Origin of the sequence: Paenibacillus sp. BR1-192, assembly GCF_029542445.1 — a bacterium.
GTDB classification, from domain to species: domain Bacteria; phylum Bacillota; class Bacilli; order Paenibacillales; family Paenibacillaceae; genus Paenibacillus_AQ; species Paenibacillus_AQ lautus_A.
Genome location: NZ_CP120718.1, coordinates 2,940,416 through 2,998,086 on the forward strand (window position 1 = coordinate 2,940,416; position 57,671 = coordinate 2,998,086).

Here is a 57,671-nt window from a genome sequence, read left to right on the forward strand (position 1 = left end):
AGGGCGTGGACCGGGGACAACTGGAGGCCGCACGCTCGCTCGGGATGACCAAGGGCAAAGCCATGCGTCATATCATTTTGCCGCAGGCGCTGAAAGGGGTACTCCCTGCGATCGGTAACGAATTCGTTGTCATTATCAAGGAATCGTCCATCGTATCGTTCATCGGGGTATTCGATATTATGTACCAAGCCCAGATTTTGCGCGGTTCAACCTTTGCCCCGCTGAATCCGCTGCTTGTGGCGGCCATGATCTACTTTATACTGACATTCGTTCTTTCGAAGCTTCTGGGTGTCTGGGAAAGGAAGTTGAGTGCAAGTGATAACCGTTAAGGATCTTCATAAATCGTTTGGCAAGCTGGAAATACTGAAGGGCATCAATATCGAGATTGCAAAAGGAGAAGTGGTGGTTGTCATCGGACCGAGCGGCTCCGGTAAAAGCACCTTCTTGCGCTGTCTCAATCTGCTGGAAGTGCCGACCAGCGGCGAAATTTCATTCGAGGGTGAGCTGATCACCGCCAAGAACCACAATATCAATGCCACCCGCGAGAAAATGGGCATGGTGTTTCAGCAGTTTAACCTGTTTCCGCACAAAAAGGTCATCGATAACATTACGCTCGCCCCTATCCAAGTTAAAGGGGTTTCGGCGAAGGAAGCCGAGGCTACAGCAGACGAGCTGCTGAAATCGGTTGGACTGCAGGACAAAAAGGAGTCTTATCCTTCCCAGCTGTCCGGCGGACAGAAGCAGAGAATTGCCATTGCGCGAGCACTCGCCATGCAGCCCCATGTCATGCTGTTTGACGAGCCGACCTCCGCACTCGATCCCGAGATGGTGGGCGAGGTTCTGGAAGTGATGAAGAAGCTTGCCGAAGGCGGAATGACGATGGTCATCGTGACCCATGAGATGGGCTTCGCCCGCGAAGTGGGAGATCGGATCCTGTTCATGGACGGCGGCAAAATCGTGGAGGAAGGCACGCCGGACCAACTGTTCGGCAATCCGACCCATCCCCGTACGCAAGAGTTTTTAAGCAAGGTATTGTAACTTTTTCATCCGGAATGTAACAAATTAAAAACAGCGCCTAGCCTGGTGTTTCAGGCAGCGGCGCTGTTTTTCTTTGTGTGTTGGTAACAATTGCTTGCGGTATAGGTTACAAAATTGTGATATATTCATGTTCGTTGACATACTACATCCGATTTACCAAGCTACATATAAGGGAGGCATCTCTAGATGTTACGACAAATGAAATCTTGGACAAGAAATCGTGGACTTAACCAAAATAATAAGATCGCTGGAAGAACAGCAAAATGGTTTACCATTACAGCCGTGGCACTCGGACTGACTTTTGCCGGAGGCGGGCTGCAAGCACATGCAAGCTCCGTGCATGTTGCTAAGAACGGCGATACGTTCTATTTCTTGTCCAAACAGTACGGCGTTAATATGGACAAGCTGATGAAAGCTAACCCAACAATAAAGGCAACGAATATTTACCAGGGGCTCAAAATCAACATACCAGGGACGGTATCGATGAACTCGGCGGCATCCGCGGCGCCAATCGCTCCAGGAAACTCCGGTTTCACGCCAAGCTTGAATGTTATCCCGCAGAATAACGTAGTCGAAGCATGGGGCAAGACGTTTAATTACAGCAAAACTTTATCCGTTAAAGCTACTGCGTACTCCTCTGCTGCAAGCGAGAACGGCGGTTGGGGCGCGGTTGACTATTTCGGGAATTCCCTTAAGCTTGGCACCATCGCCGTTGATCCCAAGGTAATTCCGCTCGGTACCAAGGTCCTTGTAACAGGACATGAGCATCCAGGATTGCCTAAAAAGGCATTTGTGGCAGAAGCACGTGATATCGGCGGAGCCATAAAAGGGAATAAGATTGATATCTTCATCCCAGGCTCCCAATCATCCGTAAATCAATTCGGCATCCAGGATATCAAATTGTTCATTATCGATTAATTCATATATCATGATGAATCGTAAAGACGGCTTCACTGGTCAACTTCCAGTCAGCCGTCTTTTTGGCGTTTAAACAGGCTCTATCGCGATTCCGGCACGTTTAACATATCCGGAAGCGTCACGAAACTGTACCCTTTGTTTCGCAGTTCCGTTATGATGTCCGGGAGCGCATCGATGGTACCGGTAAGATCGGATCCCACGCCGCCGCCGGCATGCTGGAGAACGATCGATCCCGGGCCGACCGCAGTCATAATATTACTCTTGACCTCTTCCTTCTGCAGTCCTTTCCAATCGAGGGAATCGACATTCCAATTCACGACCTTGTACCCGTTTTTGCGCGCCCATTGGAGCTGCTCTTCATTAATATCGCCATAAGGCGGTCGGATCAGCCGCGGGTCGACTCCGGTCAGCGACTTCAAAATCGTGTTGGTACGCTCAATTTGGCTTTTGAATTTCTCCAGGCTCAGCTTGTTCAGTTGGGCGTGATTGTAAGAGTGATTGCCAATAGCATGTCCTTCTTCATGAATGCGTTTCATGAGCTCAGGGTGTTTCTTAGCACGTTCTCCTACTGCAAAAAAGGTGGCCTTCACCTGCTGTTCCTTCAGCACATCGAGTACTTTTCCGGTAAATCGGGGATCCGGTACATCATCAAAGGTAAGCGCCACCTGTTTGACCCGTGGTCCGCTTGCGCGAAACGTGTCCGGGTATTTCCTCAGCAATTGGCTTAAAGACGGCGCGTCGTCTGATGGTTTGCTCTGATTTCGCTTCGAATGATCCATGACTTGGCCGGACTCCGACATGACGGAAGCATCCTGAGGTTGTGGTGACAGATTATGTAAACCGGACGCGTTTGCCGGGATGCCCGGCACAACGAAAAAGAATGAAAGGATCCACAGCAGGCAGATTCCTGCGCGGCATCTTTTGAACATCACGATCGGCCCCTTTAGCTTTTTAGTATGGTATGCCCAGTTGGACAAACAATTATCCTCAATATGGGAATTCGACGGTTTTTAGTTTTCCCTCGGAAAGGTGTATAATAACCCCTAACAGATTTTATTACATCTTAATCATTTGGATGTGGAAGGAGATAATCGCTTGGCTGACTTGTTTACACCCTACAATTTCAAGAATTTGACCCTCAAGAACCGCATTGTTATGCCACCGATGTGTCAATATTCCGTAAAGGCCGGGGACGGGATTCCGAATGATTGGCATTTTGTGCATTACGTCAGCCGTGCTGTGGGAGGCACTGGCTTAATTATTGTGGAAATGACAGGCGTTCACCCGGACGGACGCATAACCAATCAGGATACCGGGATCTGGGACGACAATCAAATTCCTGCCTATCGCCGTATTGTCGAAGCCGTGCATTCTTATGGAACCAAGATTGGTATCCAGCTCGGCCATGCCGGCCGAAAGGCGCAGGATGCCGAGCCGTCGGTAGCCCCGTCGGCAATCCCGTTCAGTTCCCATTACAAAATGCCGAAGGCACTCTCCACTGCCGAAGTGGAAGATCTCATACAGGCCTTCAGGGAAGGAGCTCGCCGGGCTGTTGAAGCCGGATTCGACACGGTTGAGATTCATGGCGCGCATGGTTACCTGATCCATCAGTTTCATTCGCCGCTGACGAATCAACGCAGTGACGAATATGGCCAAGACCTCCCCCTGTTCGGTGAACGGGTTGTCCAGGCCGTTAAGGAAGTGCTGCCCGAAGGCATGCCGATCATCATGAGGGTGTCTGCAAAAGAATATGTGGACGGCGGTTATGATGTGGAGTACTGTGCGGAAATCTGCAAACGATACCGGGATGCCGGGGTCGATATTTTTCATATCTCCTCCGGAGGAGAAGGGGTCGTCGGTTCCAATGGCGGTCCGGAAGCGAAGCCGGGTTATCAGGTCGATCTGGCTGCGGAGTTCAAACAACTGCTGAAGGTCCCAGTGATTGCAGTAGGGCTGCTTGATGATTACAATGTCGCCCAAGAGGTGGTTTTGTCGGGCAAGGCGGATATGGTAGCGATCGGAAGGGGCATGCTGCGGGATCCGTACTGGGCGGTTCATGCTGCCAAAGCGCTTGATGAAGAACAGAAAGTTCCGAAGCAGTATGAACGGGGATATTAAGAATCAGTGCGTGTTCAAAATTCAGATTTCAGCACCGATAAGGTGATCCCAAGATGACTTTTAACAACCACTAAAAAAATTTTGAAACCGTTTGGGATCATGCAACGTAAACATTTAACATATACCAGTATTTTAAAGCGAAAGCGAGAGGAAGAGAACGATGTCCATATTTAAAAGATTGCGTGACTTGACCATGTCCAATATTAACGCCATTATCGACAAGGCTGAAGACCCGATCAAGATGACGGACCAGTACATCCGCGATATGACCGAAGACCTTGAGGATGCCGAGAAGGCGGTAGCTGCCCAAATCGCCATCGAGAAACGCTTCAAAGCCCTTTATGAAGAGCAAGCTGCTCTCGTGGAAAAACGCACGCAGCAGGCTCATACGGCAGCGCAGGCGCAAAACGTTGAACTTGCCCGTCGTGCGCTGGAAGAGAAGAAGGCAGCTGAAGCCAAGCGCGACGAGTACAAAGCAAGCTACGATCAGAACAAGCTGGCAGCCGACAACCTGCGCGGCAAGCTGGAGGAAATGCGCAAGCAGCTTACAGCGATGAAGAACAAGCGCGAGACGCTGGTTGCCCGTTATAATGCGGCTAAAGCGCAAACCGAGATCAACAAAGCAATGAACGGTTTCGGGTCTGACACGGCTTCCGCCGGGTTGAAGCGGATGGAAGAAAAGATGCTGGCCATGGAAGCGCGTGCCGAAGCAAGCAACGAAATGTCGACGCGCGAGAAATCCCTCGATGAAGAGTTCGAGAACCTCGGCAAGGACAAAGCCGTTGAGGATGAGCTTGCAGCCTTGATGAAGCAATACGAGAACAAGTAATCCGGGTCTGGTGGTCTGACAGGTAAATAGTATCGATGGCGAGGGAGACGCAGCAGGGCTGAATACTACTGTGCTTCTCCTTCGCTTTTGTTTGATACCGGATATATACGGGACTACCCTTTAAGGTTGTCTATCTTCGATTGAAGCAGTCTGATCATGGCAAGTTGATATGTATGTTGAATGTGTGGAGGCTTAGAGATGGATTTTGATATGATCTTGCGTGTATTGCTTTGGACGGCGGTCGGCGGGCTGCTGTTGTTTGTATTGATGTTCGTGGATTCCCTGTTCACGAAATATAACGATCTTGAAGAAGTGAAAGCGGGTAACATGGCGGTAACCACAAGGCTGATCCTCAAGCTGGTCGCCCAAGGGTATATTTTATCCGTGTCGATCGGAACGTCCTATCACCTGCTGGAGGCGATTGTGGTATCGGTCGTTTCGTTTATCATATTGTTTGTTCTCGAAGCGTTGACAGAGCTCATGCTGCGCAATTTTGGCAAGCTGAACCTGGATAAGGGAACCCGCGAGGGCAAAACCGGTTACGGTTTGTTTGCAGGATCGCTGCATGTGGTCGGAGCGTTAATTATTACCGCTTGCTTATAGAACGCATAATGGAGATAGGGGATTAGGAAAGATGAGTATGTGGAAAAGAATCAGTAATTTATTTAGCAAGCCCGAGCCGCCAAAGGTAGAGAAGAGTATGCTGCAGCTGGCTCCGGGCGATATTTGCGAAGTGTCTCTGGTTACTTACGAAGTCACGGGCCGCGTGCACAATCGAGGCCGCAACGCGGTCGTCCTGACGCTTCAGGATGGCAGCACCATTGCTTATCTTCACATCGAAGAACGCGAGACGGTTCAATATGCACTCTACGCGCCCATCGATGGACGCCTGGATTCGCCGGATGAGGTGCCGTCCATCATCGATCTGGACGATCATGTGTTTCATTTGGAAGAGGAGTACGGTGGACATGTTTCGATATCCGGCCGTACCGCGTTTATGCAAAGCGGGGAGCAGCACGTATGGCAGTACCAATCCGATGATTACAAGCTGCTGCGAATCGAATGGCAGAATGGACGGTTTATGCTCTATGAAGGCGAGAAAGTGATACCGGGGGACGTAAGGGTTATCCGGGCGACTTAGGAGTGGTGGCATGAAGGAACGCTCTTTTTTATCTGTAAAAATCATACTGGTACTGAGTCTGTTCGTATCTTTATTAAGCGGATGCGGAGCGCCGAATATCAAGGACACGTATCCGCTGGAGTCCGTCAATCGGGACGGAAATGCAACATCCTACGTGTATCGGGCAGCTGATAAAAGCGTTCCCGAAGTGGCGAGCGAGCTCATGGCGGCAAATACGCCGGATCAATCTTCTCCTGAGGATACGGAGCGGATGTTCTTGGTCTATAGCGATGAGTATTACCATTTGCAGCAGGATCCCCAGAAGCCGGCCGATACGCTGATCGAAATCGATTCCAAGGAATATGTTCAGCGCAATTACGATTCCAGTTTCCTGCAGGGATACTTGACCGCCGTCCTTATCGGGAATTTGTTTGATTCGATGGGCGGCGGGGGCTATCGCGGCTATACCAGCAAAGATGTATATAAACCGGCTCAAGGGAACTATAAAAAGCCGACAAGCCAAGATAAGAAGATCGCTCCGCCGTTGACGGTTGACCGGAGCGGGAAAATTACACGGCGCGGTCAGGATACGGTCGGCACGGGCGGAAGCCTGTTCAGACGGAATCCGGATTCGAGCGGTGACCGCGGCTCGATCAAACGCGGCGAAAGCGGCGGAAGTTTGTTCGATTCGCCGAAGAAATCGTACAAGAAGCCCAAGACCCGGATCGGATCCGGTAAGATTTCCCGAAGGGGCCGAAGGTAAAACAATACGTTTCATGCGCATGGTCTAAGGCCATGCGTTTTTTAATGTTTCGAAACGAAAATATACAACCTCGGGATACGTACAAGCGATTTCTTGGAGATCAGCCGCTCGGTTTGAAGATTGCTCAGAATGTAGTACAGTAAGATTATCAGTCTGGGATATAGTCAGAAAGCGAGGAATGCGTTGTGAAAGATCATGAACCGATATCGCCCAAGAAGCCAAACCATAAATTCGATCGGCGTGCACTACAGGTATCAGACGCGCAAGCGTTAGCAACTTCTTATGCGGATTGCGGCCAGGAGGAGCTCATTCGGCTGCAGGACAGCGATGGCCGGGTGCTTGCATCCGATGTCGTCGCTCCCCACCCGTTCCCGGCTTTTGCCCGTTCGGGCATGGACGGTTATGCGGTGTCGTCAGCGGATTTGGCGCCATGCGATCAGGGGGAAAAGGTTTGGCTTGAGGTCGTCGACCATATCCCGTGCGGATATGTCTCCTCCGTGCCGATCGTACAAGGCAAGGCTTCCCGTATCATGACGGGCGCCCAGGTGCCCGAAGGCGCAGACGCTGTCGTGATGCTTGAAGCGACGGAGCTTCGCGTGGAGGATGGCGTAACCTATGTAGGCTTTAAGCGTTCCATCGAGAAGGGAAAGAATATTACCCCTCTCGGGTTCGAACTCCAGGAAGGCGATATGATTCTCCGCCGAGGGACTCGCATCGGGCCGGGAGAGATTTCGGTTCTGGCTACGTTTGGCATACATAAGGTTGGAGTGTATCGTCAACCGGTCGTGGGCATCTTCTCGACGGGCACCGAGCTGCTCGACATAACCGAGCCGCTTGAGCCCGGTAAAATCCGTAACAGCAACACCTATATGCTTGCATCGCAAATTCGGGAAGCGGGCGGCGTTCCGGTGATCATGGAGGCCATTCCCGATCATATCGAGCTTGCCCGTCAGAAGGTGGAGGAAGCGCTCCGGGATTATGACATCGTGGTTACGACAGGCGGCGTCTCCGTAGGCGATTACGATATTATGGGAGAGCTGGTGACATCCGGCGGATTGGACATGCTGTTTAATAAAGTCACGATGCGTCCGGGCAGCGTGACAACCGCGGCGGTGAAGGAGGGGAAGCTGCTCTTCGCGCTCTCCGGTAATCCGGGGGCATGCTTTGTCGGATTTCTGTTGTTTGTCAGACCTTCGATTCGAAAAATGCTGGGCATGGAGCAGTTGTATTTAACCGAATGGACAGCCGAGCTGGGTTCGGATTATGCAAAGGTGAATAATTTTACCCGTTTTGTCAGGGGCAGCCTCCAAGCGGTAAACGGCAAACTTGTAGCCACGCCCGCCGCCCTGGATGAATCGAGTGTCATGATCACGATCAAGGACAGCGACTGTTTGATTGTTATACCGCCAGAGCTTAGAGGAGCGGTTAAAGGCCAAGCCGTGCAGGTGCTCGTTCTTCCAGGGGTTTGGTCATGAAAGTCTTCCAGTTCTGCGGGTATAAGAACAGCGGCAAAACCACGCTCATTGCGTCTCTGATTCCGCAATTGAAACGACAGGGCATCAGGATAGCCGTCATCAAGCATGATGGGCATGGCTTTGATATGGACCGCGAAGGGACGGATACTTACAAATTCCGCGAGGCCGGAGCCGAGGGGATTGCCATTGCCTCGCCGGGCCGGACGGCCATGCTGAGGGAAACGGAGCTGGACCTCGATACGTTGATACATATGTACACTGATTATGACATGGTGCTGGTCGAAGGGTATAAGATGATGCCTCACCCAAAACTGGTGCTGCTGCGGGGAATGGAGGACAGGGGGCTGCTGGATCAGGTCGAGGAGATCCGGGGAATCGTCGTGAATCCCGACATGCTAAAGGAACCGCCCGGCCTGCAGGAGATTCAGCATCGGCTGGCGGTTCCCTTGTTTACTTGGAATGAGACGGAGCGGATCGCGTCGCTTATACTATCACTGTAAAAAACATAATTACTCGTCGGAACGCCGCTCAATCGCCTCGGACATCGTTTTGTCCGTCAAATGGGCATACACTTCGGTCGTTTCGGTGGAAGCGTGCCCCAATTGTTCTTTCGTTTTATATATGTCATTTTGAAGATAGTAATCCGTTGCAAACGAGTGCCGCAGCTTGTGCACGGTCAGGGACGGCTTGCCAAAACGCTTGGCGTATTTGATGATCATTGCCTGAATCGCCCGTTTCGTCATGCGCTGTCCTTCATTCTGGCCGTTGCGCAGCGCGACGAAGAGAGCCTTTTCTTTTTTCGGCACCTTGTAGCGGGTCTGCCGCAGCTGCAGATAATGCTCGAGATCGTCTTTGGCCTGCGCCCGGAAGTAGACCGGGGTTTTAAAGGTTTCATCGTTATTGCCCTTACGATACACATGCAGCATTTTATTGTTCAGGTCGATGTCTGCAAGATTCAAGTTGACCACTTCGGATACGCGAAGACCCGAGTTTAGAATAAGGCTGGCAATGCAGGCATCTCGGACTTTGTTCTGTTCATGCGCGTATAGAGCCTGTTTGTTATTCTCCACATCGTGCCCGTATCCTTCGTGAATGTAAGTGATGAAGTCCTGAAGCTCTTCTTCTTCCAGTATTTTTCCTTTCAACTTGGCAGCCGTATCTTTGGGTTTGTGAATTCGTTTGATCTCCACTTTGGCCATGATGTTGCGTTTAAGGAGCGGGTAAAAATCCTCATCCTCCGCAATCTGGCTTAAATAATGGAACAGAGAGCGAAGCGATGACAGCTTGCGGGAAACCGTAATTCGGGAGTTGGTGCCTTCCCGGCGCGTGGTCAAATATAATCGGTAACCTGTGATGCTGTCCATGCGAAGGGTCTCCAGCTCAAGCAGCGTCACGTCTCGGTTAGAGGCGGCTTGTGACAGCCCTTCCGACCGGAGCCAATTAAAAAACGTTTCATAGTCCCTTACATATTCGAGCAGGGTGGAGGGGGAGAGATCCGGAAGTTTGTAGTCGATAAATTGCTGCACAAACCAAGGCATGGCCGGCGCTTTCTCATCGAGTCGTGCGCGGTCGATATCTTTTTGTATATTCATGTTCCACCTCGAATGATTGTCTTTATAGCGATAATCGCTGTCATTATATACTAGTGTAACATATGGAAAGTCCGTCGTGCTTAATGCCTCACACGATCGTCTCCTCGATCCGATGGCGCTTGTGTTTCAACATAGACGGATACTATGATGAAGATGGGAAGCATTTAATATGATAGTGAAATGCCTAGGGAGGCGGCAGCATGATTTCAGAACGAGCGGAGCGCATGGGAATTGAGCTGGTTCCCAAACGGAAGCAAGCCGTTATCGTAAACTTGATGCAACTGTACTTGTACGATTTTACTAAATACCTGGATATCTCGGTGAACGATCAAGGATTGTTTTTACCCTATCCCGATCTCGATGAGTTCTGGAAAAAGCGGGAACGGAAATATCCGTTTCTGATTACGTTTGATCAACGGCCGGCCGGTTTTGCCTTGATCGAGCGTATGGACAACGCCGCGGAAGCCGACTATTACATGACGGAATTTTTCGTTATGCAAAAATACAGACGTACGGGATTGGGGACTTGGGCGGCGACCTGGCTGTTCGATCATTTCCAGGGACGCTGGAAGGTGACGCAGGTCAGCAGCAATATACCGGCCCAGGCTTTCTGGCGAAAAGTCATCGAGTCCTATACGGGCGGGCGTTATGAGGAATACGTGGACCCGGTTCGTTTAAATCCGTCTCAATATTTCAATTCCTAGTAAGTCAGCATGAAATCAACTTTTGACGTGTTTCAACTGAATACCTGAGCTGTTTGCATATCTATAACTTGGAGGGATTCGAATGTATTTGCCCAGCTTTAATCTGGAAGGAAAAAAAGCCTTTGTAACAGGAGCGGGGCGGGGAATCGGGCGCGCGATAGCCGTAGGCTTGGCGGAGGCCGGATGCGACGTTGGCCTGATGTCCCGAACCCGAAGCGATCTGGAGGAGACCGCGGGTCTGATTGCCGGCTTGAAGAAAGGTCAAGCCTATGTGCTGCCGGGCGATCTGACGATTCGGGAAGAGATGGAGGCGGCGATCCGCGAATTTGTGGACCAGGCGGGGCAAATCGATATATTGGTGAACAATGCCGGCATGAACATTCGTACGCCGGCGCTGGAAGTGACCGATGACGAATGGGACTTAATCGTGCAGACCAATTTGAAATCGGCGTTTGTCGCATCTCAAACCGCTGCCCGTTATATGAAGGAGCAGGGGAATGGAAGAATCATCAACATTTCTTCCGTAGGCGGCCATACCGCCCTACGCACGGGCGTTGTCTATGGATCGACCAAGGCTGCTCTAATCCATATGACCAAGGTGCTGGCGATGGAGTGGGCGCAGTATGGAATCCAGGTCAACGCCGTCGGGCCTTGGTATTTCCGGACGCCGCTGACCGAGAAGCTGCTGAATGACGACACTTACATGCAGGCTATCCTGGACCGGACGCCGCTAAAACGCGTAGGAAGCCTGGAAGAAGTGGTGGGGCCCGTCGTTTTCCTGGCTTCCGAAGCCGCCAATTACATGACCGGGCAGACGCTGCTGGTTGACGGCGGGCTTAGCATTTATGGATTTTGATAGGGGATTCTTTTCATGGATGCAGGTGCTTGAATCCTTTGGCAATTGTATCGGAACAAAGCTTTCAAGATTATCCATAACGGGTAATGTAGAATGGTAATCATAGGGAGGAGAGTGAAGGACGATGGAACGTAGAGCATTTGGGCGGACGGATATGCAGGTCAGTGTATTGGGATTCGGCGGTGCCGAGATCGGACAGTCGGATCAGAAGACGGTGGACCGGCTGCTGCACAGCGCGATTGACGCAGGCCTTAACATGATTGATACCGCGGAATGTTACGGCCACAGCGAGGAATTGATCGGCAAAGCGCTGTCGGGCCGCAGAGATGATTATTACCTGTTTACGAAATGCGGGCACGCCTCCGGACTGGACTACCCGGATTGGGATCCGGTGATGCTTGAGCAAAGCATTGACCGGAGCTTGAAACGGCTGCAGGTGGACCACGTTGATGTCATACACCTTCACAGCTGCTCTGAGGAAATTCTGCGGCAGGGCGCCGTGATCGAGGTGCTGAAAAAAGCAAAAGAGCAGGGGAAAACGCGGTATATCGGCTACAGCGGCGATTCAACGGATGCACTGTACGCCCTTCAAACCGGCGCATTCGACAGCTTTGAAACTTCGCTGAACATTGCGGACCAGGAGGCGATCGACCTCACGATTCCCCTTGCCATGAAGCAGGGAATAGGGGTTATTGCCAAACGTCCCGTAGCCAACGTAGCCTGGAAGCATGAAACATTAAGCGAACGGGACTATGCCTATCCTTACTGGGTTCGGCTCGGCGAGCTGAACTACGATTTCCTCTCTGACGTTCAGCAAGGCGTTGAGACGGCATTACGGTTCACCCTAAGCACGCCGGGCATTGCGACGGCCATCGTGGGTACGGCAAATCCCGACCGTTGGGGGCAAAATGCCGCACTGCTCGAGAAAGGGAAATTGCCGGAGGAGGTTTACGAATCCATCCGCGGCCGCTGGAGAGAGGTTGCCGGATCCGACTGGGTAGGTAAAGTGTAGATCGCGGCTTGCTTAGAACCTGAGATTCAGACCGAATAGAGTAAGAGGTTGATGCGTCTTAAATACCGTCTTGGTATCCCGGAAGAGCTTGTCAAGATTTCTTGACAAGCTCTTTTGCCGTGATGAGAGCGCGGATGCCGCGTTTCGGCAGATCGATACCGATAAAGTGGAATGATGTTTCAGGGGAGGGCCGGCCATGCGAATGGCGGGTCTTTTTTTGTTGAATAAGAGAGCATGAGCGTTTCGATGGTGAATAATTATATTAATTCAACATATGAAAAATTCATAATAGGGAAATACCAACCACTTACGTTACTCTTGCCGCCCCGATGTTCCCGCTTAACTATGCCTTAACCTAGCACAATGACATGGCCTAAAAAAAGAGCTAGGGTGCGAAGAAAAGTTGACATGGAAATATTTCCCCCTGCTAAAGATGAATGTCCCCCTTTGAAAGCAATAGGGCTTGGAATAAAATTCTGGTAGACAGCAAGTGTTTGCATCAGGTTCTGAAAACATACTTAGGGGGATTAGAAATGAAAAGGACTTCCATGTTACTCATGAGTGTTATGCTGCTGCTCTCCATGTTCCTCGCAGCCTGCGGAAACAGCGGTGGCACCAACACTCCTGCCGCTGAAGGAGAAACGCCGAAGACGGAAACAACTCCGCCGGCGGAAGAGAAGAAGGATGAAGCCGCTCCGGTTTCGCTTCGCGTGTTCTCGACCTTCGGAGGAACCGACGCAGCTCGCGAAGCCTTCCAAGCCGCGTTGGATGAATTCACGAAAGAGCATCCAAACGTAAAGATTGATAACGACACCATGTCAGCAAATGATGACGGTTTCAGAACGAAAGTCAACACCGATATGAACAGCGGCAACGAGCCAGACCTGTTGTTCTACTTCATCGGGGCTGACGCAGAAGGGTTCGTCAATGCCGGAAAAGTCGTGCCGCTGAACGAAATTCTCGACGCTGACGCTGACTGGAAGAACGGATTCATTCCTGATGCGCTTGAGCTTGCCAAGCAGAAAGACGGCAACATTTACGCTGCACCTTTGACCGGCTTCTACGAAGGCTTGTTCGTTAACAAAAAAATCTTCGAAGAAAACGGTCTGGAGCTCCCAACCGATTGGGCGAAGCTGACCACGGCCGTTAAGGCATTGTCCGAAAAAGGCATTATTCCTTTGTCCGTACCGTTTGACCAATCGCACTACCTGATCGAGCATACCATTTTGTCTGCGGCTGGTCCTGAAGGACAAAATAAAGGCCTGCTCGATGGCATCGATCCAAACTGGGAAAAAGCTTATGCCGCTATGAAAGAATTGTATGATCTTGGCGCATTCCCTAAAGATGCCGCAACAATCGACCTGAGTATGTCCGGCAACTATTACAGCGAAGGCCTGGCAGCCATGACCATCGAAGGATCCTGGGCCATCGGCGGCTGGAGCGACGATACTCGCGACAATTCCACGGTTGTGCCATTCCCGACGGTTCCTGGCGGCGTGGGCAGCGGCAATGATATCGTAGGCGGATTCGGTTCCGGCTTCTACCTCTCCAAAGCCACCTATGACGATGCAGCCAAAAAAGAAACAGCCATCGCTTTGCTGAAACACCTGACTTCCCCGGCGTCCATTCAAAAAATCGCTTCGGCTAACGGCGGTACACCTGCTGCTGACGTTGAAGTGACCGGATTGCCGCAAGTCGCACTCGACGGCTTCGCTATGGCAGCAAAAGCAGCCTCCATCAGCGCACCGGTTGACAGTAAAGTTTCGCAAGAAACGTTCGGTAACCTTCGTGCCAGCGTTCAGCCTGTAGTGGAAGGCAAGAAAACTCCTACTCAAGCGATCGAAGAAGCGAAGAAAACCGAGGATGCCAACAAAAAATAGTTGTTATCAGAAACGGTAGAAATAAAAGTGACGTACGCCGCCCCTCTGCTTTCATTCGGGCGGCGTAGTCATTTCGGCATGGACGATGAAGAAAAATAAACATCAAGGGTGATTAATATGAAGGGTGATCGCAAGTACATTGTGCTGTTTTTATTACCCGCAGCGGCCATCATGACAATCTTTCTATATTATCCGTTCTTCAAGAGTTTGTATCTCAGCTTTTATCGCACAAGCGGCTTTTTCGACAAAAAGTTTGTGGGCTGGGCTAACTATGAGAGACTCGTTACGGATAAGCTGCTTGGCGCTGCAACGCTGCACACGCTGGAAATTATGCTCTATGTTATCGTGTTCCAGGTGGGAATCGCGCTAGTGCTGGCCGTCCTGGTAGATAACATATCCAAGCTGAAAGGGTTCTATCGAACCGTATTCTTCTTCCCGGTGGTTATATCCGGTACGGCTATATCTTTGTTGTTTGTGCTCTTCTACAACTACAACTTCGGTTTGCTGAACAACTTGCTGGCGAATTTCAACATCGAGAAGGTATTGTGGCTGGATGCGAAAAATGCGCTTAAAGCGGTATCGATCCCAACGGTATGGCATTATGTGGGCTTTTATTTCGTTCTGTTCTTGACCGCCATGTCCAAAATACCTTCGGATTATTATGAAGCTGCAAAATTGGAAGGAATCACGGGCCTCAAAAAAACAACGATGCTTACAATTCCGCTTATCATGAGTGACATCAAGGTCGTCATTACCCTTGCCATTACGGGTACGTTGAAGGTGTTCGAGTTCATCTGGGTCATCACGAGCGGCCAGAACGGAACCGAGGTGCTGGGGACGTACATGTACAAAAAGGCCATGGTGGACCAGAACTTTGGTTACGGATCGGCGGTTGCGATATACATGGTGGTCTTTGGCGTGCTGCTTGCGTTGATAGCCAACCGTTTGTTGAAAAGAGACGAGATTACATACTAAGCATTATAGGGGTGTACTGTTATGGAGCCAACCATCGTCGTTGAACACAAAACTCAGCGCGTTAGGAAGCATCGGTTTAGTCTAGGCACCACGTTGATGTACGTGATTTTGACAGCGTGGTCCTTAACGACCATCTATCCGTTATTCTGGATCGTGAACAACTCGTTCAAAGTATCCCGCGATGTGATGAATAATTCCTTTGGCATCGCCTGGGAACCGGTGTTTGTTAACTATCAGAACGCATTTGACCGCATTAATATCGGAAGAAGTTATATCAATAGTTTGGTGATGTCCTTCAGCACCGTATTCTTGGTATTATTGCTTGGAGGATTAGCTGCTTACGTGTTGTCCAGGTTCAACTTTCGAGGAAAGCGAACCATCTATTCCATTTTGTATGCGACGCTCCTGATTCCTGCGTTTGCAACCGTGGTTCCGGTATATGAGCTGCTTATCAAAACCAGTCTGGTCAATACATACTGGGGTTTGATCTTTCCCCAAACGGCAGGCAATCTGACGTTTGCGACCTTGGTTATTGCCGGTTACATGGCAACCATACCGAAAGAGCTTGAAGAAGCGGCATTCATGGACGGCTGCAACCGATGGCAGATGTTTGTGAAGATCTTCGTTCCGATCTCTCAGCCCGTATTCGCGTCGGCAAGCATCTTCGTGTTTATGTGGTCGTATAACGATTTGTTCTCGGCATTGATTTTTGTGAACAAAGAGAATGTCCGTCCAATCGTTGCCTTGCTCAATGAGATCAGCTCGCAATACGGAACGGACTTTGGTCTGATGGCGACGGCAGTATCATTGACGGTTATTCCGGTTCTGATTGTATATCTGTTTATCTCGAAATATATCCAGAAAGGTCTGACCGAGGGAGCCGTCAAAGGTTAAGGAAACGGCGAACTCAACGAATAGGCAAGTCAAGAGGGGACATGAAGTCGCCTGTTTGACTTGCCTATTCGTTGTTAGGTTTCATTCGAGTATTAAACTGCAGCGAGCGCGTTCGGTCAATTATGGCGAGGTGAGATTATACTCGATCAAGCGGGAGAAGCCGTCTTCTCCATGGCCGGCCTGGATTGCTTTTCGGGCAATTGCTTTTGCTGCGATTAAGACGCTGCTATCAATTCCATGATGTTCGGCAGCGTGGATGATATGCTCCATGCTCGTTACATTCGAGATTAGGTTGGAACTGTCCCCAGGGTAAACGCCCCGATCCGCATCATGCGCCATATAGGTCATGATATCCGGCATAATGCGAATGATATTGTGCGCATAAGGGGCGATGTCTTCCGCAGCGATGTTCTCCGCCCGTGCAATGGCCAGCGCGTGCACATAACCGCTCATGGCTGTCCAGAACACATCTAGCAGCGCCACGTCATATGCCGCTGCACGACCCGGATCCTCGCCCAGGAACGAAGCGGTTCCGCCCAGGCTGGCGAGTATACGATGATGGCTGCGATAAACGTCTTCTGGCCCGCTGTACAAAATGACGGCCGAAGGCTCCCCAATCGTAGGTATCGGCGTCATGATGGCGCCATCGATGTAGTCAATTCCGTTGCGGTAAGCCCATTCCGTCATTTCCCGCGCACGTTCAGGTACGTCGGCTGTCAGGTTTATAAGCGTTTTTCCTTTCAATGCACTTGTCTCAGAAGACAGAACGGCGTTCACCGCATCATAGTTGAGTACGCAGATGATAATAAGCTGACTGGCAAGCACCGCATCCTTAACGGACGGAGCCAGCACGGCACCTTGCTTTACCAGCGCGTCAGCCTTTGCCGATGTCCGGTTCCAGACCGTTGTGGAATGGCCGCTCCTGATAAATGCACCGGCCAGGGCTTGCCCCATGGGTCCGAGCCCCAGCACCGTTAAGGCGGTTTGGCTGCCGTTTGCCGGCGTTTGCCGAGTTTCGGATTCGAGCATTTGTTCTTGATGTTGTTTCGATGGTTTCATTGTATACCTCCTTAAGGATTAGCTTCGAATACAGTGTAGACCTTGACACTAATGACAAGGTCAACGATTTTTTACAACCCTAGCGGAGAGAATAATATTTCAACATATGAAAAATTCATAAAAGTAATAGTAACACGTTCTACCATCAGTAGAGCATAATTACGGCTGAATCCGAACTTTTTGACAAACGAAAGAGGAAAAAGCATTGAAACTAACTAAAATAAAGTTGTTGACAATAACATAGTTCAATGTTAATTTGTATATACAAATGAGAGGTGGCTGGATATGAACATCGATGATTCCATTTTAAGCTCGTGCCTGTTTTTTACGTCAAATCGGTTTGCACGTTCCATGACCAAGATGGCGGAGGATGCATTTGCAAAGGCCGGCTTATCCCCAACGTACTCCTATGTGCTGGTGGTGATCCATCAATATCCCGGAATTACGCAGAAAGAGCTTAGCGATAAATTGTCGATTGCTCCATCCACAAGCACCCGATTCATTGATAAGCTGGAGGAGAAACTTCTGGTAAAGCGCAAATCCGAATGGAAGGAAACGCATATTTTCTTGACGGACGAGGGGATGGCGTTATACCGGGAGCTGAACCAATATTTTGAAAAGTTATACGGAGAGTATGTCACCCTCTTGGGGAAGGAGCATAGCGAACAGTTAGCGAAACTTCTCCATGAATCCAGCGAATTGCTGAAAAGGGGAATGTAGCCTCTGTCTTTTTCACCACTCATTTGTACATACAATTGATAAAGGAGAGATTCGAAATGCAGATTGGTATTATCGGTGCGACAGGGAAAGCGGGAAATCTGATTCTCAAGGAGGCACAAGCACGCGGTCATGAAGTAACGGCGATCGTGCGTAATGCATCCAAAATCTCCGATTCCAGCATTAACATTTTGGAGAAGAACGTGCTGGATCTGACCAGCGCCGATCTTCAGCGGTTCGACGTTGTCGTGAATGCATTTGGCGCGGCGCCTGGACAGGAGACTCAATATGTGGAAGTAGGCCGGGTGCTGATACAAGCATTAAAAGGCACGGATACCAGACTGTTTGTTGTCGGAGGAGCCGGCAGCTTGTTTGTGGACGAAGCCAAAACGCTTCGGCTTTTAGAAACGCCCGATTTTCCGAAGGAATATTATCCGACGGCATTCCATGCCGGCGAGAATTTGAAGGACCTGGAACAAACTACGGATGTAAAATGGACGTATCTTAGTCCGGCAGCGTTCTTTAATCCGGAAGGTCGGCGGACAGGGAGTTATCAGGAGGGCAAAGATCAAGTCATTGGCAACGCCAGCGGTAAAAGCTACGTCAGCTATGCCGATTACGTCATCGCGGTGCTCGATGAGCTTGAGCAGCCCAAACATCTCAACGAGCGCTATACGGTCGTTTCCGAGGCTTAACAGGCCCGGACATGCGGCCTTCATATAGATCTTTGAATAAGCTGGTTTCTTAACCGAAATCAGCTTATTTCTTTTTGATTATGTTATTTCAACATATGAAAAATTCACAATAGAAAACACCTCAAGCGATATCTAGCTACTTCCTCTTAAATGCAGCCCGACCACTTACAAAGCACCCATGATATAGGTTTAAACAAGGAAAAACCCCATTACGATATCGCAATTCAGGCATCTATAAGTATTAGATAAGATGAGTCAAAACAACCTGCAAACAACGGTTATTGCATGCAAGTTGTTTTGAACGGTGCTTCTGTTGGCTGTCCTTGTTGTTATCCGTCTGATTCACAAGAAACGAATATTGATATCGCGCAGGCGGCCGGGAGACATTTTCGGCATCTTAATTTGAAGCGTAGGCTGTCTATAGGTCGCAACGGATTGCGCAGGCAGTATGGGGACGGGTAAAGATATGGTTTGGTGTTGTTCTTTTGGCAAGCCGTTGATTTTGATCTGCGTCCGGTTCAGCTGAATCCATAAATTTTCCGGATGGATGCGTTTAGGCACATAACATTTCACGATCAGAAAGTTATGAGTATCTAACGTTTCATAGCGAAGCGAATGCGGGTCGGGAAGAATTTCATTTCCGGCAGTCGCTTTTCGTATCGTATCTTTTACATAATCCTCAATGATCGTCGGATCCAGCTGATAATCTTCATTGAGATGATTCAGATCCTTAAATGGAAAGGAATTGTTGTTAAAGAAAGAGTCCTGTGTCAACCAGTCCGGCTTTTTGGATCTTGAGCTCACGATAATCCCTCCTACGTTCTTTGCTTCCAGTGTATGGGCGAAGGAATGTTATAGTGACATCTGGGCATCCGACCACATAGAATAAATCCAAGCGGACGATTTTGAACAAAGAGGTGGAATTGTGGTTTCAATTATCGGCAATATGAAAATCGTAAACGTGGGCCCCAGTTCTACGGTACTAGTTGGAAATACAGGAGTCATCGATTTAAACAGCACGACAAAAGCTTATTCCGGCGCCAACTCGTTCACCACCGGAGACAGTATTGGTACGAATATAACTAATAACCAAGCCAACAGCACGAATACATTCGATCCAGACCTCATTGATTCGCCTAATGCTTAATTAAGGTTGTGAGCCCCAGTGAATCTAACGGTACATCAATGCATTAATATACAGCAGCTTCGGGTTAACGCGGTGACCAATTCCTCGGTGCTTCAGATTGGAACCGCAGGTGAGATCCGCGCATTATCCAATATATATAACACGGGCGGTTTTACGGGCCCTGCTCCGGAGTTCGAGCCTCCGAATAATATGGCCCCCCTGGTTCCGTTACCTGCGCCGATTGAAGATCTATATCGGCCAGAATGAGGCTCATATCATACGCATACAATCATTAGGGAGCGGGGGGAGATGCTATGTATCAATACCATATCCAGCAATTGTTCCATTGCCTTCAATCCCAGACGGAGCAGCTTAACAGAATGGAACAAATGCTAAAGGAAATACGTAATGAAATAAATCAATTACAGCAGGGCAATCAAAAGTCGACGGATCACGTCGAATATAATTTTGATTTATTGAAAATCGAAAAATTGGAAGGAACCTTAAACATTGGACTGACACCCTCAGATGGGAAGTCTCTGGGGGATATCACCGTCAATGGCCAGCCGGCAGAACAATTACAGGCGGTAGCTGCCGGAAGGGATCTTTACTCAAACATACATCAGCAGGTATCAAGCCACTTGGAACATGCAGTGCCGGCGCGACTCGAGCAAATGAATCCCCAGTCCAATCACGAACTTGGAGATCAATATGCTTCGGTGATGATAGAAGATATCCGAAAACAACTCGGAGATCGCATCAACGTTTACTTACAGCAATACCACTCGAACAGTACCGCGATAAATCCAGGTGATGTTGAGCAAATGATCGCAAATCAAATGAAAAAAGAAATCGATACGGCAGTCGAGCATCATCTTCATAATTTGCAACAAGGAAAGAGGAATACGAATGAAAATGACGGTCATCAATAAAGAGCTCCGGGTTGGTTCGATCCGTATTACGGCGATCTCCAGCTCATCCGTGCTGTTGATCGGAGATACCCGGGTCATTAATAGCAGTTCCATCTACGACACTCCTTCCGAATCCCTGCAGATCACCCCGCTCGTTCCGTTATCACCGGCTACCGCACCATGAAGCGCCATGTACTCGTTGATAACGTATATATCATCAATATCTCTAATAGTTCGGCGTGCATCTGCGGCGAATCGGGACATATCGATGCCTATACCCGGGCATTGGCGATTCAACGTCAAGTTCCGGTTTTTTTTGAGGACGAAGGCAATTATGAGGACTATCCGATTTTTTCGAGATCCATACCTGCATGGCAGCTTCCGTCAGAAGTAGACTTAGACGTTATACATGACCATAAAACGATTCATGTGGGATGCCTGGACGTGATATCGACAGCGTCTGCATCGGTTGTGCAGGTAGGTTCAAACGATACGATGGAATTAGAATCAAGGGTGAAGGCGATCAGGCACTTTATTACGGATGCGTCCCAAGAATTAAAGGATTATAAAGGCGTCATTGTCAGAAAGAGCCCACGCTAGTGTGCGGCAAAAAACAGGAGGAGCTTCATAAGCTCCTCCTGTTTTTTTGCGGTCTGAAGATTATTCTCCTTGCTGGTGGGCAGCCTCGTCTTTAATCTCTTCCCGGAAGCCGGAAATACTCTTTTCGCGACGAGCACTGCGGTCTTGAATCTGTTCTTTCTCGCTTGCGGGAATCTCATCCCCGAACTCCTGAAGATAATCTTCTGCCTCGCGGAAGTTCTCGATCGTGTTTTGGACGGCCTGCTGCAAATGTTCGACATTGTCTTCGCGATTATCAGGTTTAGCCATGAAAGTTCACCTCCTTGTATGTAATGATCTTGCTCATTCGCACACCTCAAAAGTCTTCCATAATCGAAACATCCTTATGCATCTGAGAATGACGCTATCAAAAAAGCTACAGTATTGTAAATTTTGCAAGCCGGTTCTTTACATTTCCGTAGGATGTAATATGTTATAATGTCGAAAAAGCAGACTTGCCGGCATGACATCGAATAAGAGGAGGAAGAATTCTTGATATCTAGACGTTTTATATTCTGGCTCGGCATGCTGATGATGATTGTATTCATGTTAGCAGCCTGTACCTCAGAACCGATAAAACAACAACAGCAAACTTCTACTGTAGAAGACCCTCCTGAATCAATTGAAGATGAAGAAGAAGGTCAGACCATCACACTAGTAACGCCGGATACGGCCATGAAAGCACCTGAGGAAAAAAGCAAATATCAGATACATACACGGTTGACGGATTTCCATCTGCTCAATGAGTCAACGGGGATTGCTTGGGGGATCACGAACACAGAACTGCGTCTCTATCAGACCGAAGATTACGGTGAGACCTGGGTCGATATCTCTCCATCATCCAATGTCCAATTCGTTGATAAGCTGGAGTATGGGAAAGACATCGTGTTCACGGATAAAAATCATGGTTGGATTATACGAAACAAACAGAGATCCGCCGAAACGATCCTGCTCAATACGACCGACGGGGGCGGCAGCTGGAAGCTCTCTTCGCTTCCGGAGACGGGAGTCGTTACGGCAATGTCCTTCGTTTCATCCCAGCAGGGATGGATTATGGCGAAAGGCGATCTCTCCCGGGGATCGGAAGAGAAGTCGCTGTTTCATACCAGCAATAATGGCGGAGTATGGGATGAGATTATGCAGAATTCGGAGTATCCGACATCCCGAATTCCGGGAAGCGTCATTCCGCGAACCGGATCCGTCATCGGATTAACGTTCACGGATTCGCTTGTCGGGTTTGCAACCATCCGTGAAATGCAATCTTCCAAGTTGTATATAACACGTGACGGAGGACAGAAGTGGAAGTCTTCCGGCCAAGTATTCAAAAGCAAGCTGCTGGATGCGTGCGGTTCCGTTTTTGCCGGGACTCCCAAGTATCTGGGCAAAGGTGGAAGCGGAAGCGAGATTTATATACCGGTTACCTGCGTGAAGGAAGATCAGGCGAACTATTTGGGTTACTTTACGGCCGATACGGGGAAGTCATGGAATTTGGTGTCGTTCCCCATGACGGGAAATAGCGGGAAGGGAACCATCCAGCCTGTCTTCCGTCGTCTGCATGACGGATGGAGAATGGTGAACGGCATCGTCTATCATACGAGCGATATGGGCAAGACCTGGACACCATTCCCTAGAAGCAAGCTGTTGTCCGATAATCTTGCAAAATATCCGAATGTGGTCAAATTGCAATTCACATCGTCGGATGTCGGCTGGATGCTGATTGAAACGACGGACAAAAACCGATCGCGCCTGATGAAAAGCAGTGACGGCGGCGTAACCTGGCAGGGGTTGTAATATCGACTAATAACCTACAAGCTGGATCTGATTCGCCAATCGAAAACTCTCTCGATGACGAAGGCTTTATCGGCTAAAACCAACGGTTCCGATAAAGCCTTTATAAACTTATTATATTGTGAAATAAATCACAAATAAAATTCAACCTGTATGCTACTATAAAGATGTAATCAGGTACGTCAAAAAGTTTGGAAGGGGACGATCCTTATGCATACCGATCAAATGACGATAAATTTCCTTCGCTTGTGCTACCATTGCGATGATGCATGTTTATGTCAGACGGAGGAGCAATGTCTGGCTTGCTGGAACGAGCAGGACATGGCACCGCAGGACCATGAAATGACAGGACAAGAAGAAACGATGAAGTGGATGAGATTGGCTTACGATTAAGCAGATATGAACAAGATGAAGACAATGAATGGATCAGGGCGTTGTAAGGTTCCGTGAAGAAGCTGATGACTGGCACATTGCCGGCATCAGCTTTTTTGACGCTCCCAGAAAGGGACAAGTTCTTTAAAATTTCAATCAAACTTTCCATGATGCATGAGTTAAATTGTCCGACATAAAGCATATACATATTTCAAGACAAGGTGGAGGGGGAGCCGTATGGGATCGGGGTCAGATTGGATGTTCGATTTTTTCGGCAGCGTTATGCCCGTGTTTTTCATCGTCGTCATCGGGATCATTTTGCTGTCGGCCGGTAAGGGAATCCTGCAATGGAGTCAGAATAACCGACAGCCTTTGCTATCGGTCGATTCCAAAATTGTGAGCAAGCGAACGGAAGTGAAACATACACAGCAGACGGATGATACGATGTCGAGCCGTACTCGTACCACCTATTATCTGACATTCGAAGTGGAGAGCGGAGATCGCATGGAATTTGCCGTAAACGGCGAGGAATTCGGCATGTGCGCGGAAGGGGACGAGGGACTGCTTCGTTTTCAGGGAACCCGGTACTACGGATTCGTCAGGCACCCCAGAGCGCATCTTCATGTGGTCCGGGGTTATGAACAACCTAAATAAGAGGCTGGTTCATTTTATGACGCCTTCTCCTGTGGTATATAATGTAGGGGAAGGAGGAGCTGCCTATGAAATTTCAGGATAAAACGGTGGTGATAACGGGCGCTGCGAACGGGATAGGCCGCGGATTGGCTGAGGCTTATGCGGCTAGCGGAGCTCGAGTGATAGTAAGCGATGTTCATGAAGAGCAGGGCAATCTGGCGGCAAACACCTTGAAGGATCAAGGATTTCATGCCGTCTTCATCGCCTGCGATGTGAGGAAGGAAGAAGAGATTAAACGCCTGATGAACCAAGCGGCCCAATATGGGGGCACCATCGATATCTTAATAAACAACGCAGGGGTCTCCCGATGGAAATCACCATATGAGCTTACGGTGGGAGAATGGGACGACGTAATCAACACGAACGCCAGAAGCTGTTTTTTGGCTACCCGCGAGGCTGCCGCATATATGAAAAAGAGTGGGAATGGCGGGGCTGTCGTCAATATATCCTCCACGCGTTCCATCATGTCCGAGCCGAATTCGGAAGCTTATGCGGCTTCCAAGGGAGCCATCGTTGCGTTGAGCCATGCCATGGCCGTTAGTCTGGGGCCCGATGGAATTCGGGTGAATTGCATAAGTCCGGGCTGGATTGAAACCGGGGATTATGAAGAGCTTCGATCCGAGGACCATAAGCAGCACCCTGCAGGTCGGGTCGGGATTCCGGCCGATATCGCCAAAGCCTGCTTTTATTTTACCGATCCGGAGAATGACTTTGTAACAGGGGCCCATCTGGTGGTGGACGGCGGCATGACCCGCAAAATGATATATGAACCTTAACTTGTTGCGGATAAAATAAAAAAGGATCGTCTCCTCGGGGACGATCCTTTCCTGATTATAACCCGTATTCGAAAAAACAGTGGCGAATATCTCAATATAGCCGCTTGGACTTAACGGACGGTTATAGCCATGGAATCCGTCTTGCCGCTCGTCCGGTCGGTTACGCTGACAACGGCAATTCCGCTTTGATTCGCGCGGGCAACTCCCTGTGCGTTAACGGAGATGATATGGGGGTTGCTGCTGCGATAGCTGAGTTTGTCGAGGGATTCCTTGCGGCCATCGGGGTGAAGAAGTTCAGCCCGAAGCTGCTGCGTTGTCTTGGAAGTCATTAGATCCTTGCCCAGCAGCCGGAGAAAAGGCTGATTTCCATCGAATGCGGCCGTGACATGGAGCGTTTCAACGAATCCGTAACGTTGGTCCTTAACCGAGATCGCAGCGCTTCCCGGAGATATCGCCTTCATCCGTCCGGTTGAACTCACTTGAATGATATCCGGAGCATCGGATGTGTACGTCAGCTCTTCCGCCTGTTCACGCATCCCGCCCGGAAAGCCGTACCAGGCTTCGATCTGTTCCGATTCGCCCAGTTTGAGCTCATCTGAAGCTTCCACGCGCATCACGATCGGGGCTAGCGGGTACACGCCGACTTCGGTGAAGCTATTCCACGGGTTGGCATTATTTCCTTTGCCCAGTATCCGAATGTATCGGGCTGTCGTTTGCTCCACAAGAAAAGTTTCAGGCTGCACAGTCGTGCCGGAAGTCAGCCCATTCTCGTAGATGGTCGACCATTCTTCGCCATCGACGGAGGCAAGAACATCAAACCGGTTTTTACGGGTATCCCCTAAATATATGGCCAGCGAAACAGCGCCCACTAGCTTCAGCTCTCCCAGGTCAAGCTGTACGTATTCCGTACCCGGCGCGGACCAGCGAGTGCTCAGGTTGCCGTCGACGGTATGTTCCGGAATGTTCGCCGATTCGGGAACGGCGCTCGCGGTAACATGCCGTACCTGATATTTTAGATGGTTCGGCGGTTCGCCTATGGCCGGATTCCGGGTGAATTTGATGGTATATCTATTGCTCAGATTCGGTTGAGCGTCGTTCTGAATGACGATGGTTGCCGTACCCGGAATCGTATCTGCCTGATCAATGGCCACGGCATGATCGGCTTCGGCCGTCATCACAGGCGGAGAGGGAGCATCAAACGGAAGTCCGACTTCATAATACGTGACTTCTGGACGAAACCCATGGAGCGGCATTCCGTCCATTAATAAACGGTTAGCCATAGGTCGGGCTGCCGGTTCGGGCAGATCGCCGTCAGGTATGGTCCATTCCAGCAGGGGAGTAAACCCCGTCTCCGCTGGAGGTATCGGATCGTTTGCGTATAAAGGAACCATGCGAACGGACAACCGGACATCCTGGACGTGCTCCAGGTGTATGGTCAGCTTGCGCATGCCTTCGTTGCTGGATTGGCCATCCGGATTCGGGGAGGTGGCCAGCGGCGCTGCATCCATGACGGAGAACCGGGCGCCGGCCGGTCCTTCGACCAGCTCAACATACAGCCGCTTATCCAGTTGTGAAAGAATGGCGGCGCGTCCATTCTCCACAATCTCCACGTCCGCTCCGGTGTGCATGAACCAATACAGCTCTGAAGGAAGCTTCAGTTTCATCTCATCCTGAACGACCAGCTCGCGTCTATCGGCGGAGAGTTTCATTCCTCTTAACATCTCGCCCGCGTCTTTCCGGTACAGGTCGGTCATATTTAGAATTGTATAGGCTCCTCTTGGCTTCGATTCCTTTTTTATCGTAACGGCTGTGCCGTAAGGCTCTTGCTGAACAATCGGATTCTGGGCGGGATTGATGACGATGGTATTATGTCCCTCGGTTTTTTTGCGGTAATACGTCCAGCGATTATAATTGTAATCCCAGAAGCCGGGCAAGCTGTAGGATTCGTTCCCCAGATCGGATGCCCACCTTACGCCCAGCGCGTCAAAAACGAAGGTACCGCCATCCAGATCGTTATGGCTTCGCATCGTTTCGTTAACGCCTTTCATGGAAGCAAACAAGGCATAGGGATCATCCCATGCGCTCCGCATGGAGGCCGATTCAATGCCGGTGAAGAAACGATCCAGCTCCGTCGGAACCGTTTCAAACATGCCAGGCTCGTAAAACACCAGATAGAGAGGGTGGAAGTAGCCCTTGCGCTCATACAGATCGCCAATAAACCAGGCGTATTCAGGTTTGTTGAAGAACAAGGCGAACCATAAGGATTCATACATGTTGTAGCTGACGCCGCCATCATAAAAATTGAACACGCCGCCTTCGCCTAGCAAATGATACGGATAAGCGCCCGATGCCTCGTATCCCGGCAGCAGGGACAGCCCAAAATCGGTACCCAGGCTTTTATTCAAGCCTTGAATATACATGGCCAAGTATTGGCCTCCATAATGCCAATAAGCAGGACCTTCCGGCCAAGAACCGTCCACGGTATAGTGACGAAGCGCATATTGCAGCTTCTGAAACGTGCTCTGGATGACTTCCAGCGCCTGATCCTCGGTCTCAGGCTCATCCGCAACGGTTAACGCAAGCAGGCCAAGGCCTCCGTTGTCTACCAGGTTAATGTTATTGTGCTCCCCGTTATGGCGGAATTCACCCCGGTACCAATCGAGCGCGACAGCAAGCGCATGATCCCGAATCGCCGCATTCAATTGGGATCGCTGAGCTTCATTCAAATCGTCGTATATCCAATCGTAGGCCAGCGCAACGGCGAAAGACAATTCGGACAAGGCAAGGATGTTGTTGGTTCTGCCGCCCCAATCGGGGTAGTGCGTCATCGCTTCCAGTTCCTGCCACGCACGTTCGGCATAACGGGATTCGCCGGTCAAGCGATACATGAGCGCGGTCGGAATCAAGCGGTCGCGTAGCATGTAGGCATTGCCGCCATTAGGTTGGTAGGGTATTGGCGAAGTTGCAAGGACGGGGTCCGCTTGATTTCTCAAGAGTTCCATCCACTCCGTCATATAACGATCTCCGCTTGCCAGCAATTGCTTGGAGCGGTTCAAATCGTCCGTGGATGCGAGAAGGCGCGGATGGGAACGGGCGGATGAGGCATGACCGTGCAGCGATTCCGAAATTCGATCTGCCGTCGGCCCGACAAAGACCAGCATATCGCTTTCCGTACGTCCGCCACGTCCATCTTCAGCCGATACGCGAAAACGGTCGTACCCCAGATAGTTTTCATTAGGAGCATATCGATAAGTACCCTCGGCATCCACTTGAACCGTGCCCTGTGCCGGCGGTGCTTCAAGTTTCCATGCGATCGGATCTCCATCCGGATCCTTCGCTTTCGTGAACTGGCCGGAAAGGGAAGTATTCATCGTCGTATAACCCCATTCCAAATCCAACAGGGGAGCAGCATTCACAGGAGTAACGTGGATCGTGCCCTGGCCGAATTTGGCGCCGCCCGTATCAGCCTGCAGGGCAGCAAACTGGAAGAGGTCCGTACCGCTAAAGCCGCTGTCGGGATAGTAGGTAAAGCTGCCGTTCTCCTTTACGGTAATCTTGCCGTGCGCAGGCTGGGAGATGAGGAGATACGTATGGTCGGCACCGCTGCTGTCGCGCGCGGACAATTGCCCGAGCAAAGCTTGGCCTTGAGCCGTTTCGCCTTCATAAACGTCCACCAGCAAGGTGTCCGGCGCATTGACGCTGACCGCCATAGAGGCGGTATGAGCACCGTCATAAGTCGCTGCCGTTACGGTTGCAAGTCCTGTGGAAAGGCCGGTTACGTCACCTTGATCCGTCACTTCCACGACTTCCGGATTGGACGCAGACCACTGCAGCTGAGGGGGAGGTGACGAACCTGGCTCATAACGGACGGAAGGTGTTATGGTCTCGCCCGTATTCAGATAGGCCACATCCGGTTCGATCGCGATGGATTGAAGCGGCTCCTCAACCAACACATCGTCGAACCAAGCTTTGCCCGTTCCGGTTTCCAGAAACAGCTCAACGGTCAATAGGGGCGGTGAGGCTGCATTATCCGGAACGGTGAACAGCTTCTCCATATACGTCCAGTCTTGGGTGCCCTTGAGCGTTCCGACATGAACCAGCACATTGCTGGTCCCGGTTCGCTTCATTTGATATCGGATGAGCGCGGCATTGCTGACGGACTCCGTTTTGACCCAGCCGCTGATCCGATACGTTTTCCCGACCTCTACCGGAATGGACTGGGTTATGGCTGCCCGGCTGGACGTTCCTGCGGGACCTTCGATGCTGACCGATTGTTTCCCGGATTTGAATATTCCCGAATCTACTCCCAATATGGGCGAGCCTGTTGGAAGCCACTGTCCCCAATTTGCCGGCTTGATTCCGCCTGACCAGCTGGACCCCGCCTCCGTTGCCTCAAAACCGCTGTTCACAAGCAAACCCTCCTGTACCTGATCTCGTTCGCTCTCTGCCCATGCCAATGGGGGCGGCAAAAAGCCTTGAAGCCCCGTAATCAGCACGAGTACAATCAGAGCCATTCGTTTCACATCCATTCCCTCCCGACTGATATCGATTTCCGGCCATGAAACCGGAACACTTCCATCGTAGAGGAAGCCGCAGCGTTCGAGTATGATACAATTTCGTGATGCATTAACATTTTTGAAGAAAACCTGTTCATGTTAAATAAAAACAGTATGATGTAATTAATGTAAGTGCGGAAAGAATACATCTAAAGAATGGAAGGAATGAGGGTATGGGGAAATTGACGACAACCACTGCAAGAAATGAGCGATCCAATCGCGTATCCGTGTTCGTTACGTTGCTCATGTCCTATCTTGTGGTACTGCTGATCCCGGTCATCGTGTTCTGGGGTCTGTATACCCAAATCGAGCGAATTATGATCGAGAATGCCAACAACTCCAACATGGCACTCATCGAACAGGCCAAGCAGGTCGTGGACAGCCGATTGGATGAAATGCATTTGATTTCCCGGAACATTACTTCACATCCGAGACTGGATACGCTGTTAAAGGCAGGATCCCCTCAAACCGGAGCGGAGCATTACAATTACTACACCTTCATGCAGGAAATGCAGCGGTACCGAAACAGCAGCAGTTTTATCACCGATTTTTATGTGTATCTTGATGAGAGCGATACGGTTCTCAGCCCAACCTTAAAAACGACGTCCAGCGTCTTGTTCTCCGATATCTACGGATATGAAAGCTTAACCTTTCAACAATACCAAGCGGATATACTGCGCGGCGTTCATTTCAACCGGTATCTGCCCGTAACGGAGGTCGGCAAAGGCCTGAACCAGAAACGAATGCTCACATATATGCAAACGCTTCCATTCGGCGAGAAAAACAACCCCAAAGGCGCCCTTGTCATGCTGATCGACGAAAGGCAGATTACAGGCTTGCTCGAGGAGATCGTGAAAACCAACAACGGAACGATATCCATTAAGGATGCCAGCGGTCAAGTGATTCTTCGTGCCGGTGAAACCGCAGTATCCAATGTGGGTAAAGCTGAGGATAAGCAGGCCGTCATGACGGTATCGTCCAGATCCGCACGCAGCGGGTGGGAGTACGTGTCGGTCGTGCCGGAAAAAGTGTTTATGGAAAAGGTGAATATGGTCAAACGAATGGCCGCAGGCGTTCTCGGCATCTGCCTGGCCGCCGGAGTTGCCGCTTGCGCGTACATGACGTACCGGGCGTATTATCCCCTGCGCGACATTATCCGCTTTATCCGCCAATCCCATCCGGTCAAGGAGGGGAAGGTACGCAACGAATATGATTTCATCAAATCCACGATGGCCGATTCCTTTGGCAAGCAGACGGAAATGAAGGAGCAATTGTCGAGGCAAACGCCGGTGATCCGGTCCAACTTTTTGCAGCGTTTATTGAAGGGAAACGTGGATGCGGCCGATATGTCGGAGCATGCCCTGGAATTCATGGGGATATCGTTTCCGCATCCCGGCTTTGCCGTTGCCCTGATCGAGCTGAGGGATGCCAGCGGGTTCATTCATAACGAACGGGAAAGCGAATGGGCCCTGATCCGCTTTGTCACAGGGAAGGTGGCCGAAGAAATTCATCCCTTTACCGCGTATTCCGTGGATCTGGAGAAGAACCAGGTCGCCATGATTCTGAATATGCCGGAACCTCTGCAGGACAAGGCGGGCGAGCTGTACGATTGGGCGGAACAAGTGAAGCTGGTGATCGAACAGCGCTTCAAGTCCGAGATCACGATCGCGATCAGCGATATCCGTTCGGATCTTGGATGTTTGGCAAGCGGATATACCCAAAGCTTGAAGGCGCTGGAATATTCCATTTTTACGGCCTATAAACCGATTTTATTCTACGATGAAATGAAGCAGAAAACGGGGGTGTATTATGATTTTCCCATTGAGACGGAAATCCAGCTCATTAACGCCATGAAAAGCGGGGATACGGATAAGGCTCAGGATATCATTCAAAGTCTGTACCACAACAACTTCAGCGGTCAATCCATCTCGCCCGAGCTCGGCCGACTCATGTTCGCGAACCTGCTCAGCACGATGTTCAAGCTGCTCAATGCCTTAAATTTGAAATACGAGGACGTATTCGGTCAGGCAGGCAAATCGATCGAGGACATTACCGAGGGCAGCACGGTAGAGGAGCTGTACCGGGAAGTGAAATGGATGTTCGGCCAAGTCTGCCTGTACGTAAGAGACCAGAGAGGCGATTCCTCCTCGCAGCTCCTGGATAAGATAAAAAGCTACATCGCGGAGCATCACGACGATGCCATGATCAGCCTGGCTTCCATTGCCGAGCAATTCGATATCACGCCGCCCTATCTGTCGGCCTTCTTCAAGAAGAACAGCGGGACCAATCTGACCGATTACCTGGCGAAAATTCGGATCGAGCGCTCCAAGGAAATGATGCGGGATGCCAAAAATACGATTTCGCACATCGCCCGTTCCGTCGGTTATACCAGCGATGTCGGTTTTATCCGGGTATTCAAGAAATACGAAGGGATCACCCCGGGAAAATACAAGGAAACCCTGCATTCCCTATCATCAACCTTAAGAAATGATCATCTCAATTCTTAATCGCTGTATATGGATCCAGAAACTGTACGATATACGTTGAAAGCGCTTCAGCATTAATATTTGAGACAGGGCCGGAATCAACTCGGCCTGAACATTTGAGATGATCATTCATTAGGAAAAAAGGGAGGCGTCGTGATTTGAAAACAAACCGGAAACGTATGACGAGACTGGCCATCTTCATGCTGATTGTGGCTATGATTGCCGGGTGCAGCGGAAAAGGCTCGGGAGCCGAGGAGCCTGCCGGCGACAAAGGCAAGGAAGGAACGGGCGTTGCCTCAGGCGGAGAAACGGGGTATCCCGGCCAGCTGACCTACTGGGTATCGCTGAATGCCAACGCATCGGCAACGATGCAGGATATGAACGGCATTGCCGCCTATCAGGAAATGGAGAAATTGACAGGGACCAAGGTTGAGTTCCAGCATCCGCCGGCAGGGCAAGAGGCAGACGCCTTCAACATTATGGTCTCGTCGGGCAACTTGCCGGATGTCGTGGAGTATGGCTGGGCCAACGTATCCGGAGGGCCGGATAAAGCGATATCGGACGGTTCTATCATTCGCCTGAATGAGCTGATTGAAGAGCATGCTCCAAACCTATCGAAACTGCTGAACGAACACCCGGAATACAAAAAGCTGATAACGACGGATGGCGGAAACATTTACGTATTCCCGTTCATCCGCGGAGACGAGTATCTGCTGACCTTTAACGGCCTTATCATCCGCCAGGACTGGCTGGATCAGCTCAACCTGCAAGTGCCGGAAACGATTGACGAGTGGTATGAAGTATTAAAAGCGATCAAGACCCAGGATCCCAACGGGAACGGTCAGGCGGATGAAATCCCGCTCCTGCTTGATATGGATATGACGGGCATTAACCATGCATTTGTCGGCGCGTGGGGAATTACGACAGGATTTTATCAGGTGGACGGGAAGGTACAGTACGGCCCCATCCAACCGGAATTCAAATCTTATTTGGAGACGATGAGCAAATGGTATGCCGAAGGCCTGATCGATCAGGATTATGCGGCAACGGACGGGACGCTCAAAGATGCCAAAGTGACCAACAATCAAGTGGGTGCCTTCTCCGGATACATGGGCAGCAGCCTCGGCCGCTATTCCGAACTCATGTTAAAAAGCAATCCGGACGTCAGTCTGGTGGGCGCTCCCAACGTTGTGCTAAAGAAGGGGGACACGCCGCTTCTTGGACAGAAGGATTCGCCGTTCAACGGATTTGGGGCGGCTGTGACGAAAGCGAACAAATTCCCGGCGGAAACGGTGAAATGGCTCGATTACAAATATGGGGAAGAAGGGCATATGCTGTTTAATTTCGGGGTTGAGGGAGTCAGCTACGAGATGAAGGACGGGTACCCGACCTATACCGACGAAGTGATGAAGAATCCAGATGGGCTGTCGATCACCCAGGCGTTGTCGAAATACAACCTGGCCAGTTATTCGGGACCTTTCGTTCAGGATCGCCGTTACGTCGAGCAGTATTCCGCGCTTCCTCAGCAAAAAGCGGCCATTGAGACATGGATGAAGGCGGAGAACGACCGTTTAATGCCGATTATTTCGCCGACGGCAGAAGAGAGCACGCGTTATGCCTCGATCATGAACGATATTAATACGTATTACGAAGAGATGGTCAACAAATTCATTATGGGCGTGGAGCCGATCAGCGGCTTTGATCAATTTGTCCAAACGGTGCAAGGAATGGGCATTGAAGAAGCCCTTCAGATTCAGCAGTCTGCGCTGGACCGTTTTAACAGCCGGTAAGTTGTAGAAGCGCATGAAGAGGGAGAAAACGGGCGAGCCGTATCCTTCTTCATGCGGGTTATTTTTCACAGAGGAGGGCATACGGTGCAGCTAAAGGAAGAAACAAAACGCATGACGATACAGAGCAAATCCGAGAGCTTCAGCGCAAGAGCAGCGAAGGACTTTCGCCGGAATTCCACGATCTACCTGATGCTGCTGCCGGTTGTGGCGTTTTATGCCGTGTTTCATTACGGACCGTTATACGGCCTGCAGATTGCGTTCAAGAACTTCTCCGCAGGGCTCGGCATCTGGAATAGCCCATGGGTCGGCTTTCAACATTTCAGCGATTTTTTTAACGGATTTTTCTTTGAGCGGGTCGTTTCCAATACCATTATCCTCGGCGCGTACGATCTTATCTTCGTATTTCCCGCCTCCATCGTGCTGGCCTTGATGCTGAACGAGGTGCGACATCGGATCTTTAAGCGGACCGTACAATCCATTACGTATATTCCCCATTTCATTTCCGTTGTCGTTGTTGTCGGGATGCTGGTTGATTTTTTGGCGGTGGACGGCCTGATCAACCATATCATCACCTACTTCGGCGGCAAGCCGATTTCGTTCATGCGGCTGCCGGAATGGTTCCGCACCATCTATACCTCGTCCGCTATCTGGCAGGGGATTGGTTGGGGCTCCATCATTTATCTGGCGGCGATTTCCAATATTGATCCGTCCCTGTATGAGGCGGCGAAAGTGGACGGTGCCGGCCGCTGGAAGCAGATGCTTCAAATAACGCTCCCTGGCATCCTACCGACCGTGATCATTCTGCTTATCTTGCGGATCGGTTCCTTTATGGCGCTGCAGGATGAGAAGATCCTGATCATGTACAACCCGGTCATCTACGAGACGGCAGACGTGATCGGGACTTATGTCTACCGCAAGGGAATACTGGAAGCAAGCTACAGCTTCAGCGCCGCTGTCGGCATGTTCAATTCCTTTATTAACTTTGCGCTGCTCATTGGAGCCAATTATCTCAGCAAGCGGTTTACCGACACGAAGCTGTGGTAGAGAGGGGGATCTCATGCGAACTACTAGATCGGTCAGTGAAGTCCTGTTTGATTCTGCGAATGTCATTCTATTGTGTTTGTTATCGATCATAACGTTATATCCGTTTCTCTACGTATTGTTTGCTTCGATCAGCACGCCAGCCGAATTCGTTCAGCACCGGGGCATCCTGCTGTGGCCCAAGGGCTTCTCGCTGGACTCCTATCGTATGGTATTCGAGAACCCGAATATCATCCGAAGTTACCTCAACACGATATTTTATGTAGTCGTCGGCACGACGCTGAACATTCTCATGACGGCTCTCGGAGCCTATGGTTTATCCAGGAAAAACGTGATGTGGAAAGGCGCCATCATGATGCTGATCGTGATGACGATGTTTTTTGACGGCGGGCTCATCCCGAAATACCTGCTCGTGAAAAATATGGGTCTGCTTGATACGTACTGGGCATTGATTATTCCAAGCGCCATGACGACATGGAACTTGATTATTATGCGAACGGCATTTCAAGGGGTACCCGATGCGCTCGAGGAATCCGCGCGGATCGACGGAGCCACCGACTGGACCATTCTGTTCCGGATCATCATCCCGTTATCGCTGCCGGTCATTGCGGTCATGGTGCTCTTTTACGGGGTGTGGCATTGGAATAAATGGTTTGATGCCCTCATCTATTTAAGGGACCGGGACTTGTTTCCGCTGCAGTTGATCCTGCGCGAGATTCTGATCCAGAACGATACCAGCAGCATGATGACCTCGGTAGGAGGGGGAGATCGGATGCCGGTTGGCGAAACGATTAAGTATGCGACGATTATGGTGGCGACGCTGCCGATCTTGTTTCTGTATCCGTTCTTGCAGAAATATTTCGTGAAGGGCGTCATGATCGGCGCCATCAAAGAATAGGAGGTATGTGAACCATGTGGGAACAGGCCATCATGGATGCGGTTGAAAAGACCAAGAGGAACATCGGTTTATTTCCGATGAAATTCCCTCACATCACGGCGGAGAAGCGATACGAGTGGGGAGAAAGCAATGACTGGATTGAAGGCTTCTACACCGGAATGATCTGGCTGTGTTATGAATATACGAAGGATCCGCTGTTTAAGGATACGGCAATCGCTCAATTGGAGGATTACAAGGCGCGGCTGGAGGAGAAGCGGCATCTGGATCATCATGATATCGGATTTCTGTACCTGCCCTCCGCATTGGCCGCGTGGATCGTGGATGAACATGAAGAGGGCAAACAGCTGGCCCTAAAAGCAGCCGACCATCTGATGCTGCGCTGGCGGGAAGAAGGCCAGTATATTCAGGCCTGGGGCCGGAAGGGCGACGAGAAGAACGGCGGCCGCATTATCATCGACTGCATGATGAACATACCGCTGCTGTATTGGGCGTATGACCAAACAGGCGACGAACGCTACAAACGCGTGGCCGTCGCGCACGCGGAGAAGAGCCGCCGTTATTTAATGCGAGGGGATGATTCTTCGTACCATACCTTCTACTTCCAGCCGTCGGACGGGAAGCCCATCGGCGGTGGGACGCACCAAGGATATCACGACGGCTCCACCTGGACGCGCGGGCAAGCATGGGCAGTCTACGGATTTGCGCTTTCCTACCGTTATACCCGTGATCCGAAGTATTTGGATACCGCCGTGCGAGCTGCCCGCTATTTTATCGAGCATTTGCCGGAAGACCATGTCGCCTATTGGGATTTTGACGTTCCGATCGAAGCGGGTACGCCTCGCGACAGTTCCGCTTCCGCCATCGCCGCATGCGGGATGCTGGAGATCTTGGAGCACCTGGAAGAGGAAGATGGCAATAAAGGGCTATTGACAGACGCCGTCGAGAAGTCCATGATCTCCCTTGTAAACCGTTATTCCACTATCGGTGAAGCTGCCGAGGAAGGCTTGATCAAGCATGGTTCCTATTATGTCAGAGGCGGGATGGGACCGGACGATTACATGATCTGGGGGGATTATTATTATCTCGAGGCCTTGCTGCGACTGACCAAAGGGATACCTGGCTATTGGTACGAGAGAGGATAGTAGAACCGGATCCGTGAACTATAACGGGAACGCCGCAATCTGTGCGGCGTTCCCTTTTTTGTGTAAAATAGGATAGGATCATTGTTCACAATATACTCATTAGCATTGAGAGAACGTCTTTGTTATGATGGGGAAGATTCAAATTTAAGATAAATGGTTTGGAGGAGATAGGCATGTTGAAACATGTGAAAACTTCGGTTCTGCTGACCTTGGGTCTGCTGCTTGTACTGGTGTTCCCGACAGCAACGTGGGCGCATTCCAAGCTGGAATCCAGTACGCCCGCGGCAGACGCCAAGATCACGGAAAGCGTGAAGGAAGTCAATCTGTCATTCAATGAAAATATCGATGAAAATTTAAGCACCCTCAAGGTGAAGAATGCGCAAGGCGAAGAGGTTGAAGTATCGGAAGTCAAGGTTAGCCAGAACACTATGGCTGGAACGCTGGCAGCACCGCTTCCATCCGGTTCTTACACGGTGGAATGGAAGATCGTTGGCGGAGATGGACATCCCGTTGACGGAACGTATGCTTTCGAAGTCGATGCACCGGAAGGGGAAGCTGCTCCGGAGACTTCTGCCGACACCGAAGAAACGCCTGCGGATACAGGAAGTACACCGGATGAAACAGCAACGGCGGATGATACAGCCGCAGACAACGCAGATCCGTCGACGGATACGAATCAGCAGGCGGAGAATACGCCGGCTAATGACACATCCGAAGGAAACGGGTCGACCGTGTGGATCGTGATTATCGTCATCGTGGCCGTTGTCGCAGGATACTTTGGAATTAAAGCATCCCGGAAGAGAAAGTAATGTCTTATTATTGGTTAAGCGAGCCGTTTTTATATTTAGCATACGCCATTCTGGCCGGGATCACGGTGTTGTCCCTGGTACCGAAGGCTTATAAGCCGGACATTTCGGTACCGGCCTGGCTCGGCCCAGCGGCGGGGGCAGCCATCATCCTATTCGGCTTTGTGCCGCTGCTGCAAATCATCATGTTCTTCAAGGATGATATCGGATTCTGGCAGTCCTTTAACAGCATCATGTTCAAATTCAGCGAGGGCGAGCGTTATGCCTGGATACTGGTTCTTTCGATCCTATTGGCGGTACTGACCCTGATCGTCCGCCGGAAGCCCGGCTCTCCCTTACGCTGGCTTATGCCCGCTGTTCTGTTGGGCATTGCCGTTGCCATGTCTTCGTTCAACCACGCTGCATCCCTGTTCGATGGCGTTGGACAGCTTGCTTTCTTCGCCCATTTCACGGCGATGGCCATATGGACGGGAACGCTGCTGCTTACAGGATGGTTCAGCACGGAACATGATCGCTGGAGTGCGTTTCTCCGATGGTTCCATCCATTAGCCATCGCCTGCGTCATCCTTGTCGTCGGATCGGGTCTGTTCCTGATGACAGCCGTGACGCCGGAACCCGTAAACAGCTGGACGCTGTCCTACGGTCAGGCCCTGCTGGTCAAGCATATTCTCATTCTGCCGCTGCTGGTGTTCGCGTTCGTTAACGGTTATCTCGTCAAGCGCAAGCTGCGCAGGGATACAAGCTATCGACCTGCGGCATGGGCACGAAGCGAGGGAATCCTGATCGGGCTGATTTATATCGTCACCGGCTACATGAACCAGCAGCCTGCGCCGCACGAGGTCGTGGATACATTGGCGTCATATGGCCCTGCAGCAACGTTTGTCTGGTTCCATCCCGGGTTTACGATCGGTGAATTGGCCTTTACGTGGAGCTGGATCGGGATACTCTGCCTGTGCCTTGGGCTTGGTCTCCTCTGGAATGTCGTGAACGTATTTCGCAGGAACCGGGCAGCAGCCGTCGGGCTGTTAAGCGGGTTAGGCGCCGTTGCGCTGATATATTGCGGTTTGATGTTCTCGGTTACAACCGTTTAATTTGTTTGAAGTGAAAGGTCCTTGCTGTTTAATCAGCAGGGCCTTTTTTTGGTATGGGAGCAATGAGAGATGGCTGGATAAAGGTGGTATACTTGGGGGTGAAGATCGAACATGGACCAAATCTTGAACTGGGGGGAAATATGATATGGAAAAAGTGAAATTTATTCGCTTAGCATCTCCTACGGATGCATCCGTACTGGACCGATTAAACGAGGAGTTTAATGGGGTTAGGATGCAGCTGGAGGAAATTAAATATAGTTTGGAACAAGCGGATGAGATCGTGGCCATCGCTTATTTAGGCGATGATCCTGTAGGATTTGCCTGCGCCCAATCATTTAAGTCCTTTTGTTACCGGGAGCTTGTCGGCGAGATAACGGAAATGTACATTCAGGAGCGGGCAAGAAGGCAGGGTCTGGCAGGAATGCTGCTCGTTTTTCTGGAGGAACAATTATTCGCGCGCGGGGTGAGCACGGTTAAGGTGCTTACTGGTCATGATAATCGCCATGCCATCGCAGCATATGAGAAATCAGGTTATAAGCGGGAGGATGAAGTGCTTCTGGAGAAAGAGCTGGGGGAATAGGAACGTGATAGTGTCCAGGATATCAGATAAGGGTCAGCGAATAATCGTGCATGTACAAAAGCATGATATCCGAGTTATATAAGGATCATCATGCTTTTATTATATTTGCTGGAGAATCCGGTCAATTATCCATGATGCTGCGTTTCGGAGCGATATTGACCCGGCGTGAGTCCCGTGCTTCGCTTGAATACCGAGTTGAAGGAATGCATGTCCTTGTAACCGACTTTTTCGGCGATCATACTGACTTTGTCTGTCGTGGTTCGCAGCAGCTCGCGGCTCATTCGAATGCGTACGGTCTGCAGATAATGATGCCAGCTCTGGCCGGTATATCTGCGAAACAATCGCTGAAGATGGCGTTCGCTGAAGCCGCTGATCTGCGCAAGACGCGTCAGCGTGAGCTCATGCATGTATTGTCCCTCCACGTATTGAAGGACATCATGAAAAGAGGGATGCGAATGCTCCGAGGTGATAGGCTGCGAATGCTCGATGGCCCGGCTGAACTCAATGATCAGCTGTAGCAGCAGCGTATGCAAATAGACGGCTGAGCCGCTGATCTGCATGGCATATTGTTCATAGAGGGAGACGAACAGCTTCTCGAAACGGTCATGCCGATCCGTAATGGCGCGGTACCCAAGCGAGCCGTCTTCCATCTGTTTCAATAAGGAGGCTGTCCTCGAATCGGAAGCAAAGGCAATCAGTTTCGGCAGGAGATTGACGGAGAATATGCAATTGTTCACGATGAGCGGCTTCCCGTTCGAAGAGGTAGGCCGGAATACGTGAGGCATTCCGAGCGGTATATAGAACATATGACCTTTGCGAACCCGCTGCACCGAGTTCTCCATGTGATGGAAGCCTTCTCCCTCAGCAATATACGCAATTTCCAGAAAATCATGGTTATGGTAAGACCCCGTAAAATTCTCCGCGTTACGATTTACATACATCAGGGTGTCATCCCGGAAAAAATAATCTCCGTAATAGGTTTCCATCGGTCGTTTCATCCTGTTTGCTCCTTTTCATTGATCGAGGACGGATGTCCGTTTTACCGCATTGAATTGTCTGTTATCCCCATCATCTTGCTTGGAGGTTCACTTATAATAATAGTTGAAACAGACACAGAAATGAAAGCGTATATCAAGCCAAGCGGCTAATTCAAACGGATTGTTGAAGCAGCCTTCTTGAAGTGAACGGAGGAATGAGCATGTTCAGCGTAACGGATGTACGATGCGAATATCTTCATCAACCGATAGGTATCGGAGAGCGAAAGCCGCGCATCAGTTGGAGGTTGGCCTCGGACGAAAGAGCCGTCAGCCAAACCGCTTATGAGATTGAGGTTTCCAACGAGAAGGAATTTGCCAAGCCCTGCTGGACATCAGGGAAAACAGCCTCGTCGCAGTCGGTTCACGTGGAATTAACGGGGCTGAGCGTAACATCATGTAAGCGCTATTTCTATCGCGTGCGTGCCTGGAACCAAGCCGGGGAATTGACGGAATGGTCCGACACGGCCTACTGGGAGACAGGAAAACTGGAAGGGGAGCCATGGGTCGGACAATGGATATCTGCACCACGATCCTTGCTGCCTGTTGAAGCCGGTCACCTCCCGCTGCTCCGCAAGAGCTTCAGCTTAAAGTCGCCCATCACGAAAGCAAGAATATATGTTACGGCGCTGGGCCTTTATGAACTTGAGCTTAACGGACAGAGAGTGGGAGACTGTTATTTCACGCCAGGCTGGACGAGTTACGATCATACGATTCAGACGCAGACCTATGACGTGACCGAGATGCTGAAATCTGGCCAAAACGCGATCGGCGCTTGGCTCGGTAACGGTTGGTACAAGGGACAGCTGGGCTGGGAGGATCGTCACGCGATTTATGGAGATCGATTAGCGCTTCTGCTGGAGCTGCATATCACGTATGCTGACGGCAGCGAAGAAGTGATGGCAACCGATTCAAGCTGGCAGTCGGCCAAAGGCCCGATCGCCATGTCGGAGCTCTATCATGGCGAAACCTATGATGCGCGCCTCGAACTGGAAGGCTACAGTACGGCAGGTTATAGCTCCGATGATTGGCATGGCGTGGAAACGATCGACCAAGGTTACGACAAGCTGAAGTCCCAGATCAACGAGCCCGTGAGAGCCGTTCAAACGGTGCGGCCCGTGGAATTTCTGACCACGCCCAAAGGTGAAACCGTCATCGACTTCGGGCAGAATTTGGTAGGCTGGGTCCGATTTAGCGTGTCCGGTGCGGAGGGCACAACGGTGACGCTGCAGCATGCGGAAATCCTGGATGCCGAAGGTAACTTTTATACGGAGAATCTCCGAACCGCTAAACAAACGATTCAATACACGTTAAAAGGCGGCGGGAACGAAATCCATGAACCTCATTTTACGTTCCAAGGCTTCCGATATGTTCGTTTAGACGGTTTCACGGAAGAGCAGCTGGACCTCCGGCATTTCGAAGCGGTCGTGCTCCATTCGGATTTCGAAGAAACCGGAACTTTTCAATGTTCGGATCCCATGGTGAATCAATTGCAGAGCAACATTCGATGGGGACTGAAGGGGAATTTCCTCGACGTGCCCACGGATTGCCCGCAGCGTGACGAGCGGCTTGGCTGGACCGGCGATGCGCAGATGTTCATCGGGACGGCGGCCTATCTTGCCAACGTGGCGCCTTTCTTCACGAAATGGCTGTCGGACCTGGCCGCGGAACAGCGCGATGACGGAGCGGTTCCGTTCGTTGTTCCGCATGTGCTCGGCGATGAAGCCTATGCTTCGGCCGCATGGGGAGATGCAGCGGTCATTTGCCCGTGGACGGTGTACGTCAATTTTGGCGATCGACGGATATTGGAGCGTCAATATGAGAGCATGAAGCGCTGGGTCTCCTACATTCAAGCTCAAGGGGAGCATGAATATCTGTGGAATACCGGCTTCCATTTCGGCGATTGGCTGGGACTGGATGCGAAATCCGGGGACTATGTGGGTGCTACGGAACGGGACTTTATCGCTTCGGCGTTTTATGGTTATTCGGTGGAACTGCTTAGGAAAACCGCGGTCGTATTGGGACGAGAACAAGATGCTGCCCTGTATGCCGAGCTTAAAGAAAAGGTTGTCGCTGCATTCCGTAACGAATTCGTGACCCCGTCCGGAAGGCTTGCGGCGTCGACGCAGACCGCGCACGTGCTTGCGCTTATGTTCGGGCTGCTGGATGAGGCGGCGGAAAAACGCGCGGCGGATCGTCTTTATGCATTGCTGGAGGAGAGCCGGTTTCATTTAACGACCGGTTTTGTGGGCACGCCTTATATTAATCATGTGTTAAGCCGGCACGGCATGCACGATGCGGCGTATAAGCTCCTGCTGCAGCAGGACTATCCTTCATGGCTGTATCCGGTGACGAAAGGCGCCACGACGATATGGGAGCATTGGGACGGCATCAAGGAAGACGGCAGCTTCTGGAGCCGCGACATGAATTCATTCAATCATTATGCATACGGAGCCATCGGCGAATGGCTGTATCGTTCGGTTGCCGGCATACAGACCGTGGAGGATGCGCCGGGTTATAAACATATCCGGTTTGCGCCTGTACCGGGCGAAGGCCTGACATGGGCGGAAGGCAAAATCGATACGATGTATGGAACCGTCCGGTCATGCTGGCGGATGGAAGATGATGGCGAGTTTCAGCTGGAAGTGTGCATTCCGCCTAATACGACTGCTGAAATTTGCCTGCCTGGTGTTTTTGACGTTTCAAACGTTAAGGAAGGCAGCACGGTCCCTCTAAACGAAGCGAAGGGGATCCATTCGGCAGTCGATGGCGAAGCGGGTGTTGTGATTCAAGCGGGTTCGGGGGAGTATACGTTCCGTTATGTATACAACCATCCTAAAGCGAAGTAAGGCATGATAGCAGGAGACCAAAGTTCTTTACCGCGACGGACGCGGTAAGGAACTTTTTTTTCGTATCCAGGCACATTTCTGGGCGAATGCACATACGATACAAAGTGATCTTAAGGAAGCGAGGGGAACTCTGTGGCAGTCATCAAAGCGAATTCGAATGATGTGGATCTTCTGGCAAGATTGATCCGCGCAGAGGCAGAAGGCGAAGGTGAGCAGGGCATGCTCATGGTAGGGAATGTCGGGGTGAACCGGATACTGGGTAACTGCCTGGATTTTCGAAACATCCGCAACATGAACGATATGGTATTTCAGAGCCCGGGTGGTTTTGAAGCAACACAGAAAGGCTATTTTTATCAACGGGCCAGGGATCGGGATCGTCAGCTAGCCCAAAGGGTCATTAATGGGGAACGCATATGGCCGGCTAGCAACGCGCTATGGTTTTTCCGCCCGGCAGGGGACTGCCCGGCAACCTGGTACAATCAGCAGAACACAGGCCGATTCAAGGCACACTGCTTCTTCACCCCGACATATGCCGATTGCCCGTCCGTTTTTTGATTCATGTTATACAACCGCTTAGGCGGGAGTTATAAATTAAAGGAGGAAATTACTTATGTACAATCAAGGTGTGCCGCCTGTGAACTTCATGAATGGAGTCCGTTATCCGGGAGTGCCGAACCGCGGGACCGCTGGTTACACGGCAAACGTTCCACCGCAGGTGCCCAGCGGAAGTCCAATGACGCCGGGAGGCACCGTTGTTCCGGCACCGCCGCAATTCGAACAATCTTACGTGGAGAATATCCTTCGATTGAACCTTGGGAAGCAGGCAACGTTTTACATGACGTATGAAAACAATTCGCAATGGAATGCCAAGGTGTTCACGGGCATTATCGAAGCCGCCGGTCGCGATCATATCGTCATCAGCGAACGGACGACAGGGCGCCGGATCATCCTGCTGATGGTGAACCTGGACTATGTCGTGTTTGACGAGCCGCTCAATTACCAATATCCGGGCGTGATCGGCAATCCGCCTCCAACGGCAAGATAAATCTATTTTTGCGAATGCCCCAATAACCTTCGTTTACACCGATGTGAAACGGAGGTTATTTCATTTGGCCTTGGCAGAATATTCAATGGCATGCGTTTTTCTAACGACACTCCGCGCGGCCGCATAGTATTATTTTAACATTATGAATGTTTATTCATAGAATCGTTCAATTCATCGGAAAACGAGTGTTAACGGCTGAGAATCAAATTAAAGCTCATAACAACGATGATTAATGTCATAAGACAACGTTTGACTGTGTATCGTAGTACTATATAATTACTTATATAGCTTGAATAAGTCGGAATAAGACAAGGAGATGAGACCATTGGGAAGTTGATGCGTAGTCCGAACACGCTGTTATGCTTGATGGCACCACACATTTTTAATAACCGAAGGAGGTGTTCCTATTCGTCATAGCATGCTGTATGGCGGGTAGGAGATCGATTGAGTGACCCCTTACCGAGTTTGATAAGTTTAACCTTGGTATTGATTCTCGTCCTATTAAACGGATTTTTTGTATCGGCTGAATTGGCTTTTGTTAAAGTGAAGAGCAGCCGGATTGACGCTTTGGTTGAAGAAGGACATAGACGTGCACAATTTGCGCAGAACATACTGAAGAACCTGGACGGATATATATCCGCTTGCCAGTTTGGGATTACCATCGTGTCCATCGGCCTTGGCTGGATCGGCGAGAGAACGATTTCCGCCATGATTACGCCTTGGTTCAACGGAATAGGATGGAGCAACACAGCCGTTCATGCGGTGTCCTTGGTATTAGCCTTCATCTTGATCGCACTTATGCATATCGTATTCGGTGCATTAGCGCCTAAGACGGTGGCCGTACGCAAGGCGGAACAAATCACGCTGCTGTCCGCAGGCCCGCTGCGGGTATTTTACACCATCATGTTCCCGTTTATCTGGTTTGCCAATGGGCTTTCCAATAACGTTCTTCGCATATTCCGGATGAAGCCGGTGGTTGAACGCAATGTCCATACCGAGGAAGAACTGCGGGATATGATGAAAGAGAGCAGCGAGAGCGGATTGATGGATAGCACGGAGATGACACTGGTAGACAACATTTTTGAATTTGCCGATACAACGGCAAGGGAGATCATGATCCCCCGTACAGAAATGATCTGCTTATACAACAATCTTTCATTGGAAGAAAATCTGAAGATTGCAAGCGAGGGCATGCGAACCCGTTATCCGATCTGCGACGAAGACAAGGATCATATCATTGGCTTTATTCACATTAAAGATCTGATGCGCGGCTTCGTTGGCGACCAGCTTTCCCTGATTCGCCCGATCATTGCTGTTCCTGAGTCAATCAAGATCAGCGAACTGCTGCGAAGAATGCAGCGGAGCAAGACGCAAATCGCCATTCTTATCGATGAATACGGCGGGACCTCGGGACTCGTGACCCTGGAGGATATTATGGAAGAAATCGTCGGTGAAATTCAAGACGAGTTTGACGAAGAGCGTCCAGGCATTGAAAAAGGTGGGGGAGGATGAATACTCCATTGATGGATTGATGCTGATCGATGAAATCAATGACCAATTTGGTCTGAATGTGGATACAGAAGATTACGATACCATCGGTGGATGGCTGTCTGCGCGCCTTGAGGTGCTGCTTCCGCACAAAGGCCAGTCTGTTATATACGAAGACTGTCGCTTTGTGATCGAGGAGACGGAGAATAAACGCATCTCCCGGATACGCCTGATCAGGCAAGAGCAGCAGCTGATACAGGAAGAAGCGGGCGCGTAAACTGGATATTAGAAGAAGCAGCGACATTAAATGTCGCTGCTTCTTTTTATTTGCAGAAAAGTTTCAAAAATTATATCAAACCGTGAAAAAATAGAAACTTTTACGCTAACACGACGTGTTAAAATATGGATGTTCCTATCATATTGAAAGAAAGGTGATATTATGTCGAAAGTACGCAGTCCAAAACGTATAGCTTCAGCACTTGCAGTCAGTGTTTTATTAAGTTTATCCTTGGCAGGAGGGGCTTACGCGGACTCCGCTGCAGACATTGCACCCGGTGCTTTGACGACTCCGCCTCCGGTTGAAATGAATTTGAATTCTTCCATCAGCCTCTTAGCGAATAAATATTTGATCAACTACTATTCTACGATTAGCAAGGCAAGCGGCACCCAAGTGAGCATCAACGGATTTACCGGCGCTGGACAAGCCGTAGACAGCATCGGCATTAATTATGTTCTACAGCGCTGGACAGGGTCGGCTTGGGTGGATGCTGGCAGTGCATATGAAAACGGAACCAACAAGCTTTCGCTTAGCGGCACCAAAAATTTCAACGTTCAGGCAGGCTACTATTACCGTGGCAAAACCATTCATTGGATTAATGAGAACGGTACATATGAGGAAGGCACTTATTATACGAACTCGATATTAGTAGAACAGTAATTTCAATAGGTTATCACAAAGAAGGACACTTTATGCAAGTGTCCTTCTTTGTGTGTGCAGGTATGGTCCTAGTGTATGCTGTTGGCGATTTTAATGAATTCTTCTCTAGAGAACAATCCGCTAATATTCACCAATATTTTGTCATTGTCATGCAAAAAGCGGAGGTTGGTTTCAGTCAGGTAGGCTACGGCTCCGGATTTCAGCTTCAGCGTCTCGGTAACCTTTCCTCCAAGGCCGATGGACCGTTCTGCCGTCATGTCGATTAAATCGATATAGAATACCTTTTCATCCGCATTCTTGTAGTGAAGATGAAGATCCAGGATCGGCGCGCTCTCGCTTTCCGCGATTCCCGTCGCCTCATAGAACTCAAAGCCAGGCGGAATATAGCCGATTTCAGGGATCTTGAATAATACGCGCTTTTGCGATTCGATTAAGGATTCGTCGGAATCCGTAAAGGGAACGTCTTCGGTTTCCACCAATTCAGCGGGCGGTACTTGGTCGGCGTTATCTGGGACAGGGCTTATATCCGGCGGAGGCGCAGTAAGGGCCTTGCTGGGATCGACGGGCTCTTTCTTGCCGAATATCTGGCCCGTAATGCCGTTGCCCCAATCCACGATTTGCTGATAAATCGGCGATACGGCTTGCGTGACGGTAGGCTGGGAGAACACGAATGCCCCGAATGCCATGGAAGCTGCAATTATACCGGCCAACTGAAATCTGCGGCGTCGCTGTTTCCGATTGTTAAGTTTCTCGACCTGCAGCTTGACTTGCTGCCAGGATTGTCGCTTGGATTCGTTGTCCGTAGGGAGTGAGGAACGTGAAGCTGCACGATCAAAGGCTTCATCAAAGGCCTCGTCAAACCAATCATCGTATTTTTCGTTGCTCATCCAATTCACCCCACTCTCTATACAGCATTTTCTTAACGGATTCCCTGGCCCGGAACAAACGCTGCTTCACGATCTCTTCGCGAGTATTCAACAGCTCCGCGATTTCCCTATAGGTCAGGCTGTGCTTCCAACGATACTCAATCAATAGCTTGTATTCAGGCTTCAACTGGTCGAGGTACTGCCCGATCGATTCCTCCAGCAAATTCGATTCCACCTGGTGTTCGACGTTCGTGGAAGAAACTACCACGTCCTCTTCATTAATAAAAACACTATCGACATCCACTTGGTTACGGTATTTTTTATTTTTTCTTAAATAATTCATGGTTGAGTTTTTCGCGACGACACGGAGCCAGCCCCGCATCTTGCTTTCCGTTTCGAACTTCGGCTTGCTTGTGATCACTTTGATAAAGGACTCCTGAATGATATCCTCAACAGCAGCATGATCCCGTACGACATACAGTATTTGCCCATAAACGAGGTCATAAAATTCATAATAGATTTCTTCCTGAATAGGTTCGCTCAGATCAGCGAAATCTGCTGCAAGGAGGAGCTGTAATCGGTTGGACACGCGATAATCCCCTCTCTGGTGTAACCATCCTATTTCTCTCATCATTTTACAACATATCGGGTAAAAAAGCCCTACAAATTCTAGTAACAGCCGACTCTGGAGACCGGAGGCATCCCGGCTTATCCTATGGAATTCATGGTATGGGGCCCGCTTTTCGCCTCTGTTATCGGCAAGCCAATGAGCTGCGCCCATCTCTTCATCATATGCTCGGCCATCAATGGGTATTAATCGAATCTGGGATTGACTCGGCAAGAGAAAGGGCGGGGATGGACCAGATAAAAACAGGGCAGCCTCTGAGAATCAGGCTGCCCTGTCGATCGTTCTTAATCGAATGTTGGGTTGCTAGTCATGGTAACGGGAAATATGGCGATTATGCCCAGTTACCATCGATGAAGACCGGCTCTTCCTTGCCATCATGCGTGATACCCGTAATCTGAAGCTCCTTGGAGCCCATCATGAAGTCGACGTGGGTAATGCTGGTGTTCAGGCCGCTTGCCTGGAGCTGTTCGGACGTCATGGTCTTGCCGCCTTCTAGGTTGAAGGCATATGCGCTCCCGATAGCCAGGTGACAGGAGGCATTTTCATCAAACAGCGTGTTGTAATACAGGATGCCGCTTTCCGAGATCGGGGAGCGGTGGGGGACAAGAGCCACCTCGCCCAGATAATGCGACCCTTCGTCCATGGAGATCAGTCGGGTTAAAGTATCCTGGCCTTGTTCGGCGGAAAAATCGACGATGCGCCCGTTCTCGAACGTAATCGAGAAATTGTCGATGATGTTGCCGCCGTAGCTCAAAGGCTTCGTGCTGCGTACGGTGCCGTTGACGCCGGTTTTGAGAGGGGCGGTGAATACTTCCTCCGTCGGGATGTTGGCAACGAAGCGCTCGCCTTTTTCGTTGTGGCTGCCCGCCTGGGCCCATATATGACCCTCCGGCAGCTCGATTGTCAGATCCGTTCCAGGTGAAGTGAACCGGAGCTTGTGATATTTCTTGGCATTGAGTTCATCCGATTTGCGTTGAAGGGTATGGATATGCTCCTCCCACGCCCCAATAGGATCTTCCAGGTCCGCGCGAACCGCGTGGAAAATCGCGTCCCACATTTTGTCCACCTGTTGGCCGGCAGGAACGTCAGGAAACACCTTGGCGGCCCAATCGGGGGAAGCGTACGCTATGCCGGTCCAGCTCATTTTGTCGGCCTGCTGGTATTGCCGGTATTTCGACATGGCTGCGCCATATGTACGTTGATAATTGGATATACGCTCGGGATCGACTCCTTTTAACAGGTCGGGGTTCGAGGAGAGGATCGTCAAGAAAGCGGCTCCTTGTTCGGCAAGTTCGGTTACTTCCTCTGCGTAATAAGTCGGCGGTTCCAAAAAAACTTCGTCGGGCGCCAGATCGTACCGAATCCGATTCACGATTTCGTCACTGTAATTCACTTTCACTTGCTTGGCACCCGTTTCGTAGGCTTTCTTCACGATCAGGCGCACCAGCGGCGCCGCATCAATCATGGCGTTAACCACCAGCGTTTGTCCCGGCTGCACGTTGGCGCCGACCTTGACTGCTAGCTCCGCATAGCGTTCCAATTTTTGTTCAAAGCTGGACATGACAGACCCTCCATTTCTTATATGCTGCCTCATAGCAACTTCAAGCGTTGTTTAGATTATCGCACAATTTTTAAGTTTGTAAATCAACCTCGGGTCAATTAAAGTCCGAAAAAGTTAAAAGAAAGCAGCTACTTCGCGAGAAATAGCTGCTTAATGCTGCATCTTATTCTTAAAATGCCCAGTTTCCTTTCAGGAATACGGGTTCTTCCTTGCCATCTGCCGTAACGCCGTAAATATCCATGTCGCCGGAGCCGATCATGAAGTCGACATGGGTTACGCTCGTATTGAGGCCGCTCTGAATCAGCTGCTCCTGATTCATGTCCTTGCCGCCCTCGAGACAGAAAGCATAAGCGCTGCCGAGCGCCAGGTGGTTGGAGGCATTCTCGTCAAACAACGTGTTGTAATACAGGATGTTCGACTCCGAGATCGGGGATTGATGCGGCACAAGCGCCACTTCACCAAGGTACCGTGCACCTTCATCCATGTTCAGGAGACGCTCCAAAGTCTCATACCCTTGCTCCGCCGTGAAGCTGACCACCTTGCCTTCTGCAAAAGTAAGGGAGAAGTTGTTTATGATGTTACCGGCATAACTCAATGGCTTCGTACTATGTACGGTCCCGTTGACGCCTGTTTTGAGCGGAGCGGTAAAGACTTCCTCGGTCGGCATGTTAGCCACGAAGGAGTGTCCTCGTTCGTTGATGCTGTCGCCTTGTGCCCAAATGTGCCCTTCCGGCAGCTCGATGGTAAGATCGGTTCCCGGCGCAACATAGTGGAGCTTCTTGTATTTCTTGGCGTTCAGCACGGAGGATTTGGCTTCAAGCACTTCGAGATGTTGGTTCCAGGCCTCTACCGGGTTCTCCTGGTCCACACGTACGGTGTGGAAAATCGCATCCCACAATTTGCCGACCTGCTCGGATTCCGGAACATCCGGGAATACCTTCGCGGCCCACGCGGCCGAAGGAACTGCGACCAGGCACCAGCTGAACTTGTCGGACTGCTGATAGGCACGGTATTGCTTCAATGCTTCGCCCCGCGCCTTGTAGAAGTTTCCGATGCGCTCGGAATCGATGCCGCTGAGCAGATCGGGGTTCTCGGCCAGCACGTGCAGAACGGCTGCCCCGTTCTCGACCAGCTCCGTCATTTCTCCGGCATACCATTTTGGCGCTTCGGTAAATACGTCATCCGCAGCTTTTTCGAATTGAAGCCTTGTTATCGTTTCGTCGGTCCACAGGATCTTAACGAGGCGGGCCCCCGCTTCGTATGCCTTCTTAGCGATCAAGCGGGTAAACTCGGCGGAATCGACAGGAGCATGGACCACCAGCGTTTGCCCTTCCTGTATGTTGACTCCAACCTTTACGGCCAACTCGGCATATTTGTCCAGGTATGTATTGAAATCGGACATTTGGAACCCTCCAATGCAATTAATAATGTAACACCCCATATTATACTAGATCGAGCTGTATAAGAAAAACCATAATCAGCGATCAAGAAAAGTGATATACTGAGTCTTGTGAGTGCTTTACAACGTAACGAAGGAGCGTGAAAACGTGTCACAAGTCCGAATCGAGCGTGCGGATATGAAGCGGGATGATGCCGATCAATTCGTGGGATATACCGTATTTTCTATAGATGGACATGCCTCATCCTACGAGATCACCTTCCTGAGCAAGAACGGCCGGGATTGGGATTACAGTCTGAACTTTGCCGGCGAGCCGGGAATCGAGGAGCAGTTTCTCCAGATAGACGAACGGATCGAAAACGATGACGAGCTGTTTGACGATTTGCTGGATGCAGCCATTGATGCCAGCGAATTCGGGGAATCAGAGGCGGACTAAAGAAACGTATTTAAGAAACAAACCGTACACCTCTCTTAGATGGAGGCGTACGGTTTGTTTACATGCGGCAATGAGCGGGCCGGATAGCTTATCCTATTGTGATTCGTCCTTCGGGATGGCGATACAGCTCCTTGTTATTCTTGCGGCTAAGCGCGTAGGCAAGCGTTAGCGGTCCCAGCCGGCCGAGGAACATGAGCATGGCAATGGTAACCTTGCCAACCCCGGAGAGTTCGGTGGTCAGACCCATGGATAACCCGGCCGTGCCGAAGGCGGATACGGCTTCGAACAGAATCCTTAAGAATTCGCCTGATTCCGTAACGGACAGGAACATCGAGGCGCCTACCAATAGCAGCAGCGATAGAATCGTCAGCGTGATGGAGCGGTAAACCAGGGCTTGGGAGATGCGGTTGCGATAGAGCACCACATCGCGTTTTCCCTGAATCATCGTGACGACGGCACCGATCAGCACGGCAAAGGTAGTCACCTTGATGCCGCCTCCGGTCGATCCGGGGGCTGCCCCGATGAACATCAGGAGAATCATGAAGAACTGGGACGATTGCTCCAGACTCGCAATGTCCAGGGTGCTGACGCCTCCCGAACGGGGAGTGATCGATTGGAATATGGAAGCCATGATCTTTACCGGATACGAAAGAGGCCCCAAGGTTTTGGGATTGCTGTGCTCCAGGATAAAGATCATGACGGCCCCGATCACGATTAACAGGGACGTCACCGTCAAGACAACCTTGGAATGAAGCGAAAGCTTTTTGCATTTCGGATACTCGATGAGATCAAAGATAACGATGAAGCCGATGCCTCCAAGGAAAATCAGGAACATCACGATGATATTGACAAAAGGATCCGCTACATAGGTGGCAAACCCTGAGAAGGGGCCGTGAATTTGGCCAAAGAGATCAAAGCCTGCATTGTTGAAGATGGAGATGCTCTGGAATATGCCGAAGTATGCCGCATCGGAAAGCGGCATGATGGCAGAGAACCTGAGCGTCAGCAGCAAGGCGCCCGCGCCTTCTATGATCAGCGTGTAGACCAGCACTCTTCGGATGAGATCCACGATGCCTTGTATTTGGTATTGTCCCATCGCTTCCTGAAGGATCATCCGCTCCCGGAGCGAGATTCTGCGGTTGAACATCAATGCAATCCAGGTAGCCGAGGTCATAAACCCCAAGCCGCCAAGCTGAACCAGCATAAGCATGACAATTTGTCCAAACATCGACCAGTGGGTGCCCGTATCCACGACGGTTAACCCCGTCACGCTGATGGCTGACACCGCCGTGAAGAGAGCATCTACCAGCGGAGTCGAAGTCCCGTCGGCGGTAGCGATAGGGAGCTTAAGCAGAAAAGTTCCGATCAGTGTGATCGATGCGAAACCGATCGCCAGAAATTTAGGAGGCGTCATTTGATTGCGTAGGTCTTTCTTTTTCATGCCGATTATCCTTTACCGAAAGTTTAATTTTAAAATCAATCTCTAATATAACACGAAAGGTGAATCATTTAACCATCATGAATTCGAACCGAGCACCGATTCCCGTTTTTATCCCGTTATTTATAGGGATAATAGCCATATCCTTTTCATCGATTTTCGTAAAATGGTCCGGCAGTCCCGTTTCCATTCAGGCCATGTACCGATTGGTGATCACGTTTCTGATCATGCTGCCGTTCGCGGGAAAGTACATGCCCGTTATCCGATCGCTGAAGCGCTCCGAAGTGCTTCTGCTGATTCTGTCCGGTGCGATGCTGGCCCTGCACTTTTTGTTATGGATGGGCTCCCTGAAGTGGACGAGCGTAGCCAGTTCTACGATCATCCTGGCCCTTCAGCCGGTATTCGTCATGATCGGCGCCTACATCTGGTTTAAGGAGAAAACGTCGCTGGCGGCCATAGGAGGTATGGCCATCGCCTTTCTCGGCGTGTTCCTTCTCATTGGCAGCAGCGGCTTCAGCGGGAGCAAGGGACATCTGACCGGCGATATCATGTCTTTGCTGGGGACGGCCGCGGTGGCCGTCCATATGCTGCTCGGACAACTGCTGCTCAGAAGGCTGCCGTCATTCCTGTACAGCTGGTTGGTTTTTGCGGTAGCTGCTGCCGTATTGGCGGTATATAACGTGGGCATGCAGATTCCGCTGACCGGGTATTCCGCTCGCGAGTGGGGGATATTCGCCTTGTTGGCCGTCGTGCCCACCGTATTCGGTCATCTGTTATTCAATTGGCTGATGAAGTATGCGACTGCCTCCACCGTGTCGATGAGCGTTCTCGGAGAGCCGGTTGGAGCGAGTCTGCTGGCTTTTCTCCTGCTGAATGAGTCGATGAATTCGCTGCAAGCCGCAGGCGGAGCGCTGGTGCTGTTAGGGCTGGTATTGTTCTTGAAGGTCGGCAGAACCAAAAAGCAGCCGGTGGACGTCCAGCCTGAAGCGCTGGGCTGATCCCGCATTATTTTGCCTGGATAGACTAGTTCCCGCAAAATTAGCGCACACTGAACATTAAAAAGCCAAAATATTACAATTATGGAATAAAGGCTTAGAACGGGGGCGCGCGTGAAAGCAGTCACTTATCAAGGCAGACATCGGATCAAAGTGAAGGAAATGAAAGACGCCGTTCTTCGGCACAGCGACGATATCTTGATTCGAGTCACCACCACGGCCATCTGCGGATCTGACTTGCATTTATATAACGGCGAGCTGAAGCATCTTAACGATGATTACATTATCGGCCATGAGCCGATGGGGGTCGTCGTGGATGCAGGGCCGGAAGTAAGCAAGGTCAACGTGGGGGATCGGGTGATCATTCCTTTTATCGTGTCTTGCGGCAAATGCATATTCTGCCAGAATCAAATGGAAAGCCAATGCGATTATGCGAACGAAGCCAAGGATACCGGCGGTTTTTTTGGATACAGCGACGCGTACGGCGGCTTTCAAGGCGCGCAGGCGGAACTGCTGCGGGTACCTTACGGTAATTTCATGCCCTTTGTCATCCCGGAGGATGCCGAAATGGAGGATGAGAAGCTGCTCATGCTGTCCGATGCGCTGCCAACCGCCATGTGGAGCGTGGAGAACGGAGGAGTTAAGCCCGGCGATGTCGTCATTGTCCTCGGATGCGGCCCGATAGGATTGTTAACGCAGAAGTTTGCATGGCTGAAAGGAGCGAAGCGGGTCATCGCCATCGACCATGTGGACTACAGGCTGGCGCATGCCAGCCGCACCAATCATGTGGAAACCTACAACTTCGAGAAGATACCCGAGATCGTGAACTATATCCTTGAGATAACCAAGGGCGGCGCCGACGTGGTCATCGATTGCGTGGGCCTGGATGCCAAACGGACCGGCATCGAGATGCTGGGCAGCATGCTGAAGCTTCAGGGAGGCTCCTTGGGGGCTTTTCGCATGGCTGTGAGAATGGTGCGCAAATACGGGACCATCCAGCTCACGGGCGTATATGGGCTTATCTACAATGCATTTCCGCTAGGCGAGCTGTTTGAACGCAATATTACGTTAAAAATGGGTCTTGCCCCGGTCATTCATTACATGCCCCGCCTGTATCAAATGTTGAAAGAGGGGGCGGTGGATCCTTCGGATATCATTACCCACCGGTTTCCGATGGAGAAGGCTGCCCTTGGCTATGATATTTTCAATGAGAGGAAGGATGGCTGTATCAAAGTCATCCTGAAGCCTTAGACCACGCCAATCCAATTAAAACGAGGAGCGTTTCGGAAGATGAGCAGCACGTCCGGAACGCTTTTTTATTTGTATGGAAAAAAACGATCCCTGGCGTTGACAAGCCAGCAAGAAGTATTCATAGTAATGAAAAATAGAATTGTAGAGGGAGAGAGGAATCGAACACAGATGAGCACCAAGTCAGAACGGCTTCCCGCCGATATCGAGGGAAACCAGGCCAATTCCTATCTTCAAGGATTCAAGGATTGCATACCAACACTGCTGGGATACCTGAGCATCGGTTTTGCGGCAGGCGTCGTCGAGCGTACCGCAGGTTTCAGCCTGCTTGAGATCGCGCTCCTTTCGCTGCTGCTCTATGCGGGCTCCGGACAGTTCATAGCCGCGGGGATGGTAGCCGCCGCAAGCCCGGTCTTATCCATTATTGTCACGATATTTTTCGTAAATGCCAGGCATCTGCTGTTAAGCGCGGCGATTGCACCGTATTTTAAAGGGTTGTCCTCGGGAAAAAGCTTCTTCATCGGTTCCCTGCTAACCGACGAAACGTTTGGTGTGGCGGCAGCCAAGGCGGCCGAGCAGAAGAGGCTGGGTTATCGGTGGATGGTGGGACTGAATATTACGGCGTATCTGTTCTGGTGTGCAGCGAACGTTGCGGGAGGTCTTGTCGGAGCGTGGATACCGGAGCCGGAGAAGTTTGGCCTTGATTTTGCATTGCCTGGCATGTTTATCGGATTGCTGGCCCTGCAATGGATCAGCCGAAAGAAGTATAAACTGGACTTCATGGTGATTATGGTTGCCGCCGTTTCGGTAATCGCGATCAGTACGATCATGCCGGGAAGCGCAGCGGTCATCGCTGCGATTATGGTTGCGGCTACAGCAGGGATGGTGATCGAACGATGGAAATAAGATGGCATATCGCCATACTGATTATCGGATGCGCTGTCGTCACCCTGATTCCAAGGGTTCTGCCGCTCATGATTCTGAGCAAGCTCCGCATTCCGGAATTGATGATCCGTTGGCTGGATCATGTGCCGATCGCGGTCATGGCGGCGCTATTAGCGCAGGAGCTGCTCGTTAGTGACGGACGCGTGGATCCGGGGGGCCATACACTGGAACTGATAGCGGCTGTCCCTGCTTTTCTGACCGCATTTCTTACGAAAAGCCTGTTTGCCACCGTCATTGTCGGGATCCTAACCTTGGTGGGGCTCCGCTTGCTGATCTGACCAAACGAAGCGTTATGCATGAGATGTTTATCGTAGCCCTAACCGGAACGCTTGCAAACAGCCGTATTCCTTGGAATGACGAGGAATGCGGCTGTTTCATGTTCATTTGCCAGGGTCGCTTTGGGAAACTAGTGTGCCAAGCCAGTGACGGTAGGTTTCTTTCATGCCTTTTTCCAAGCTGAACAACGGACTCCACCTCAGCCGCTCCCGGGTCTTTTCATTATTCAGGCAGCTGTGCCGAATATCGCCGATCTTCGCGGGCAGATAATCGACATCGATGCGGTCTGGGTGCAGCCGGCTGATGAGATCGACGATCGTATTGACGGAATGGTCGGTGCCGGTGCTAACATGAAGCACACTCTGATCACCATGAAGGATGGAGGCAAGGTTGGCGTCAACCACATCTTTGACATAAATGAAATCCCGGGTCTGCAGACCATCGCCGTATATTGGGAGCGGCGCGCCTTGATACAGGCGTTCGCCGAAGACCGCCACGACGCCGCCTTCTCCCTTTGCGGTCTGACCCGGCCCGTAGACGTTTCCATAACGAAGAATGGTGTATTGCAGGCCGAAGAAGCGGTGATAAAGACGGATATATTGTTCGCCTGCTACTTTCGATAGCGCATAGAAGGAGACCGGGTTAACCGGATCGTCTTCCGTTAGCTGAGATCTCTCGAGGTCTCCATACACACCGGCTGTCGAAGCAAACACGATCTTACGAACGCCAGCCTTACGGCAAGCGTCCAGTATGTTTAGGGTGCCCATGACATTGGCATCCGCATCAAGCCGAGGTTCCTGGATCGATCGCTGCACATCGGCCTGTGCTGCTAAATGAAATACGACATCGGGCTTCAGCACCGAGATGTATGCCGTTGTCTGCTGACTGTTTACGTCAGCTACATGTAAAATCGCCTCACTGTGAAGGCGACCTGGTTCTCCGGTTGTGAGGTTATCAATTACATGGACTTCATAGCCTTGATTAACGAGTCCGTTCACCAGGTGGGAGCCGATGAAGCCCGCTCCGCCGGTTACAACCATCTTCATGCATAAACCCTCCAGCCTTTGATTGGGATGCATTATCCTACGTGGTACGGATGGATCATGCATTGGACACTTGACGGGGGAGCGAAGGAATGGGCGGATTAGATCGGTGTTTACATTCCTGTTATAATGGAAGCTGCAAATTAACATTACTTTTACAAAAG

Annotated in this window: 57 protein-coding genes and 1 pseudogene (1 of these 58 cut by a window edge); 45 read left to right on the top strand and 13 right to left on the bottom strand. The window is 50.6% G+C overall.

Going from position 1 to position 57,671, the window contains the following annotated elements:
• The 3 genes from P0X86_RS13120 to P0X86_RS13130 all read left to right on the top strand — a co-directional run.
• Positions 1 to 329, top strand: partial view of an ABC transporter substrate-binding protein/permease gene (locus tag P0X86_RS13120; protein WP_036665363.1) — the end only. Its footprint begins 1,114 nt before the window's first position; the window shows 329 of its 1,443 coding nt (coding positions 1,115-1,443); its start codon lies beyond the left edge, outside the window; its stop codon occupies positions 327 to 329.
• Positions 316 to 1,038 carry an amino acid ABC transporter ATP-binding protein gene (locus P0X86_RS13125; RefSeq protein ID WP_192572328.1) on the top strand — a complete coding sequence of 241 codons (723 nt, stop codon included), beginning with the start codon at positions 316 to 318 and terminating at the stop codon, positions 1,036 to 1,038. Before P0X86_RS13120 ends, P0X86_RS13125 begins: the two co-directional genes overlap by 14 nt.
• A gap of 186 nt (positions 1,039 to 1,224) precedes the next feature.
• Entirely contained in the window at positions 1,225 to 1,956 is a 732-nt protein-coding gene (locus P0X86_RS13130; RefSeq protein WP_277748633.1) for a 3D domain-containing protein, read from the top strand.
• Positions 1,957 to 2,036: 80 nt separating this feature from the next.
• Here P0X86_RS13130 and P0X86_RS13135 read toward each other — a convergent pair whose 3' ends face one another.
• Positions 2,037 to 2,885, bottom strand: a complete 849-nt coding sequence (locus P0X86_RS13135; protein ID WP_096773411.1) for a polysaccharide deacetylase family protein — start codon at positions 2,883 to 2,885, stop codon at positions 2,037 to 2,039.
• 166 nt (positions 2,886 to 3,051) lie between these two features.
• Between P0X86_RS13135 and P0X86_RS13140 the strand changes: the two genes are divergently transcribed.
• From P0X86_RS13140 to mobB, 7 genes are all read left to right on the top strand, one after another.
• A complete protein-coding gene (locus tag P0X86_RS13140; protein ID WP_036665360.1) occupies positions 3,052 to 4,074 on the top strand; it encodes an NADH:flavin oxidoreductase/NADH oxidase in 1,023 nt (340 codons plus the stop codon).
• 160 nt (positions 4,075 to 4,234) lie between these two features.
• Complete coding sequence (locus P0X86_RS13145; protein ID WP_009589445.1) at positions 4,235 to 4,903, top strand: PspA/IM30 family protein; 669 nt, start codon at positions 4,235 to 4,237, stop codon at positions 4,901 to 4,903.
• 198 nt (positions 4,904 to 5,101) lie between these two features.
• On the top strand, positions 5,102 to 5,506 hold the full coding sequence (locus P0X86_RS13150; protein ID WP_009589371.1) for a DUF350 domain-containing protein: 405 nt from the start codon (positions 5,102 to 5,104) through the stop codon (positions 5,504 to 5,506).
• 31 nt (positions 5,507 to 5,537) lie between these two features.
• Positions 5,538 to 6,044: a DUF4178 domain-containing protein gene (locus tag P0X86_RS13155; protein WP_009589430.1), complete on the top strand. Its 507-nt coding sequence runs from the start codon at positions 5,538 to 5,540 to the stop codon at positions 6,042 to 6,044.
• A gap of 10 nt (positions 6,045 to 6,054) precedes the next feature.
• Complete coding sequence (locus P0X86_RS13160) at positions 6,055 to 6,786, top strand: DUF4247 domain-containing protein (RefSeq protein WP_277748634.1); 732 nt, start codon at positions 6,055 to 6,057, stop codon at positions 6,784 to 6,786.
• A gap of 185 nt (positions 6,787 to 6,971) precedes the next feature.
• Positions 6,972 to 8,261: a molybdopterin molybdotransferase MoeA gene (locus tag P0X86_RS13165; protein ID WP_277748635.1), complete on the top strand. Its 1,290-nt coding sequence runs from the start codon at positions 6,972 to 6,974 to the stop codon at positions 8,259 to 8,261.
• Positions 8,258 to 8,761 carry a molybdopterin-guanine dinucleotide biosynthesis protein B gene (gene mobB, locus P0X86_RS13170; RefSeq protein ID WP_192572324.1) on the top strand — a complete coding sequence of 168 codons (504 nt, stop codon included), beginning with the start codon at positions 8,258 to 8,260 and terminating at the stop codon, positions 8,759 to 8,761. Before P0X86_RS13165 ends, mobB begins: the two co-directional genes overlap by 4 nt.
• A gap of 9 nt (positions 8,762 to 8,770) precedes the next feature.
• Here the strand turns inward: mobB and xerS are convergent, their stop codons facing one another.
• On the bottom strand, positions 8,771 to 9,853 hold the full coding sequence (gene xerS / locus P0X86_RS13175; RefSeq protein ID WP_015734723.1) for a tyrosine recombinase XerS: 1,083 nt from the start codon (positions 9,851 to 9,853) through the stop codon (positions 8,771 to 8,773).
• 200 nt (positions 9,854 to 10,053) lie between these two features.
• On the opposite strand from xerS, the gene P0X86_RS13180 reads away from it, so the two are divergent.
• The 6 genes from P0X86_RS13180 to P0X86_RS13205 all read left to right on the top strand — a co-directional run bounded on the left by P0X86_RS13180 (position 10,054) and on the right by P0X86_RS13205 (position 16,174).
• Entirely contained in the window at positions 10,054 to 10,557 is a 504-nt protein-coding gene (locus P0X86_RS13180; protein ID WP_213577947.1) for a GNAT family N-acetyltransferase, read from the top strand.
• Positions 10,558 to 10,639: 82 nt separating this feature from the next.
• The gene (locus tag P0X86_RS13185; protein ID WP_213577948.1) at positions 10,640 to 11,413 is read left to right on the top strand and encodes an SDR family NAD(P)-dependent oxidoreductase; all 774 of its coding nucleotides are present in this window, start codon (positions 10,640 to 10,642) and stop codon (positions 11,411 to 11,413) included.
• Between the two features lie 124 nt (positions 11,414 to 11,537).
• On the top strand, positions 11,538 to 12,425 hold the full coding sequence (locus P0X86_RS13190) for an aldo/keto reductase (RefSeq protein ID WP_192572321.1): 888 nt from the start codon (positions 11,538 to 11,540) through the stop codon (positions 12,423 to 12,425).
• 533 nt (positions 12,426 to 12,958) lie between these two features.
• Entirely contained in the window at positions 12,959 to 14,305 is a 1,347-nt protein-coding gene (locus P0X86_RS13195) for an ABC transporter substrate-binding protein (RefSeq protein ID WP_192572320.1), read from the top strand.
• A 117-nt stretch (positions 14,306 to 14,422) separates the two neighbouring features.
• Positions 14,423 to 15,280 (top strand): carbohydrate ABC transporter permease, encoded by an 858-nt coding sequence (locus P0X86_RS13200; RefSeq protein WP_009589479.1) that lies wholly within the window; start codon positions 14,423 to 14,425, stop codon positions 15,278 to 15,280.
• Positions 15,281 to 15,301: 21 nt separating this feature from the next.
• Positions 15,302 to 16,174 carry a carbohydrate ABC transporter permease gene (locus tag P0X86_RS13205; RefSeq protein WP_096773418.1) on the top strand — a complete coding sequence of 291 codons (873 nt, stop codon included), beginning with the start codon at positions 15,302 to 15,304 and terminating at the stop codon, positions 16,172 to 16,174.
• A 120-nt stretch (positions 16,175 to 16,294) separates the two neighbouring features.
• Here the strand turns inward: P0X86_RS13205 and P0X86_RS13210 are convergent, their stop codons facing one another.
• The gene (locus tag P0X86_RS13210) at positions 16,295 to 17,233 is read right to left on the bottom strand and encodes an NAD(P)-dependent oxidoreductase (RefSeq protein ID WP_347177539.1); all 939 of its coding nucleotides are present in this window, start codon (positions 17,231 to 17,233) and stop codon (positions 16,295 to 16,297) included.
• Between the two features lie 285 nt (positions 17,234 to 17,518).
• Between P0X86_RS13210 and P0X86_RS13215 the strand changes: the two genes are divergently transcribed.
• Positions 17,519 to 17,953: a MarR family winged helix-turn-helix transcriptional regulator gene (locus P0X86_RS13215; RefSeq protein ID WP_096773420.1), complete on the top strand. Its 435-nt coding sequence runs from the start codon at positions 17,519 to 17,521 to the stop codon at positions 17,951 to 17,953.
• A gap of 56 nt (positions 17,954 to 18,009) precedes the next feature.
• Positions 18,010 to 18,645, top strand: coding sequence for an NAD(P)-dependent oxidoreductase (locus P0X86_RS13220; RefSeq protein ID WP_213577953.1), 636 nt, complete (start codon positions 18,010 to 18,012; stop codon positions 18,643 to 18,645).
• A gap of 342 nt (positions 18,646 to 18,987) precedes the next feature.
• Here P0X86_RS13220 and P0X86_RS13225 read toward each other — a convergent pair whose 3' ends face one another.
• A complete protein-coding gene (locus tag P0X86_RS13225) occupies positions 18,988 to 19,449 on the bottom strand; it encodes an Hsp20/alpha crystallin family protein (protein ID WP_009589458.1) in 462 nt (153 codons plus the stop codon).
• Positions 19,450 to 19,570: 121 nt separating this feature from the next.
• Between P0X86_RS13225 and P0X86_RS13230 the strand changes: the two genes are divergently transcribed.
• From P0X86_RS13230 to P0X86_RS13250, 5 genes are read left to right on the top strand one after another with little or no spacing between them, the layout of a single operon-like run.
• Positions 19,571 to 19,792 (top strand): spore germination protein, encoded by a 222-nt coding sequence (locus P0X86_RS13230; protein WP_009589476.1) that lies wholly within the window; start codon positions 19,571 to 19,573, stop codon positions 19,790 to 19,792.
• A gap of 18 nt (positions 19,793 to 19,810) precedes the next feature.
• Positions 19,811 to 20,038: a spore germination protein GerPB gene (locus tag P0X86_RS13235; protein WP_277748636.1), complete on the top strand. Its 228-nt coding sequence runs from the start codon at positions 19,811 to 19,813 to the stop codon at positions 20,036 to 20,038.
• Positions 20,039 to 20,085: 47 nt separating this feature from the next.
• The gene (gene gerPC, locus P0X86_RS13240) at positions 20,086 to 20,703 is read left to right on the top strand and encodes a spore germination protein GerPC (RefSeq protein ID WP_213577958.1); all 618 of its coding nucleotides are present in this window, start codon (positions 20,086 to 20,088) and stop codon (positions 20,701 to 20,703) included.
• Entirely contained in the window at positions 20,681 to 20,866 is a 186-nt protein-coding gene (locus P0X86_RS13245; RefSeq protein WP_015734741.1) for a hypothetical protein, read from the top strand. Before gerPC ends, P0X86_RS13245 begins: the two co-directional genes overlap by 23 nt.
• Positions 20,863 to 21,282, top strand: a complete 420-nt coding sequence (locus tag P0X86_RS13250; RefSeq protein ID WP_015734742.1) for a spore germination protein GerPE — start codon at positions 20,863 to 20,865, stop codon at positions 21,280 to 21,282. The genes P0X86_RS13245 and P0X86_RS13250 overlap by 4 nt, the downstream gene beginning before the upstream one ends.
• A 60-nt stretch (positions 21,283 to 21,342) precedes the next feature.
• Here the strand turns inward: P0X86_RS13250 and tlp are convergent, their stop codons facing one another.
• Positions 21,343 to 21,570, bottom strand: coding sequence for a small acid-soluble spore protein Tlp (gene tlp, locus P0X86_RS13255; RefSeq protein ID WP_277748637.1), 228 nt, complete (start codon positions 21,568 to 21,570; stop codon positions 21,343 to 21,345).
• 222 nt (positions 21,571 to 21,792) lie between these two features.
• Here tlp and P0X86_RS13260 point away from each other — a divergent pair, with 222 nt between their 5' ends.
• The 4 genes from P0X86_RS13260 (at position 21,793) to P0X86_RS13275 (ending at position 24,929) form a co-directional block, all read left to right on the top strand.
• Positions 21,793 to 23,091 (top strand): YCF48-related protein, encoded by a 1,299-nt coding sequence (locus tag P0X86_RS13260; protein ID WP_213577960.1) that lies wholly within the window; start codon positions 21,793 to 21,795, stop codon positions 23,089 to 23,091.
• A 207-nt stretch (positions 23,092 to 23,298) separates the two neighbouring features.
• Entirely contained in the window at positions 23,299 to 23,481 is a 183-nt protein-coding gene (locus P0X86_RS13265) for a hypothetical protein (RefSeq protein WP_036665338.1), read from the top strand.
• A gap of 216 nt (positions 23,482 to 23,697) precedes the next feature.
• Positions 23,698 to 24,114: a DUF2500 domain-containing protein gene (locus P0X86_RS13270; RefSeq protein ID WP_015734745.1), complete on the top strand. Its 417-nt coding sequence runs from the start codon at positions 23,698 to 23,700 to the stop codon at positions 24,112 to 24,114.
• A 65-nt stretch (positions 24,115 to 24,179) separates the two neighbouring features.
• Positions 24,180 to 24,929: an SDR family NAD(P)-dependent oxidoreductase gene (locus P0X86_RS13275; RefSeq protein ID WP_277748638.1), complete on the top strand. Its 750-nt coding sequence runs from the start codon at positions 24,180 to 24,182 to the stop codon at positions 24,927 to 24,929.
• 110 nt (positions 24,930 to 25,039) lie between these two features.
• Here the strand turns inward: P0X86_RS13275 and P0X86_RS13280 are convergent, their stop codons facing one another.
• Positions 25,040 to 29,443, bottom strand: a complete 4,404-nt coding sequence (locus P0X86_RS13280; protein ID WP_277749032.1) for an Ig-like domain-containing protein — start codon at positions 29,441 to 29,443, stop codon at positions 25,040 to 25,042.
• Between the two features lie 215 nt (positions 29,444 to 29,658).
• Between P0X86_RS13280 and P0X86_RS13285 the strand changes: the two genes are divergently transcribed.
• From P0X86_RS13285 to P0X86_RS13320, 8 genes are all read left to right on the top strand, one after another.
• Positions 29,659 to 31,992: an AraC family transcriptional regulator gene (locus P0X86_RS13285; protein WP_096773428.1), complete on the top strand. Its 2,334-nt coding sequence runs from the start codon at positions 29,659 to 29,661 to the stop codon at positions 31,990 to 31,992.
• A gap of 137 nt (positions 31,993 to 32,129) precedes the next feature.
• On the top strand, positions 32,130 to 33,761 hold the full coding sequence (locus P0X86_RS13290) for an extracellular solute-binding protein (protein ID WP_192572308.1): 1,632 nt from the start codon (positions 32,130 to 32,132) through the stop codon (positions 33,759 to 33,761).
• A gap of 84 nt (positions 33,762 to 33,845) precedes the next feature.
• Positions 33,846 to 34,805 (top strand): ABC transporter permease, encoded by a 960-nt coding sequence (locus P0X86_RS13295; protein ID WP_277748639.1) that lies wholly within the window; start codon positions 33,846 to 33,848, stop codon positions 34,803 to 34,805.
• Between the two features lie 13 nt (positions 34,806 to 34,818).
• Positions 34,819 to 35,700, top strand: coding sequence for a carbohydrate ABC transporter permease (locus P0X86_RS13300; protein ID WP_036665327.1), 882 nt, complete (start codon positions 34,819 to 34,821; stop codon positions 35,698 to 35,700).
• 14 nt (positions 35,701 to 35,714) lie between these two features.
• A complete protein-coding gene (locus tag P0X86_RS13305; protein WP_277748640.1) occupies positions 35,715 to 36,842 on the top strand; it encodes a glycoside hydrolase family 88 protein in 1,128 nt (375 codons plus the stop codon).
• A gap of 173 nt (positions 36,843 to 37,015) precedes the next feature.
• The gene (locus P0X86_RS13310) at positions 37,016 to 37,651 is read left to right on the top strand and encodes a copper resistance CopC family protein (protein ID WP_277748641.1); all 636 of its coding nucleotides are present in this window, start codon (positions 37,016 to 37,018) and stop codon (positions 37,649 to 37,651) included.
• The gene (locus tag P0X86_RS13315) at positions 37,651 to 38,739 is read left to right on the top strand and encodes a copper resistance D family protein (protein WP_277748642.1); all 1,089 of its coding nucleotides are present in this window, start codon (positions 37,651 to 37,653) and stop codon (positions 38,737 to 38,739) included. The genes P0X86_RS13310 and P0X86_RS13315 overlap by 1 nt, the downstream gene beginning before the upstream one ends.
• Positions 38,740 to 38,884: 145 nt before the next feature.
• The gene (locus tag P0X86_RS13320; RefSeq protein ID WP_277748643.1) at positions 38,885 to 39,319 is read left to right on the top strand and encodes a GNAT family N-acetyltransferase; all 435 of its coding nucleotides are present in this window, start codon (positions 38,885 to 38,887) and stop codon (positions 39,317 to 39,319) included.
• Between the two features lie 125 nt (positions 39,320 to 39,444).
• On the opposite strand, the gene P0X86_RS13325 is transcribed toward P0X86_RS13320, so the two are convergent.
• Positions 39,445 to 40,317, bottom strand: a complete 873-nt coding sequence (locus tag P0X86_RS13325; protein ID WP_277748644.1) for an AraC family transcriptional regulator — start codon at positions 40,315 to 40,317, stop codon at positions 39,445 to 39,447.
• A gap of 200 nt (positions 40,318 to 40,517) precedes the next feature.
• Here P0X86_RS13325 and P0X86_RS13330 point away from each other — a divergent pair, with 200 nt between their 5' ends.
• From P0X86_RS13330 to P0X86_RS13350, 5 genes and pseudogenes are all read left to right on the top strand, one after another.
• Positions 40,518 to 43,202, top strand: a complete 2,685-nt coding sequence (locus tag P0X86_RS13330) for a glycoside hydrolase family 78 protein (RefSeq protein ID WP_277748645.1) — start codon at positions 40,518 to 40,520, stop codon at positions 43,200 to 43,202.
• Between the two features lie 132 nt (positions 43,203 to 43,334).
• Positions 43,335 to 43,757, top strand: a complete 423-nt coding sequence (locus P0X86_RS13335; RefSeq protein WP_009589484.1) for a cell wall hydrolase — start codon at positions 43,335 to 43,337, stop codon at positions 43,755 to 43,757.
• A gap of 88 nt (positions 43,758 to 43,845) precedes the next feature.
• Complete coding sequence (gene gerQ, locus P0X86_RS13340; protein WP_374705876.1) at positions 43,846 to 44,247, top strand: spore coat protein GerQ; 402 nt, start codon at positions 43,846 to 43,848, stop codon at positions 44,245 to 44,247.
• A 444-nt stretch (positions 44,248 to 44,691) separates the two neighbouring features.
• Positions 44,692 to 46,012, top strand: a pseudogene (locus tag P0X86_RS13345) (hemolysin family protein).
• Positions 46,013 to 46,174: 162 nt separating this feature from the next.
• Positions 46,175 to 46,672, top strand: a complete 498-nt coding sequence (locus P0X86_RS13350; protein ID WP_009589388.1) for a hypothetical protein — start codon at positions 46,175 to 46,177, stop codon at positions 46,670 to 46,672.
• 68 nt (positions 46,673 to 46,740) lie between these two features.
• Here the strand turns inward: P0X86_RS13350 and P0X86_RS13355 are convergent, their stop codons facing one another.
• The 4 genes from P0X86_RS13355 to P0X86_RS13370 form a co-directional block, all read right to left on the bottom strand.
• On the bottom strand, positions 46,741 to 47,559 hold the full coding sequence (locus tag P0X86_RS13355) for a DUF4367 domain-containing protein (RefSeq protein ID WP_192572299.1): 819 nt from the start codon (positions 47,557 to 47,559) through the stop codon (positions 46,741 to 46,743).
• Entirely contained in the window at positions 47,537 to 48,127 is a 591-nt protein-coding gene (locus P0X86_RS13360; RefSeq protein ID WP_036665307.1) for an RNA polymerase sigma factor, read from the bottom strand. Before P0X86_RS13360 ends, P0X86_RS13355 begins: the two co-directional genes overlap by 23 nt.
• 370 nt (positions 48,128 to 48,497) lie before the next feature.
• Positions 48,498 to 49,727: an aminopeptidase gene (locus P0X86_RS13365; protein WP_277748646.1), complete on the bottom strand. Its 1,230-nt coding sequence runs from the start codon at positions 49,725 to 49,727 to the stop codon at positions 48,498 to 48,500.
• Positions 49,728 to 49,896: 169 nt separating this feature from the next.
• A complete protein-coding gene (locus P0X86_RS13370; protein WP_036665303.1) occupies positions 49,897 to 51,129 on the bottom strand; it encodes an aminopeptidase in 1,233 nt (410 codons plus the stop codon).
• A 145-nt stretch (positions 51,130 to 51,274) separates the two neighbouring features.
• On the opposite strand from P0X86_RS13370, the gene P0X86_RS13375 reads away from it, so the two are divergent.
• Entirely contained in the window at positions 51,275 to 51,562 is a 288-nt protein-coding gene (locus tag P0X86_RS13375) for a hypothetical protein (RefSeq protein WP_009589418.1), read from the top strand.
• A gap of 88 nt (positions 51,563 to 51,650) precedes the next feature.
• Here the strand turns inward: P0X86_RS13375 and P0X86_RS13380 are convergent, their stop codons facing one another.
• Positions 51,651 to 53,003 carry a TrkH family potassium uptake protein gene (locus P0X86_RS13380; RefSeq protein WP_192572296.1) on the bottom strand — a complete coding sequence of 451 codons (1,353 nt, stop codon included), beginning with the start codon at positions 53,001 to 53,003 and terminating at the stop codon, positions 51,651 to 51,653.
• Between the two features lie 77 nt (positions 53,004 to 53,080).
• Between P0X86_RS13380 and P0X86_RS13385 the strand changes: the two genes are divergently transcribed.
• From P0X86_RS13385 to P0X86_RS13400, 4 genes are all read left to right on the top strand, one after another.
• Positions 53,081 to 53,998, top strand: a complete 918-nt coding sequence (locus P0X86_RS13385) for a DMT family transporter (RefSeq protein WP_192572295.1) — start codon at positions 53,081 to 53,083, stop codon at positions 53,996 to 53,998.
• A gap of 111 nt (positions 53,999 to 54,109) precedes the next feature.
• Positions 54,110 to 55,246, top strand: a complete 1,137-nt coding sequence (locus P0X86_RS13390; RefSeq protein WP_277748647.1) for a zinc-dependent alcohol dehydrogenase — start codon at positions 54,110 to 54,112, stop codon at positions 55,244 to 55,246.
• Positions 55,247 to 55,414: 168 nt separating this feature from the next.
• On the top strand, positions 55,415 to 56,149 hold the full coding sequence (locus tag P0X86_RS13395) for an AzlC family ABC transporter permease (RefSeq protein WP_036670975.1): 735 nt from the start codon (positions 55,415 to 55,417) through the stop codon (positions 56,147 to 56,149).
• Positions 56,140 to 56,466: an AzlD domain-containing protein gene (locus P0X86_RS13400; RefSeq protein ID WP_009589408.1), complete on the top strand. Its 327-nt coding sequence runs from the start codon at positions 56,140 to 56,142 to the stop codon at positions 56,464 to 56,466. The genes P0X86_RS13395 and P0X86_RS13400 overlap by 10 nt, the downstream gene beginning before the upstream one ends.
• Positions 56,467 to 56,568: 102 nt before the next feature.
• On the opposite strand, the gene P0X86_RS13405 is transcribed toward P0X86_RS13400, so the two are convergent.
• Positions 56,569 to 57,510 (bottom strand): NAD-dependent epimerase/dehydratase family protein, encoded by a 942-nt coding sequence (locus P0X86_RS13405; RefSeq protein WP_277748648.1) that lies wholly within the window; start codon positions 57,508 to 57,510, stop codon positions 56,569 to 56,571.
• Positions 57,511 to 57,671: the final 161 nt, after the last annotated feature.

Coding starts and splice junctions, on each gene's coding strand:
- P0X86_RS13275 (WP_277748638.1), top strand. CDS start 24,180: ATGAAATTTCAGGATAAAACGGTGGTGATAACGGGCGCTGCGAACGGG.
- P0X86_RS13250 (WP_015734742.1), top strand. CDS start 20,863: ATGAAGCGCCATGTACTCGTTGATAACGTATATATCATCAATATCTCT.
- P0X86_RS13270 (WP_015734745.1), top strand. CDS start 23,698: ATGGGATCGGGGTCAGATTGGATGTTCGATTTTTTCGGCAGCGTTATG.
- P0X86_RS13200 (WP_009589479.1), top strand. CDS start 14,423: ATGAAGGGTGATCGCAAGTACATTGTGCTGTTTTTATTACCCGCAGCG.
- P0X86_RS13150 (WP_009589371.1), top strand. CDS start 5,102: ATGGATTTTGATATGATCTTGCGTGTATTGCTTTGGACGGCGGTCGGC.
- P0X86_RS13365 (WP_277748646.1), bottom strand. CDS start 49,727: ATGTCCAGCTTTGAACAAAAATTGGAACGCTATGCGGAGCTAGCAGTC.
- P0X86_RS13210 (WP_347177539.1), bottom strand. CDS start 17,233: ATGAAACCATCGAAACAACATCAAGAACAAATGCTCGAATCCGAAACT.
- P0X86_RS13265 (WP_036665338.1), top strand. CDS start 23,299: ATGCATACCGATCAAATGACGATAAATTTCCTTCGCTTGTGCTACCAT.
- P0X86_RS13355 (WP_192572299.1), bottom strand. CDS start 47,559: ATGAGCAACGAAAAATACGATGATTGGTTTGACGAGGCCTTTGATGAA.
- P0X86_RS13180 (WP_213577947.1), top strand. CDS start 10,054: ATGATTTCAGAACGAGCGGAGCGCATGGGAATTGAGCTGGTTCCCAAA.
- P0X86_RS13405 (WP_277748648.1), bottom strand. CDS start 57,510: ATGAAGATGGTTGTAACCGGCGGAGCGGGCTTCATCGGCTCCCACCTG.
- P0X86_RS13400 (WP_009589408.1), top strand. CDS start 56,140: ATGGAAATAAGATGGCATATCGCCATACTGATTATCGGATGCGCTGTC.
- P0X86_RS13190 (WP_192572321.1), top strand. CDS start 11,538: ATGGAACGTAGAGCATTTGGGCGGACGGATATGCAGGTCAGTGTATTG.
- P0X86_RS13300 (WP_036665327.1), top strand. CDS start 34,819: ATGCGAACTACTAGATCGGTCAGTGAAGTCCTGTTTGATTCTGCGAAT.
- mobB (WP_192572324.1), top strand. CDS start 8,258: ATGAAAGTCTTCCAGTTCTGCGGGTATAAGAACAGCGGCAAAACCACG.
- P0X86_RS13385 (WP_192572295.1), top strand. CDS start 53,081: ATGAATTCGAACCGAGCACCGATTCCCGTTTTTATCCCGTTATTTATA.
- P0X86_RS13135 (WP_096773411.1), bottom strand. CDS start 2,885: ATGTTCAAAAGATGCCGCGCAGGAATCTGCCTGCTGTGGATCCTTTCA.
- P0X86_RS13320 (WP_277748643.1), top strand. CDS start 38,885: ATGGAAAAAGTGAAATTTATTCGCTTAGCATCTCCTACGGATGCATCC.
- P0X86_RS13315 (WP_277748642.1), top strand. CDS start 37,651: ATGTCTTATTATTGGTTAAGCGAGCCGTTTTTATATTTAGCATACGCC.
- P0X86_RS13220 (WP_213577953.1), top strand. CDS start 18,010: ATGCAGATTGGTATTATCGGTGCGACAGGGAAAGCGGGAAATCTGATT.
- P0X86_RS13350 (WP_009589388.1), top strand. CDS start 46,175: ATGTCGAAAGTACGCAGTCCAAAACGTATAGCTTCAGCACTTGCAGTC.
- P0X86_RS13160 (WP_277748634.1), top strand. CDS start 6,055: ATGAAGGAACGCTCTTTTTTATCTGTAAAAATCATACTGGTACTGAGT.
- xerS (WP_015734723.1), bottom strand. CDS start 9,853: ATGAATATACAAAAAGATATCGACCGCGCACGACTCGATGAGAAAGCG.
- P0X86_RS13305 (WP_277748640.1), top strand. CDS start 35,715: ATGTGGGAACAGGCCATCATGGATGCGGTTGAAAAGACCAAGAGGAAC.
- P0X86_RS13325 (WP_277748644.1), bottom strand. CDS start 40,317: ATGAAACGACCGATGGAAACCTATTACGGAGATTATTTTTTCCGGGAT.
- tlp (WP_277748637.1), bottom strand. CDS start 21,570: ATGGCTAAACCTGATAATCGCGAAGACAATGTCGAACATTTGCAGCAG.
- gerQ (WP_374705876.1), top strand. CDS start 43,846: ATGAATGGAGTCCGTTATCCGGGAGTGCCGAACCGCGGGACCGCTGGT.
- P0X86_RS13195 (WP_192572320.1), top strand. CDS start 12,959: ATGAAAAGGACTTCCATGTTACTCATGAGTGTTATGCTGCTGCTCTCC.
- P0X86_RS13130 (WP_277748633.1), top strand. CDS start 1,225: ATGTTACGACAAATGAAATCTTGGACAAGAAATCGTGGACTTAACCAA.
- P0X86_RS13330 (WP_277748645.1), top strand. CDS start 40,518: ATGTTCAGCGTAACGGATGTACGATGCGAATATCTTCATCAACCGATA.
- P0X86_RS13145 (WP_009589445.1), top strand. CDS start 4,235: ATGTCCATATTTAAAAGATTGCGTGACTTGACCATGTCCAATATTAAC.
- P0X86_RS13245 (WP_015734741.1), top strand. CDS start 20,681: ATGAAAATGACGGTCATCAATAAAGAGCTCCGGGTTGGTTCGATCCGT.
- P0X86_RS13380 (WP_192572296.1), bottom strand. CDS start 53,003: ATGAAAAAGAAAGACCTACGCAATCAAATGACGCCTCCTAAATTTCTG.
- P0X86_RS13395 (WP_036670975.1), top strand. CDS start 55,415: ATGAGCACCAAGTCAGAACGGCTTCCCGCCGATATCGAGGGAAACCAG.
- P0X86_RS13310 (WP_277748641.1), top strand. CDS start 37,016: ATGTTGAAACATGTGAAAACTTCGGTTCTGCTGACCTTGGGTCTGCTG.
- P0X86_RS13155 (WP_009589430.1), top strand. CDS start 5,538: ATGAGTATGTGGAAAAGAATCAGTAATTTATTTAGCAAGCCCGAGCCG.
- P0X86_RS13280 (WP_277749032.1), bottom strand. CDS start 29,443: ATGGCTCTGATTGTACTCGTGCTGATTACGGGGCTTCAAGGCTTTTTG.
- P0X86_RS13215 (WP_096773420.1), top strand. CDS start 17,519: ATGAACATCGATGATTCCATTTTAAGCTCGTGCCTGTTTTTTACGTCA.
- P0X86_RS13205 (WP_096773418.1), top strand. CDS start 15,302: ATGGAGCCAACCATCGTCGTTGAACACAAAACTCAGCGCGTTAGGAAG.
- P0X86_RS13185 (WP_213577948.1), top strand. CDS start 10,640: ATGTATTTGCCCAGCTTTAATCTGGAAGGAAAAAAAGCCTTTGTAACA.
- P0X86_RS13285 (WP_096773428.1), top strand. CDS start 29,659: ATGGGGAAATTGACGACAACCACTGCAAGAAATGAGCGATCCAATCGC.
- gerPC (WP_213577958.1), top strand. CDS start 20,086: ATGTATCAATACCATATCCAGCAATTGTTCCATTGCCTTCAATCCCAG.
- P0X86_RS13370 (WP_036665303.1), bottom strand. CDS start 51,129: ATGTCCGATTTCAATACATACCTGGACAAATATGCCGAGTTGGCCGTA.